The organism is Fodinicurvata halophila, assembly GCF_042651425.1.
Taxonomy (GTDB): domain Bacteria; phylum Pseudomonadota; class Alphaproteobacteria; order Kiloniellales; family DSM-21159; genus Fodinicurvata; species Fodinicurvata halophila.
The window spans coordinates 280,399-335,211 of sequence record NZ_JBHSCW010000007.1 but is presented as its reverse complement, the minus strand read 5'-3'; the positions used below and the strand labels follow the sequence as shown (position 1 = coordinate 335,211).

At 65.5% G+C, this 54,813-nt stretch carries 55 protein-coding genes (1 of these 55 only partly in view); 26 read left to right on the top strand and 29 right to left on the bottom strand.

Annotated elements, in window-relative coordinates; translation table 11 throughout:
• Positions 1–28: 28 nt before the first annotated feature.
• The 4 genes from ACFOW6_RS13810 to ACFOW6_RS13795 form a co-directional block, all read right to left on the bottom strand.
• On the bottom strand, positions 29–697 hold the full coding sequence (locus ACFOW6_RS13810) for a GntR family transcriptional regulator (RefSeq protein ID WP_382422976.1): 669 nt from the start codon (positions 695–697) through the stop codon (positions 29–31).
• A 122-nt stretch (positions 698–819) separates the two neighbouring features.
• A complete protein-coding gene (locus ACFOW6_RS13805) occupies positions 820–2,466 on the bottom strand; it encodes a thiamine pyrophosphate-binding protein (protein ID WP_382422975.1) in 1,647 nt (548 codons plus the stop codon).
• Positions 2,467–2,516: 50 nt separating this feature from the next.
• Positions 2,517–3,299, bottom strand: coding sequence for an SDR family oxidoreductase (locus ACFOW6_RS13800; protein ID WP_382422974.1), 783 nt, complete (start codon positions 3,297–3,299; stop codon positions 2,517–2,519).
• Positions 3,300–3,342: 43 nt separating this feature from the next.
• Positions 3,343–5,178, bottom strand: coding sequence for a gamma-glutamyltransferase family protein (locus ACFOW6_RS13795; RefSeq protein ID WP_382422973.1), 1,836 nt, complete (start codon positions 5,176–5,178; stop codon positions 3,343–3,345).
• A gap of 199 nt (positions 5,179–5,377) precedes the next feature.
• Between ACFOW6_RS13795 and ACFOW6_RS13790 the strand changes: the two genes are divergently transcribed.
• Both ACFOW6_RS13790 and ACFOW6_RS13785 read left to right on the top strand, forming a co-directional pair.
• Positions 5,378–6,391, top strand: coding sequence for a TAXI family TRAP transporter solute-binding subunit (locus ACFOW6_RS13790; protein ID WP_382422972.1), 1,014 nt, complete (start codon positions 5,378–5,380; stop codon positions 6,389–6,391).
• 37 nt (positions 6,392–6,428) lie between these two features.
• Entirely contained in the window at positions 6,429–8,396 is a 1,968-nt protein-coding gene (locus tag ACFOW6_RS13785; protein ID WP_382422971.1) for a TRAP transporter permease, read from the top strand.
• Here the strand turns inward: ACFOW6_RS13785 and ACFOW6_RS13780 are convergent.
• Together ACFOW6_RS13780 and ACFOW6_RS13775 are read right to left on the bottom strand one after the other, a co-directional pair.
• Positions 8,375–9,289 (bottom strand): VOC family protein, encoded by a 915-nt coding sequence (locus tag ACFOW6_RS13780; RefSeq protein WP_382422970.1) that lies wholly within the window; start codon positions 9,287–9,289, stop codon positions 8,375–8,377. The two genes, ACFOW6_RS13785 and ACFOW6_RS13780, sit on opposite strands and share 22 nt — an antisense overlap.
• Positions 9,290–9,344: 55 nt before the next feature.
• The gene (locus ACFOW6_RS13775; protein WP_382422969.1) at positions 9,345–10,154 is read right to left on the bottom strand and encodes a sulfite exporter TauE/SafE family protein; all 810 of its coding nucleotides are present in this window, start codon (positions 10,152–10,154) and stop codon (positions 9,345–9,347) included.
• Between the two features lie 287 nt (positions 10,155–10,441).
• Between ACFOW6_RS13775 and ACFOW6_RS13770 the strand changes: the two genes are divergently transcribed.
• A complete protein-coding gene (locus ACFOW6_RS13770) occupies positions 10,442–11,155 on the top strand; it encodes a GntR family transcriptional regulator (protein ID WP_382422968.1) in 714 nt (237 codons plus the stop codon).
• A gap of 44 nt (positions 11,156–11,199) precedes the next feature.
• Positions 11,200–12,915 (top strand): thiamine pyrophosphate-binding protein, encoded by a 1,716-nt coding sequence (locus tag ACFOW6_RS13765; protein WP_382422967.1) that lies wholly within the window; start codon positions 11,200–11,202, stop codon positions 12,913–12,915.
• 24 nt (positions 12,916–12,939) lie between these two features.
• Here the strand turns inward: ACFOW6_RS13765 and ACFOW6_RS13760 are convergent, their stop codons facing one another.
• The 9 genes from ACFOW6_RS13760 to ACFOW6_RS13720 all read right to left on the bottom strand — a co-directional run bounded on the left by ACFOW6_RS13760 (position 12,940) and on the right by ACFOW6_RS13720 (position 25,090).
• Positions 12,940–14,166 (bottom strand): bifunctional alpha/beta hydrolase/OsmC family protein, encoded by a 1,227-nt coding sequence (locus ACFOW6_RS13760; RefSeq protein ID WP_382422966.1) that lies wholly within the window; start codon positions 14,164–14,166, stop codon positions 12,940–12,942.
• A gap of 113 nt (positions 14,167–14,279) precedes the next feature.
• A complete protein-coding gene (locus ACFOW6_RS13755; RefSeq protein WP_382422965.1) occupies positions 14,280–14,849 on the bottom strand; it encodes a hemerythrin domain-containing protein in 570 nt (189 codons plus the stop codon).
• Between the two features lie 15 nt (positions 14,850–14,864).
• The gene (locus ACFOW6_RS13750) at positions 14,865–15,650 is read right to left on the bottom strand and encodes a peptidylprolyl isomerase (RefSeq protein WP_382422964.1); all 786 of its coding nucleotides are present in this window, start codon (positions 15,648–15,650) and stop codon (positions 14,865–14,867) included.
• Positions 15,647–16,345 (bottom strand): respiratory nitrate reductase subunit gamma, encoded by a 699-nt coding sequence (narI, locus tag ACFOW6_RS13745; RefSeq protein ID WP_382422963.1) that lies wholly within the window; start codon positions 16,343–16,345, stop codon positions 15,647–15,649. The genes ACFOW6_RS13750 and narI overlap by 4 nt, the downstream gene beginning before the upstream one ends.
• Before the next feature lie 4 nt (positions 16,346–16,349).
• Positions 16,350–17,027 carry a nitrate reductase molybdenum cofactor assembly chaperone gene (gene narJ / locus ACFOW6_RS13740; RefSeq protein ID WP_382422962.1) on the bottom strand — a complete coding sequence of 226 codons (678 nt, stop codon included), beginning with the start codon at positions 17,025–17,027 and terminating at the stop codon, positions 16,350–16,352.
• Complete coding sequence (gene narH / locus ACFOW6_RS13735; protein ID WP_382422961.1) at positions 17,024–18,556, bottom strand: nitrate reductase subunit beta; 1,533 nt, start codon at positions 18,554–18,556, stop codon at positions 17,024–17,026. Before narH ends, narJ begins: the two co-directional genes overlap by 4 nt.
• Positions 18,557–18,568: 12 nt before the next feature.
• Positions 18,569–22,333 (bottom strand): nitrate reductase subunit alpha, encoded by a 3,765-nt coding sequence (locus ACFOW6_RS13730; protein ID WP_382422960.1) that lies wholly within the window; start codon positions 22,331–22,333, stop codon positions 18,569–18,571.
• Positions 22,334–22,355: 22 nt separating this feature from the next.
• Positions 22,356–23,693, bottom strand: a complete 1,338-nt coding sequence (locus ACFOW6_RS13725; RefSeq protein ID WP_382422959.1) for an MFS transporter — start codon at positions 23,691–23,693, stop codon at positions 22,356–22,358.
• On the bottom strand, positions 23,690–25,090 hold the full coding sequence (locus ACFOW6_RS13720; protein WP_382422958.1) for an MFS transporter: 1,401 nt from the start codon (positions 25,088–25,090) through the stop codon (positions 23,690–23,692). Before ACFOW6_RS13720 ends, ACFOW6_RS13725 begins: the two co-directional genes overlap by 4 nt.
• Before the next feature lie 224 nt (positions 25,091–25,314).
• Between ACFOW6_RS13720 and ACFOW6_RS13715 the strand changes: the two genes are divergently transcribed.
• Entirely contained in the window at positions 25,315–26,103 is a 789-nt protein-coding gene (locus tag ACFOW6_RS13715) for a helix-turn-helix domain-containing protein (protein ID WP_382422957.1), read from the top strand.
• A gap of 10 nt (positions 26,104–26,113) precedes the next feature.
• On the opposite strand, the gene ACFOW6_RS13710 is transcribed toward ACFOW6_RS13715, so the two are convergent.
• Both ACFOW6_RS13710 and ACFOW6_RS13705 read right to left on the bottom strand, forming a co-directional pair.
• On the bottom strand, positions 26,114–27,331 hold the full coding sequence (locus ACFOW6_RS13710) for an NnrS family protein (RefSeq protein WP_382422956.1): 1,218 nt from the start codon (positions 27,329–27,331) through the stop codon (positions 26,114–26,116).
• The gene (locus ACFOW6_RS13705) at positions 27,319–27,789 is read right to left on the bottom strand and encodes an RrF2 family transcriptional regulator (protein WP_382422955.1); all 471 of its coding nucleotides are present in this window, start codon (positions 27,787–27,789) and stop codon (positions 27,319–27,321) included. The genes ACFOW6_RS13710 and ACFOW6_RS13705 overlap by 13 nt, the downstream gene beginning before the upstream one ends.
• Positions 27,790–27,892: 103 nt before the next feature.
• Here ACFOW6_RS13705 and ACFOW6_RS13700 point away from each other — a divergent pair, with 103 nt between their 5' ends.
• The 5 genes from ACFOW6_RS13700 to ACFOW6_RS13680 all read left to right on the top strand — a co-directional run bounded on the left by ACFOW6_RS13700 (position 27,893) and on the right by ACFOW6_RS13680 (position 30,790).
• Positions 27,893–28,363: a group III truncated hemoglobin gene (locus tag ACFOW6_RS13700; RefSeq protein WP_382422953.1), complete on the top strand. Its 471-nt coding sequence runs from the start codon at positions 27,893–27,895 to the stop codon at positions 28,361–28,363.
• Positions 28,360–28,698, top strand: a complete 339-nt coding sequence (fdxA, locus tag ACFOW6_RS13695) for a ferredoxin FdxA (protein ID WP_382422952.1) — start codon at positions 28,360–28,362, stop codon at positions 28,696–28,698. The genes ACFOW6_RS13700 and fdxA overlap by 4 nt, the downstream gene beginning before the upstream one ends.
• Before the next feature lie 2 nt (positions 28,699–28,700).
• The gene (locus ACFOW6_RS13690; RefSeq protein WP_382422951.1) at positions 28,701–29,105 is read left to right on the top strand and encodes a hypothetical protein; all 405 of its coding nucleotides are present in this window, start codon (positions 28,701–28,703) and stop codon (positions 29,103–29,105) included.
• Positions 29,106–29,110: 5 nt separating this feature from the next.
• Positions 29,111–29,563 (top strand): DUF4149 domain-containing protein, encoded by a 453-nt coding sequence (locus ACFOW6_RS13685; protein ID WP_382422950.1) that lies wholly within the window; start codon positions 29,111–29,113, stop codon positions 29,561–29,563.
• 441 nt (positions 29,564–30,004) lie between these two features.
• The gene (locus ACFOW6_RS13680) at positions 30,005–30,790 is read left to right on the top strand and encodes a GGDEF domain-containing protein (RefSeq protein ID WP_382422949.1); all 786 of its coding nucleotides are present in this window, start codon (positions 30,005–30,007) and stop codon (positions 30,788–30,790) included.
• A 38-nt stretch (positions 30,791–30,828) separates the two neighbouring features.
• Here ACFOW6_RS13680 and ACFOW6_RS13675 read toward each other — a convergent pair whose 3' ends face one another.
• The 4 genes from ACFOW6_RS13675 to ACFOW6_RS13660 all read right to left on the bottom strand — a co-directional run bounded on the left by ACFOW6_RS13675 (position 30,829) and on the right by ACFOW6_RS13660 (position 33,211).
• The gene (locus tag ACFOW6_RS13675; protein ID WP_382422948.1) at positions 30,829–31,068 is read right to left on the bottom strand and encodes a hypothetical protein; all 240 of its coding nucleotides are present in this window, start codon (positions 31,066–31,068) and stop codon (positions 30,829–30,831) included.
• Positions 31,069–31,161: 93 nt separating this feature from the next.
• Positions 31,162–31,620, bottom strand: coding sequence for an Rrf2 family transcriptional regulator (locus ACFOW6_RS13670; RefSeq protein WP_382422947.1), 459 nt, complete (start codon positions 31,618–31,620; stop codon positions 31,162–31,164).
• A 242-nt stretch (positions 31,621–31,862) separates the two neighbouring features.
• Positions 31,863–32,351, bottom strand: coding sequence for an Hsp20/alpha crystallin family protein (locus tag ACFOW6_RS13665; RefSeq protein ID WP_382422946.1), 489 nt, complete (start codon positions 32,349–32,351; stop codon positions 31,863–31,865).
• Positions 32,352–32,482: 131 nt separating this feature from the next.
• On the bottom strand, positions 32,483–33,211 hold the full coding sequence (locus ACFOW6_RS13660) for a GntR family transcriptional regulator (protein WP_382422945.1): 729 nt from the start codon (positions 33,209–33,211) through the stop codon (positions 32,483–32,485).
• Between the two features lie 169 nt (positions 33,212–33,380).
• On the opposite strand from ACFOW6_RS13660, the gene ACFOW6_RS13655 reads away from it, so the two are divergent.
• From ACFOW6_RS13655 to ACFOW6_RS13625, 7 genes are all read left to right on the top strand, one after another.
• Positions 33,381–34,172: a class II aldolase/adducin family protein gene (locus tag ACFOW6_RS13655; RefSeq protein ID WP_382422944.1), complete on the top strand. Its 792-nt coding sequence runs from the start codon at positions 33,381–33,383 to the stop codon at positions 34,170–34,172.
• A 122-nt stretch (positions 34,173–34,294) separates the two neighbouring features.
• On the top strand, positions 34,295–35,866 hold the full coding sequence (locus ACFOW6_RS13650; protein ID WP_382422943.1) for an ABC transporter substrate-binding protein: 1,572 nt from the start codon (positions 34,295–34,297) through the stop codon (positions 35,864–35,866).
• 71 nt (positions 35,867–35,937) lie between these two features.
• A complete protein-coding gene (locus tag ACFOW6_RS13645) occupies positions 35,938–36,912 on the top strand; it encodes an ABC transporter permease (RefSeq protein WP_382422942.1) in 975 nt (324 codons plus the stop codon).
• A complete protein-coding gene (locus ACFOW6_RS13640) occupies positions 36,912–37,760 on the top strand; it encodes an ABC transporter permease (RefSeq protein WP_382422941.1) in 849 nt (282 codons plus the stop codon). The genes ACFOW6_RS13645 and ACFOW6_RS13640 overlap by 1 nt, the downstream gene beginning before the upstream one ends.
• Before the next feature lie 15 nt (positions 37,761–37,775).
• A complete protein-coding gene (locus tag ACFOW6_RS13635) occupies positions 37,776–39,455 on the top strand; it encodes an ABC transporter ATP-binding protein (RefSeq protein ID WP_382422939.1) in 1,680 nt (559 codons plus the stop codon).
• Positions 39,456–39,458: 3 nt separating this feature from the next.
• Positions 39,459–40,757 (top strand): ArgE/DapE family deacylase, encoded by a 1,299-nt coding sequence (locus tag ACFOW6_RS13630; RefSeq protein WP_382422938.1) that lies wholly within the window; start codon positions 39,459–39,461, stop codon positions 40,755–40,757.
• A gap of 27 nt (positions 40,758–40,784) precedes the next feature.
• Positions 40,785–42,026, top strand: coding sequence for a Zn-dependent hydrolase (locus ACFOW6_RS13625; RefSeq protein ID WP_382422937.1), 1,242 nt, complete (start codon positions 40,785–40,787; stop codon positions 42,024–42,026).
• Between the two features lie 186 nt (positions 42,027–42,212).
• On the opposite strand, the gene ACFOW6_RS13620 is transcribed toward ACFOW6_RS13625, so the two are convergent.
• Entirely contained in the window at positions 42,213–43,121 is a 909-nt protein-coding gene (locus ACFOW6_RS13620; RefSeq protein WP_382422936.1) for a LysR family transcriptional regulator, read from the bottom strand.
• A gap of 97 nt (positions 43,122–43,218) precedes the next feature.
• Between ACFOW6_RS13620 and ACFOW6_RS13615 the strand changes: the two genes are divergently transcribed.
• On the top strand, positions 43,219–44,010 hold the full coding sequence (locus tag ACFOW6_RS13615) for an NAD(P)H-dependent oxidoreductase (RefSeq protein ID WP_382422935.1): 792 nt from the start codon (positions 43,219–43,221) through the stop codon (positions 44,008–44,010).
• A gap of 30 nt (positions 44,011–44,040) precedes the next feature.
• Here ACFOW6_RS13615 and ACFOW6_RS13610 read toward each other — a convergent pair whose 3' ends face one another.
• The 7 genes from ACFOW6_RS13610 to ACFOW6_RS13580 all read right to left on the bottom strand — a co-directional run bounded on the left by ACFOW6_RS13610 (position 44,041) and on the right by ACFOW6_RS13580 (position 47,362).
• The gene (locus ACFOW6_RS13610) at positions 44,041–44,523 is read right to left on the bottom strand and encodes a hypothetical protein (protein ID WP_382422934.1); all 483 of its coding nucleotides are present in this window, start codon (positions 44,521–44,523) and stop codon (positions 44,041–44,043) included.
• Positions 44,524–44,852: 329 nt separating this feature from the next.
• Complete coding sequence (locus ACFOW6_RS13605) at positions 44,853–45,212, bottom strand: DUF488 domain-containing protein (protein ID WP_382422933.1); 360 nt, start codon at positions 45,210–45,212, stop codon at positions 44,853–44,855.
• Between the two features lie 31 nt (positions 45,213–45,243).
• Positions 45,244–45,645, bottom strand: a complete 402-nt coding sequence (locus ACFOW6_RS13600) for a cupin domain-containing protein (protein WP_382422932.1) — start codon at positions 45,643–45,645, stop codon at positions 45,244–45,246.
• 24 nt (positions 45,646–45,669) lie between these two features.
• Entirely contained in the window at positions 45,670–46,056 is a 387-nt protein-coding gene (locus ACFOW6_RS13595) for a RidA family protein (RefSeq protein ID WP_382422931.1), read from the bottom strand.
• A gap of 123 nt (positions 46,057–46,179) precedes the next feature.
• Positions 46,180–46,413 (bottom strand): GDCCVxC domain-containing (seleno)protein, encoded by a 234-nt coding sequence (locus ACFOW6_RS13590; protein WP_382422930.1) that lies wholly within the window; start codon positions 46,411–46,413, stop codon positions 46,180–46,182.
• A gap of 67 nt (positions 46,414–46,480) precedes the next feature.
• Positions 46,481–46,957, bottom strand: a complete 477-nt coding sequence (locus tag ACFOW6_RS13585; RefSeq protein WP_382422929.1) for a DUF2214 domain-containing protein — start codon at positions 46,955–46,957, stop codon at positions 46,481–46,483.
• A 30-nt stretch (positions 46,958–46,987) separates the two neighbouring features.
• A complete protein-coding gene (locus ACFOW6_RS13580; protein ID WP_382422928.1) occupies positions 46,988–47,362 on the bottom strand; it encodes a DUF6152 family protein in 375 nt (124 codons plus the stop codon).
• Positions 47,363–47,480: 118 nt separating this feature from the next.
• Between ACFOW6_RS13580 and ACFOW6_RS13575 the strand changes: the two genes are divergently transcribed.
• The 8 genes from ACFOW6_RS13575 to ACFOW6_RS13540 form a co-directional block, all read left to right on the top strand.
• Positions 47,481–48,101: an exopolysaccharide biosynthesis protein gene (locus ACFOW6_RS13575; RefSeq protein WP_382422927.1), complete on the top strand. Its 621-nt coding sequence runs from the start codon at positions 47,481–47,483 to the stop codon at positions 48,099–48,101.
• A gap of 121 nt (positions 48,102–48,222) precedes the next feature.
• On the top strand, positions 48,223–48,417 hold the full coding sequence (locus ACFOW6_RS13570) for an SHOCT domain-containing protein (RefSeq protein WP_382422926.1): 195 nt from the start codon (positions 48,223–48,225) through the stop codon (positions 48,415–48,417).
• Between the two features lie 208 nt (positions 48,418–48,625).
• Positions 48,626–49,375, top strand: a complete 750-nt coding sequence (locus tag ACFOW6_RS13565) for an SDR family NAD(P)-dependent oxidoreductase (protein ID WP_382422925.1) — start codon at positions 48,626–48,628, stop codon at positions 49,373–49,375.
• 53 nt (positions 49,376–49,428) lie between these two features.
• A complete protein-coding gene (locus ACFOW6_RS13560; RefSeq protein ID WP_382422924.1) occupies positions 49,429–50,322 on the top strand; it encodes an NAD(P)-dependent oxidoreductase in 894 nt (297 codons plus the stop codon).
• Between the two features lie 10 nt (positions 50,323–50,332).
• Positions 50,333–51,721, top strand: coding sequence for an MmgE/PrpD family protein (locus ACFOW6_RS13555; RefSeq protein ID WP_382422922.1), 1,389 nt, complete (start codon positions 50,333–50,335; stop codon positions 51,719–51,721).
• Positions 51,714–52,676 carry a branched-chain amino acid ABC transporter permease gene (locus ACFOW6_RS13550; protein WP_382422921.1) on the top strand — a complete coding sequence of 321 codons (963 nt, stop codon included), beginning with the start codon at positions 51,714–51,716 and terminating at the stop codon, positions 52,674–52,676. The genes ACFOW6_RS13555 and ACFOW6_RS13550 overlap by 8 nt, the downstream gene beginning before the upstream one ends.
• On the top strand, positions 52,676–54,451 hold the full coding sequence (locus ACFOW6_RS13545; protein ID WP_382422920.1) for a branched-chain amino acid ABC transporter ATP-binding protein/permease: 1,776 nt from the start codon (positions 52,676–52,678) through the stop codon (positions 54,449–54,451). The genes ACFOW6_RS13550 and ACFOW6_RS13545 overlap by 1 nt, the downstream gene beginning before the upstream one ends.
• Positions 54,444–54,813, top strand: partial view of an ABC transporter ATP-binding protein gene (locus ACFOW6_RS13540; RefSeq protein ID WP_382422919.1) — the 5' portion only. Its footprint extends 338 nt past the window's final position; 370 of the gene's 708 nt are visible here — the first part of the coding sequence; it begins with the start codon at positions 54,444–54,446; its stop codon lies beyond the right edge, outside the window. Before ACFOW6_RS13545 ends, ACFOW6_RS13540 begins: the two co-directional genes overlap by 8 nt.

The following is a 54,813-nucleotide window of genomic DNA, read 5'->3' as shown; positions in this document are numbered from 1 at the left end:
GCTCGTTCCAGGGATGGCCGGGTCCGGCCTATTCCTCCTCGCCCAGCACCAGGTCCTGGCGCATAAGCTTGAGGCGCATGCGCTGGGCATTGCGGATGTGGGCGCGGGCGGCCTGTTCGGCCCGGACCTCGTCGCGCGCCCGGATGGCGTCCAGGATAGCCAGGTGCTCCTGGTGAGCCGCCGTACAGCGGCCCTCAATCGCCAGGGTCGTCCCGCCCAGCAGGGCCATGGAATCGCGCAAGCCCAGCAGGGACTTCTCCAGGAAGCGATTGTGCGCGGCGCGGTAGATGGCGGAATGGATCAGGCGGTTGAGGTTGGCCAGCTGGTCGGGATCCTCCGCCACCTCGGTTTCCGAGGCGATCAGGTCCTCCAGCTCCTCGAGTTCGGCCGTGGAGGCGTGACGCGCGGCGAAGCTGGCGGCCGTGCCTTCCAGGACCTCGCGCATGTCATAGAGCTCCATGGTCTGCTGGTGGTCCAGCTTGGAGACCACCGCCCCGTTGTGCGGCACGAAGGAAATCAGGCCCTCGGACTCCAGGCGGCGGATGGCCTCGCGGGCCGGCGTCCGGCTGATGCCGAAGCGCTCGGCGATCTCGACCTCGCGCACCCGCATGCCGGGCGCCATACTGCCCTTCTTGATGGCCTCCTTCAGCTTCTGATAGGCGGCCTCGCTGCGGGAGATCTGGCTGCTGTTCTCCATGTTACCCGGATCCGTTCACTCTGCACCCAACCGCGGCGTCCCGGCCGGGAGCGACGCACTCCCGCAGTCTGCCCGGTAGACGCAAGGCTTGCCAAGCGCTTTGAGCCGCCGGCCGGCGGAGCTCATCCCTCGTGCTTGGCCGCCGGGCGCACCGGCGCCAGCAGTGCTTGCACGCTGCTGGTCACCACGATGAACTGCGGGCCCGGCCGGGCGATCAGCTCCGGCAGGCGATCCAGGTCGGCCAGGGTCTCCAGGCGCGTCACCGCGCAGCCATAGGCCTTTCCGAGGGTCTCCAGGTCCGGGTTGGTGAAGGTGGTCCCCGTCCAGTGACCGGGATAGTCCCGCTCCTGGTGCAGCAGGATCGAGCCATAGACATTGTTCTCGGACACGATGACCTTCAGTGGCAGCTCGCGCTCCAGCGCCACGGCCAGCTCGCTGCCGGTCATCAGCAGGCCGCCGTCCCCGACGAAACAGATCACGGGCCGTTCCGGCGTGCGCAGGCCCGCCGCCACGGCGGCCGGCACGCCGAAGCCCATGGCGCCCGAGATCGGGGCCAGCAGGCGCTGCGGCGGCCTGAAGGGGATGGCGCGATAGATCGGGGCGCCGAAACTCCCGGCATCAACGGTGACGATGGCGTCCTCCGTCAGGTTGGCGCCGACCTTTTCCACGACGCGCGCGAAGGGGACGCCATCGGGCTGCTCCTTGTCCGTCACGGCCCGAATCTTCGCCCGCTCGGCCGCCAGGGCCGACAGCCAGTCCCGCCGGTCCGGCAAGGCCGCCTGCGGCTGCCCCAGGGCCCGGGCACAGGCCACGGGATCGCTGGCGAGCGCCAGGTCGGCGGCAAAATGAATCCCCAGCACATCGGGATCGGCATGCACGTGGGCCAGGCGCATCTCGGGACGCACCATCTTCGGGAAGCTGTAGCCCTGGCTGGTGATGTCGGACAGCCGCGCCCCCAGAGTCACCAGCAGGTCGGAACTGCGCAGCAGCTCCAGCTGGCTGGCCGGGTTGGACAGGCCCATGTCCCCGGCATAGAGCGGATGGGCATTGTCGAACAGGTCCTGGCGGCGGAAGGACACCAGCACCGGCAGGTTCCAGGCCTCCGCCATGTCCTTCAGGGCCGTACGTCCCGCCTCGTTCTCCAGGCCGCTGCCGGCCAGCAGCAGCGGCCGCTCGGCCTCGGCCAGCCAGCCGCGCAGCTGCTCCAGCGCCGCCGGATCCGGCGCGCCCCGGACCCTGGCCTGCGGCTGCACCGTCGCCGCCTCCACCTGGGCCGTCAGCACGTCCTCCGGCACGGCGATCACCACCGGCCCCGGCAGGCCGGTGGTCGCCACCTGGAAGGCGCGCAGCAGCGTCTCGGCCATGCGATTGGGGTCGGTCACCTCCGCCGTCCACTTGGCGATGCGCCCGAACATCTGGCCGTAGTCGATTTCCTGGAAGGAATCGCGGCGCACGTCGTCCTTCGCCACCTGCCCCACGAAGAGGATGAAGGGCACGCCGTCCTGCTGGGCGGTGTGCACCGCAATGGCGGCATTGCAGGCCCCGGGACCGCGGCTGACGCAGGCCACACCGGGCCGACCGGTCATGCGCGCATCGGCCAGCGCCATGAACCCGGCCCCGGATTCGTGGCGACAGACCACCGTGTCGATCTCGTCGCACCCGTTCAGGGCCTCGAGCAGGCCCAGGTAGCTCTCCCCCGGCACGCAGAAGAGGCGATCGATCCCCTGGGCGACCAGGGAATCGACGGCAAGCTGTCCGACTGTCTTCATGGACTCCGACTCTGTTTATTATCCATTGTGAATGAGGCTGCGCGCCTGGCTCAGATCGCCCGGATCTGGCCGCCGTCGACGCGCTGGGTCGTGCCGGTGACGAAGCTCGCCCGCTCGGAACAGAGGAAGGCCGCCACCTCGCCGAACTCCTTCGGCTGGCCGTAGCGGCGCGCCGGAATCTCGGTCAGGATGCTCTTCTGCACCTCTTCCAGCGGACGCTGCTCGCGCTCCGAGCGGGCGGCATCCAGCTGTGCCACGCGGTCGGTGTCGATACGTCCCGGCAGGATGACGTTGCAGGTCACCCCGTCAGCCGCCACCTCTGCGGACAGCGTCTTGTTCCAGGCCAGCAGCGAGGCGCGCAGGCTGTTGGACAGCGCCATGTTGGGCGCCGGCTGCACCGCCGCCGAGGAGGCCACGGTCAACAGGCGTCCCCAGCCGCGTTCGCGCATGGCCGGCAGGCATCGCGTGGCGGCGTGGATCAGGTTGCCCACCATGCGCTCGAACCAGAGCGTCCACTCCGAGTCCTCGACGCCCAGCGCCGGCTTGGGCGGCGGACCGCCGCCGTTGAGCACCAGGACGTCGATGCCGCCCATGGTCTCCAGGGCCGTGTCGATCAGCTTGTCCACCTGCGCCCGCTCGTGCAGGTTGCAGGGCAGGCCATGGACCTTGGCCCCGGTCTCGGCGGAGATCTCCTGCGCCACCTGTTCGGGCCCCGAGCGTCCCGAGACGCAGACCTCCGCGCCTTCCGCCGCCAGGGCCGTGGCGATGGCCCGGCCCAGCCCCTTGGTCGAGGCGAACACCAGGGCGCGCTTGCCCTTCAATCCCAGATCCATCTCTTTGCTCCTTTGGTAAGCTGTTGTCTCTTCGCGTTGTCCCTCAGCGCCCGGCAGCATAGCCCTGCATGCCGCGCGGATTGGCCCCGGCGCGCAGGTAACGCATGCCGTTGCGCGTTTCCTGCGAACAGGCGGACAGGCGTCCCTCGGACCAGTCCTCGCCCACGCTCACATCGTGGCCGCGCCGCTTCAGTTCCTCCACGCTGTCCTTCGGCATCCGCCCCTCGACCAGCAGCAGGTTGGGCTTGGCCAGGCGCGGCCAGAACGAGCTGGGCGGATGCTCGCTGTGAAAGGACGGCGCGTCGATGGCCTCCTGAAGGTTGTAGCCGTGATGCAGGTGGCGCAGCAGGAAGCTCAGCGACCACTGGTCTTGCTGGTCGCCGCCGGGCGTGCCCCATGCCAGGTAAGGCTTGCCGTGCTTGAGCGCCATCGAGGGCGTCAGCGTCGTGCGCGGACGCTTGCCGCCCATGAGCGTGCTGGGCAGCCCCTCCTTCAGCCAGAACATCTGGGCGCGGGTGGACAGCGAGAATCCCAGCTCCGGCACCACCGGGCTGGACTGGAACCAGCCGCCGCTGGGCGTGGCCGCCACCATGTTGCCCCAGCGATCGATCACGTCGATGTGGCAGGTGTCGCCGCGCAGCGCCCCGTTGCTGTCGGTCTCCTCCTCGCCGGCCTTCGAGACCGTGGGTTCGCCCACGCCCAGCAGGGCGCTTACGTCGATGCTGTTCTCGTCGGCCACCTGATAGTCCGGCAGGACCGGCGGGCGTCCGTCGGGCGCGCCGGGGCGGAACTCCTCGGATGCCCTGTCGCCCATCAGCTTGCGCCGCTCGGCGGTGTAGGCATCGGACAACAGGGTCTCCAGCGGCACCGCGCCGGCCGAATCCCCGTACCAGGCCTCGCGGTCGGCGAAGGCCAGCTTGGCCGCCTCCACCACCGTGTGGATGAAATCCGGGCCGTCCGGCGGCATCTCGTCCAGCGGCAGGTCGCGCAGCAGGGCCAGCTGCTGCAGCATGAAGGGGCCCTGGCTCCAGGGGCCGCACTTGGCGACCGTCAGGCCGTGATAGTCATAGGTCGCGGGCGCCTCCACCATGGCCCGCCAGTCGGCCATGTCCTGGCCGGTCAACAGGCCGCCGTGGCGCTCGCCGGTGGAATCCTTCAGTTCCTGTGTGCGGTAGAAGCGGTCGATGGCCTCGGCCACGAAGCCCTCGTACCAGCAGGTGCGCGCCGCCTCGATCTGGGTTTCGCGATCGCGGCCGGCCGCTTCCGCCTCCTCGACGATCCGACGATAGGTCGCGGCCAGGTCCGGATTGCGGAACAGGTCGCCCTCCTTCGGATGCCCGCTGGAGGAGAGGTAGACCGCGGCCGAGCTTGGCCACTCCTCGCGGAACAGCGGCTCCACCGAGCGCAGGGCATTGACGATCTTGGGCACCAGCGGAAAACCGTGTTCGGCATAGAAGATGGCCGGCTCCAGCACCTCGCGCAGCGGCATGGAGCCGTGCTCGGCCAGCATGCGCAGCCAGGCTCCGAAGGCCCCGGGCACACAGGCCGGCAGCAGGCCGGTGCCGGGCACCAGGTCCAGGCCCATCGCCCGGAAGCCGGCCGCCGACGCCGATGCCGGCGCCGTTCCCTGGCCGCAGACCACCTCGATTTTGTCCCCCGTCGCGGAATAGGTCAGGATCGGCACCTCGCCGCCAGGCCCGTTCAGGTGGGGTTCCACCACCTGCAGCACGAAGCCGCCGGCCGCGGCCGCATCGAAGGCGTTGCCGCCGCGCTCCAGGATGCCCATGGCCACGGCGGTGGCCGTCCAGTGGGTCGAGCCGGCCACACCGAAGGTGCCGCGCAGTTCCGGTCGCGTCGTGAAATCTCCGGGCCGTGTCATCGCGTCATGCTCTCCTGCTCGTCAGTGTTGATCCCGTCGCGGAACGCGACAACCCCCGGCTTGCACGCGCGGCGTCCGGACTGGCCTTGTGGGAATGTTCAGAGGCTCCCTCGGGGGTTTTGGGCTTGCGTCATGTTGTTCATGCTGCATAATTTCCTGTATACAGACAAGTATATCCACAATAACCGGGAGACCAAACATGTCACGTCAATCGAAATTCCCCGAACTGTCCCGCCGCGATGCCCTGCGTCTCGGCCTTGCCGGCGCCGCCGCCAGCAGCTTCGGGCTGCACACCACCAGCGTGTTCGCCCAGCAAAGCCTGCAGTGGGGCTCGTCGTCCCAGGGGTCCACGGGCTACGTCATCATCGAGGGCCTGGCCAACACGGTAAACCGCAACACCGATATCGAAAACGCCTCGATGTCCACCAGCGGCGGCACCGAGAACATGCAGCTGTTCCACGAGGGCGTCATCCAGATGGGCCAGACGACCTCCACCGACTGGCAGCCGGCCTTCGAGGGCAACGATCCCTATCCGGAACCCATCACGGTCCACCAGATGTTCGCCTACACGCTGTTCAACTGCACGCCGATGGTCCGTGCCGACAGCGACATCCAGACCCTCGAGGATCTGCGCGGCCGTCGCTGCATGCCCTCGCCGGCCGGCAGCTCCACCGCCACCATGTGGGGCATTCTCTTCGAGGCCGCCGGAATCCTGGACGACGTCGAGTGGACCTACGGCTCCTGGCGCGAGAGCTACGATGCCCTGCGCGGCGATTCCGTCGACTGCATCCCCTCGCTGCTGACCAACGGCCGTGCAGCCCCGATCCTCTCCGAGCTGACCTCCACCACGCCGGTGCGCATCCTGCCGATTCCGGAAGAGGTCATGGCCAAGGCCAGGGAGCTCAATCCCGGCATCATGTTCGGCACCATTCCGGGCGGCGTTGCCGAGGGAATCGACGAGGATATCCAGGCCGCCTCCTTCTCCGGCGTGCTGGCCGCCTCTCCCGACGTCTCCGAGGACGTGGGCTACCAGATCATGCAGGCCGTCTTCGAGAACACCGACTCGGTCCAGGACCTGGGCGTCCAGTTCAAGGACATCAATCTGGATTTCGGCGCTCAGTACCTTGTCGAGGGTTTCCCCGTTCACAAGGGCGCGGCCAGGTACTACAAGGAGAATGACCTCTGGTCCGACTCCATGACCGAGGCTGAATAAACCGCTCGCACGGATTATCAGGACCGCAGGACCCTGCATGAAAGGACCCTTTCAGCGACTCGCCGGCATCTTCACTGACGAGGATGCCGGCGATGCGCGTATAACCCTTCTCTTCGGTCTGGCCGCCATCGCCTTCGTGCTGACGCATGTGGTGCAGGTGCTCACCTACACACTGCCGTCGGGCCAGTTCAAGGTCGTCCATGTGGGCGGGGCTGCGGCCCTGATTTTTCTCTATTCCGCCGCGCACACGAAAAGCGCGGTCTCGAAGGCTGCCCACCTGTTGCTTGCGGCCGTCGCCGCGGCGGCCATCTTCTACATCTTCACCGAACACCAGGCGCTGACCACGCAGCGCTCCTTCCTGCCCAACACCACCGACATGCTGATTGCCTGGGTCTTCCTGGGCATCTGCCTCTACGCCTCGCTGCGCGAATGGGGCTGGGTGGTCAGCGCCATCGCCGTCGTCGGCCTGCTCTACGGCTATTTCGGCGAACTCTTGCCCCAGGGCCTGCTCTATCACGGCGGCATCACGCTCAAGCGCCTGATCGGCTACACCTCGATCCCCTATTTCAGCGGCCTGCTGGGCAGCCTGGCCGAGCTCTCGGCCGGCACGATCTTTCCCTTCATGCTGTTGGCCGCCGCCATGAAGATGACCGGCTGCATCGACTTCATCATGCAGGTGGCCTATCGCCTCGGCGGCCGGAGCCGCGCCGGGCCGGCACAGATCGCCATCATCTCCAGCGGCCTGATGGGCATGGTCTCGGGCTCCAGCGTGGCCAACGCCGCGTCGACGGGCGCGCTCACCATCCCGCTGATGAAGCGCGTGGGCTTCAAGCCCGAGTTTGCAGGCGCCGTCGAGGCCGTCTCCTCCACCGGAGGCCAGATCACGCCGCCCATGATGGGCCTGGCCGCCTTCCTGATCGTCGGTCTGACCGGCATCCCTTATGGCGAGATCATCATCGCCGCCGTCTTCCCGGCACTGATCTACTATCTCTACCTGATGTTTGCGGTGCACCTGCGCGCGGTGAAGTTCGACCTCGACGCCTCGGCCGACGAGACCATGCAGGCGGAACTGCAGGTGGAGCACTCCATGCTGCGCACCTGCCTGTGGAACGCGCACTTCTTCATCGCGATCGCCTACCTGATCACGATGCTGCTGATCACCAACCTGCCGGGTCGCGTATCGCTGCACGCAGCTGGCATCCTGCTGGGGCTCTACATCCTGCGCGAACTGGTCTTCCATTGGCGCGGCCTGGCCAGCATCGCCTGGAACATCCTCCGGCTGGGTGGGCGGACCGCCTTTGACGCGGCCCTGCGCGGCGCCCAGATCGGCGTGGTCGTGGCCGTCATCGGCGTGCTGGTGGAGGTCCTCACCGTCACCGGCTTCGCCCAGAAGCTGTCCTTCTGGATGCTCGAACTGGCGGGCGGTGACCTGGCCCTGCTGCTGATCGTGGCGGCGCTGGCCTGCATCGCCTTCGGGCTGGGCCTGCCGACCTCGGCTTCCTATATCCTGGTGGCCCTGATGGGCGCGCCGGCCCTGGTAGAGCTGGGCGTGCCGCTGCTGGCCGCCCATTTCTTCGTCTTCTTCTTCGCCAATGTCTCGGCCATCACGCCGCCGGTGGCCATCTGCTGCCTGGTGACCTCCAAGATCGCCGACGGCAGCTTCTTCCGAACCAGCTTCATCGCGGTGCGGCTGGGCCTGCCCGGCTTCGTGCTGCCGTTCCTCTTCGCCGTGCACCCGGAAATCCTGGGTCTGGAGGCGAACATCTTCAGCGCCCTCCTGGTCTCGGCCATGGCCCTGGCCGGGGTTATCGCGCTCAACGTGATGCTCGAGGGCTTCCTGTTCCGGCGGCTCAGCATTATCGAACGACTGCTGCTGCTGCCGGCGGCAGGGGGCCTGCTCCATCCCAGCCTCTGGGCCTCGTTCGCAGGTCTGGCGGTCTTCGCCGCGCTGGCCGGCTGGCTCTGGCTGGCCAGCCGGCGCGCTCAGACCGCCCAGGAGGGTTGACCGCCCTCGTCAACCACAGTCAGGAAGCCGCCTAGGGCTTCGGGCAGCCGGAAGGTGATCTCGCTTGATCCGACATCCCCGGCCACGGGCGTGAAGCCGGCGGCACGGAAGCGTTCCGCCGTCCTCTCCAGGTCCGCGGACCCCAGCGCCTGGGCAGCGATCCAGGGCGTCTGCAATTGCTCCCCGACCCAGGGCAGCTGAGTGCGTGCGGCCTCCGGGCTCAGGAAGACGCAGCTGCCGCGATCCAGCACCAGCCGGAAACGTCCCTCGCCGCCCAGCTCCGAGGGCCGCCCGCAGAAGCGCCCGAAGCGCACGGCAGCCTCGTGCGGATCGTCGACCACCAGCAGCACCGACTTCAGCGAGCGCACCGCATTGTCGTGCGCCAGGAAGCGCGGCTGCCAGAGCGCCTCCTCGGTGTGATGCTCCAGGATCTGGATGCGCCCTTCAGGCATGATTCCGGGCGGCACACGCAGGACCGTGAAACGAGCCTCCATCTCCTCGCCCTGCTGCCCCTCCACCGGCCGTGTCAGGTTGACCGGGGCATTCGGCGAAAAGGCTTCGCGGTCCAGATGCGCATGGGTGGCTTGCGCATCACCGCAGGCCAGGGCGATCAGGTGCAGGCCCAGATAGCGCTCGACGGCCTCGTGGAACTGCCGTGAAAGCTCCGTCTCGGACACCGCCGTCAGCAGCTCGATATAGCCTTCCTCCAGCATGATGCAGCGATTGGCCATGCCTGAAGGCACCATTCCCTCAGGCGTGCGGTTCTCCTGCCGCGTGAAGGGCGTCAGCACGAAGCCGGCGGCCTCCATGGCGGCGCCGGCATCCTCCAGCGAGGGCACGAAGTGGGCGACATGATCCAGGAAGACCTGATCTCGGGTGGGCAGTTGGGTCATGGTCGGGATACCTCCACAAGAAACGTGGCAGACGATCGGGCAGGTGGAATAGGGATTATGCCAGCGCACTGTACCCCATCTTCACGGCGGTGATCGCCAGGAAGACAGCGAACAGCCGGCGCAGGATGTTGGGCGCAATGGCATGGGCGATCCGCGCGCCCCAGGGGGCGGCCAGGGTGGTCAGCGGGGCAATGATGACAAACCCCAGCAGGTTGACATAGCCCAGCGAAAGCGGCGGCAGGCGCGGATCGCCCCAGCCCGCGGCCATGAAGGCCAGCGCCCCCGGCAAGGCGATCAGCAGGCCGAAGAAGGACGAGGTGGCCACCGCGTTGCGCACCGGATAGCCGCAGGAGCTGAGCACCGGCACGGTGAAGGTCCCGCCGCCGATCCCCATAAGCGAAGAGACAAAGCCGATCAGCACCGGGATCGGCTGGGCCTTGAGGCCCTTGGGCAGGCTCGGGAAGAGCTGCGTGCCCTCGCGGCGCACACTGAGATAGATTGCCACACTCAGGGCAACGACGGCGAAGAAGAGCGAAAGCTCCTGGCTGTTCAGGAAGCGCGCGATCAGGCCGCCGGCCACCGCCCCAAGCGCAATGGCCACGGCCCAGCGCCTGGCCAGGGCCCAGTCGATGGCTCCCTTGCGGTGATGCGCCCGGGCCGAGGACATTGACGTCGCGACAATGGTCATCAGCGAGGTCCCTACAGCAAGGTGCATGCAGATGGCAGGATCGACCCCGATCAGCAGCAGGATGCTGAACAGCACCGGCACGATGACGATCCCGCCGCCGACTCCCAGCAGGCCCGCCAGCAGGCCGGCCGCCACCCCGGCACCCGCCAGCGCGGCGAAAAGATACGCGATTTCCATCCAGTTGTCTTCCAAGGCTGCAGCTTCCTTTTGTATCGTTTCTTATCTTCTGGTCGGGCGGATAACAGGCATAATCCATCTGACCGCGCGGATCACGGATTTCCATGCTTCCCGCCCCTCCGGAAGATCAGGCGACCGCGCCCGGCAACCTAGTGTTTCTTTCCCCCATGCGCTGTGCGTCGGCAAGGCTGAGCGGCGCAAATCGAAGCAGAAGCATATTGACAATCTGCGGTTCTGCATTCACGATTTGGCTCAGGATTGCATACAGTATTGCGTGCTGAGAGATTATGACAGAGGAACCAGAGGCGAAAGCGACGCGTGGCGCATCGGTCGAGCGGGCCTACACGGAGATCCGGCAGCGGGCGATGACCTTTGCCATCCGGCCGGGCGAGCGGATCAACGAGCTGCAGCTGGCCAAGGAGCTGAACGTCAGCCGCACGCCGCTGCGCGAGGCGCTGAACCGGCTGACGGCGGAAGACCTGCTGACCTTCTCGGTTAACCGCGGCTTTTCCTGCCGCGAGCTGGACGCCAAGGAGATCTTTGATCTCTACGAGCTGCGCCAGGACCTGGAAGCGGGCATTGTTCGTCGGGTCGCCGAGCGGGCCGAGCGGGCCGAGCTCGAGGAGGTCCTGGCCTTTCTCCGGGAAACGGCCGAATTGCCCGAGGACACCGACGTGGACCGGATGGTGTCCCTCGACCTGAAGTTCCACGAATGGCTGGCGGAGCTAAGCCGCAACCGGCAGATGCTGGACGCCCTGAAGAGCGTGAACACGCGCACCTACTTCGTGCGCTGGGTGGACATGACCGACACCCGTCGCGACGACACCCAGGCAGAGCACCGCCAGGTGGTGGAGCACCTGCTGGCCGGCGAGGCCGAGGCCGCCGAGACGGTCATGCGCCGCCACATCACCCGGCGCATGGACCAGATCGTCGAGATGCTCAAGCGCGGCTATGCCTACATCTACGTCACGCAAGCCATGAACCGCCCGGACAAGGGCTGATGTGGGCGACCGACACACCTCAATAAGCAGAGAAAGCGAACACCTTGACCGCTGACGACAAGACCAACCGGATGACGGGGGCGGAAGCCTTCGTGCGCGTGCTGCAGCACCATGGCGTAAAGCACATCTTCGGGCTGTGCGGGGACACCAGCCTGCCGCTCTATGACGCCTTGCACCAGTTGGACCACGGGATGACCCACATCCTGACACGCGACGAGCGCTCGGCCGCCTACATGGCCGATGTCTACGCCCGCCTCTCCGGCCGGGTCGGCGTCTGCGAGGGTCCGAGCGGCGGCGGCGCCACCTATATCCTGCCCGGCCTCGTGGAGGCGGACGAGTCATCCATACCGGTCCTCGGCATCACCACCGACATCGGGGTCGGCGGCCGCGGGAAATACACGCTCACCGAACTGGATCAGGACAGCCTGTTCAAGCCGGTGACCAAGTGGAACAAGGTCATCGACCAGGCCGACCAGATTCCCAACACCCTGCGCCAGGCCTTCCGGCAGATGACCACGGGCAAGCCCGGGGCCGCGCACATCGGCCTGCCTTTCGACGTGCAGAAGCAGCCGGTGAACCAGGACACGGTCTGGGCGGACGAGACCTTCGGGCGCTATCCGGCCGCGCCCACGACCCCGGACAGTGCCAGCCTGGATGCCGCAGCCGAGCTGCTGCTGAAGGCCAGCAACCCCTTGATCATCTGCGGCGGCGGCCCCCTCAATGCCGGCGCCAGCCAGGAGCTGACGGCCCTGGCCGAGGCACTCGGCGCGCCGGTCGCCACCTCCATCAGCGGCAAGGGCGTGATCTCCGAGCGCCATCCTCTGGCGCTGGGCGTCGTCGGCAGCAACGGCGGCAGCCTGGCTGCGCGCGAGGTTATCGACGCCGCCGACCTGGTGCTGCTCGTGGGCTGCCGCGCCGGCTCGGTCACCACCGAACGCTGGCGCCACCCCCAGGCCGGTAGCTGCAAGATCGTGCATGTGGATGCCGACCCCGGCGTGATCGGCGCCAACTATCGCACCGACGTGGCCGTCATCGGCGATGCGCGTCCCGCCCTCAAGGAACTGCTGGACCGCGTCCAGTCCGAGGCCAGCGACCGCAAGGACCGCCGGGCCACCTCCGAGCAGACGGCGACCGGTCTCTGGAAGGCGCGCTTCGAGAAATTCGACGAGCTTGCGGCCATTGAGGATGACCTGATCCGGCCCGAGCGGATCATTCGCGAGATGCAGGAGCTCCTGCCCAGGGACTCGGTCATCGTCGCCGATCCGGGAACGCCCTGCCCCTATGTTTCGGCCTACTACCGCCTCGAGGACTCGGGCCGCCGTTTCGTCTCGAACCGCGCCCACGGCGCCCTGGGCTATGCTATGCCGGGGGCGCTGGGCGCCTGCTATGCCCGCCCGAATGCCCGCGTCGTCGCGTTCGTCGGCGACGGCAGCTTCGGGTTCAACGCCGGCGAGCTGGAAACCCTGGTGCGCATGAAGGCCCCGATCACTGTGATCGTGGCGTCCAACGCCGTCTACGGCTGGATCAAGGCCGGCCAGAAGAGCGGCTTCGGCGAGCGCTACTTCTCCGTAGACTTCGACCGCACCGATCATGCCCGTGTGGCCGAGGCCTTCGGGCTAAAGAGCTGGTCCGTGAAACAGCCCGGCGACCTGCGCGGCGCCCTGAAGGCCGCCTTCGAAGCCGAGGGTCCGACCCTGGTCGACGTCATCACCCAACCGCTGCACGAGGCCAACGCCCCGGTCAGCGAGTGGGTGGCGTAATCGCACACGCCGGAAACGGCAGACTCACGCCTCGTCCGCGAGTTCGGTCTCGATGACGGACGAGGCGTGCAGCGTCCGGTGCACCGGACACTTGTCGGCGATCTCCAGCAGGCGCTGGCGCTGCTCGTCGGACAGATCGCCCTCCAAGCGAACAACACGGGTGAAGACATCGATCTTGCCCTCCCGGGTCTCGCAGTCCGCGCAGTCCTCGGCGTGCCGCTTGTCGTGGCTTACATCCACCGAGACCTGCGTCAGAGGCCAGCCCTTGCGGCGCGCATACATGCGGATGGTCATGGAAGTGCAGGCGCCCAGGCCGGTTGAGAGAAACTGATAGGGACTGGGCCCGGTTTCGGTGCCGCCGAAATCGGCGGGTTCGTCGGCGGACAGCTGGTAACGGCCGTCCACCACCACGTCCTGGCGGAAGCCCTCCGGATCGGCCTCGCTGACCCGCACCACACCTTCCGGAGCCGAAACCGACTTCTCTTCCTCAGGCAGATCCAGGTAGCGCTGCGCCCAGGCGGCGATCACCTCCGCGGCATATTCGGCATCGCCGGCCTCGCTGAGCAGGTGATCGGCATCGTCCAGGGTGACGAAGGACTTGGGATGCTTGGCGGCCAGGAAGATCGCACTGGCATTCTCGATGCCGACGATCTCGTCCCGCGGTCCGTGCAGGACCAGCAGGGCGCGCCGCAGATTGCCGATCGATGCCTTCAGCTCGCTCTGCTCGATATCCTCGACGAACTGCCGCGTGAGCGTGAAGGACCGGCCGCCCAGGTTGACCTCGGCCTCGCCCATCTGCCGGATCGTCTCCAGATCCGCTCCCAGATGCTGCAGGACATGGTCGGGCGAGGACGGGGCGGCGATCGTCACCACGGCCCTGGCCGAGGCAATCTCGCCGGCGGCTTTTAGCACCGCCGCACCGCCCAGCGAGTGGCCGATCAGCAGGCTGGGCGTCAGTCCCATGCCCTCCAGGTGTCGGGCCGCCCGCACCAGATCCTCCACATTGGAGGTGAAGCCCGTGTTGGCGAACTCCCCCTCGGAGTGTCCCAGACCCGTGAAATCGAAGCGCAGGACCGCAAACCCCAGGGCCGACAGGCGCGCGGCAATGCGCCGGGCCGCCCGCAGGTCCTTGCTGCAGGTGAAACAATGGGCGAAGAGAGCCACCGCCCGGACCCGGCCGTCCGGGCGATCCAGGCGCGCCGCCAGACTCTCGCCACTGTGACCCGCGAACTCCAGTTTCTCCGTTCTCATAGGCTATCCCGTCCCTGATGTCTCATTCCGTTTCCGGACCAATGGAAGATATGGGAACGCCTCCATGGCAGGGGCAATGTCAATCTGACTCCCCGCCCATACAGCTGCAAAACTCAGCCGTAATGGACATGAAGTCCCTGGCTCAGATCCTGGAGGTTGCGCTCTGAAAGTCGGGACTGTGCCAAAGGCAGAATCACGAGATCCATCCAGGCGACATGCCGTTTCTGGGCTTCGGCAAAGGCGTCCCCCGAGATCGCCAGGCGTTGCTCCAGCCCGTCATGGGGGCTCTCGCTGTAATCCGACAGTATCCCTGCCAGACGGGCCGCCCGACCACGGTCAACGCCATGTTCCAGGACCAGCTGAGCCACGGGGCCCTGGATGGAGTCACCGACGAAACAGGCGTGCTCCAGCTGGGGCAGGAACCTGTGATCCAGCCAGTCGAGATGGCGTGGATAGTCCCAGCGCAAATAGGCAAGCAGCACCGGTGTGCTGTACGGCGCCAGGCGCCCCGCGTTCAGTGCGATGAGTTCAAGCTGGGCACACACCCTCAGGAGGCGGGTGTTCTCGGCGACCAGATGATCCAGGGGGCGCTCGAAAAGCCGCGTGTCCACTGGCGCCAGCAGCAAGGCGCCTGGTGCAGCAGGATGGTTGCCGCTCCCACTCTCCCGTCCCGCACCCATCATGGCCGATAGCCTCTTCTACTGCACCAGGGGCGAGCCCGCTGCCTCGATCTCCAGACCCTCGATCTCGGCCTGACCGGCCAGGATCGAAATATACTGCCGCACGGCGCGGCGCCAGGTCTGTTCCTGCAGATAGGCAGCGATCGTTTCCTCGGCTTCCTCGAAAGATATCTCCTCCCCGCCTTCCCGGGCCTTCAAGTGAACCACGTGATAGCCATAGGGGGTTGGCACCGGCGTCGGGATCAGCTGTCCGGGGACTCCCTCGTACAGAAAGGTCTCGAACTCCGGCACGGTCTGGCCCTTCACGACCCAGCCCAGATCACCATCTTCCTCCTTCGAGGGACAGGCGGAATGTTCCCGGGCCAGCGGCCCGAAACGCTCCGGCGTGGCCAGCAGGGTGTCCAGCAGGTCCTGTGCCTGGGCCCGCGCGGCTTCGCGAGCGGCCTCGTCCTCGGGTGCAGCCGGCAGCAGGATATGTGCCACCTGGAAGCGGTCCGGCTTGCGGAAGCGGCTCTTGTTGCTGTCGTAGAACCGCCGGCACACCTCCCGATCCGGCTCGGGAACCTGGAGTTCCTGTTTCAGCAGGGCATCGATCTGCCGCTCTTCCTCCGTGGACTCGTCCTCTTCACCTGTCGGCGGGGGCGCCACGACCTCCTGCCGGTCGGCCTGCTGCATCAGCAGTTCGCGCACAACCAGCGCCTGGGCCGCATCCTCCCAGGCTTCCTCGCGACTCTCGGCCGGATGGTACTGCATCTCGAGGCCGATGGCCTCTTCGCTGATCTCGTTGCCGTTGACCCGGATCATCGTGCCCCTCCCGTCTTGCGGCTGCGCACCACCTGGTAGTTGCGCGTGAGATAGCCGAAGGGGGCGCTCCAGATATGGACCAGACGGCTGAAGGGGAAGACCAGGAAGACCGTCAGGCCCAGGAAGATATGCAGCTTGAACACCCAGTGCGCACTGGCCACCAGGTCGGCGGCGCCACCCTGGAAGGTCACGATCATTTGTGCCCAGGTCATGAAGGCCATCATCTGATCTCCCTCGGGATGGCCCAGCGAGATCGGGATCGAGAACATGCCAAGGATCAGCTGGACATAGAGCAGGAAGAGGATGAAGAAGTCCATCTTCGTGCTGGTGCCGCGAATGCGCGGATCGGTCAAGCGCCTGTGGATCAGCAGGGTCAGGCCGGCAAAGCACATGATGCCGAAGATGCCGCCGACAACGATCGCCATCATCTGCTTTGCGGAATGGGATATGCCCAGAGCGTCGAAGATGACGATGGGGGTCAGCAGGCCAACCAGATGCCCCAGGAACAGGCCAATGATGCCGATGTGGAACAGGTAACTGCCCCAGGCGAATTGCCGCTTGCGCAGCATCTGGCTGGAGCCGGCCCGCCAGGTATAGGGATCTCGGTCATAGCGGATCAGGCTGCCGATCAGAAAGACCGCCAGCGCGACATAGGGATACAGGCCGAAAGCGGCGTCGTTCAGGTATGCGCTCATGACTTCAGGGCTCCTGTCCCGGCATGGCCGATGGGCCTTGGTTCTGCGATCCCGCGCAGGCAGGCGCCCCCGGCCCGAAGGTCACGGGCTCCTCCTCCCAGTCGCGGTCCAGTTCGTCGAGATCCTCCGGCTCGCTGGCCATGCCGGCCAGCACGGCGGCGATCTCCTCCTCGTCCGGCTTGCGTGCGGACAGCGCGATCAGCGCGGCAAAGATAGCGGCATGGTCAGCCTCGCGCTGTCGGGCGCAGCGTTCCATGGCCGCCAGGGTGTCCACGGCATCCGCCAGCAGGGCGCGGGCCGCCTTCTCCTCGATCAGCGAGGCGAACTCGCAGACCAGCGGCAGGTAGTCGGGCAGCTCGTTGACCGCCAGCTCGAAGCCGTTCAGCTTGTAGACCGTGGACAGCGTGGTCATGGCCTCCCCCCGGCTGCGGCTGTCGCCATGCAGATGCTCGTAGAGATGCAGGGACAGCTGGCGCGAACGGTCGAAGAGGTGCACGTACTCGGCCTGCAGGTCCAGCAGGTCTTCCGATTTCAGCCGCTGAAACAGGGGCTCCAGGCCCTTGAGAGCTTGGCGGTCCAGCAGCCCCTCATGGTGCAGCACCTCCTCCATCTCGTCCAAAGCCGCGATCATCTCCGGCTCGGGATAGGTCAGCAGCAGGCCCAGGATACGGAAGGTCTTCATGACAGGCTCGCTTTCTTCAGGGCACCGCGGATTGAGTTGGGCTTGCCGAACAGCCGCACTTCGTCGCTCTCGCCCTCGGAACAGCCGTTGCCGAAGGAAAAGCCGCAGCCGCCCTGCAGGTTGTAGGTGTCCTCGGCTTCCTCGCGGTGCGTGGTCGGGATGACATAGCGGTCCTCATAGGCCGCCAGGGCCATGACCTTGTACATCTCCTCGATCTGCTCGGGCAGCAGGTCCACCTCGCCGGCGATGCGATTGTTCAGCCGTCCGTGCACATGCTTGTCCCGCATGTAGATGCGCATGGCGAACATGCGCCGGATGGCGCTCAACACCGGCTCTTCGTCCCCGGCGGTCAACAGGTTCGCCAGGTACTGCATGGGAATGCGCAGGTTCCGGGCATCGGGAATCTCGCCATCGAACCCGATGTGACCGTCCTCGGCCGCCCCCTGGATCGGCGAGAGCGGCGGCACGTACCAGACCATGGGCAGCGTGCGGTATTCGGGATGCAGCGGGAAGGCCACCTTCCATTCTATGGCCATCTTGTAGATCGGAGAGTTCTGGGCCGCCTCCAGCCAGGCATCGGGAATGCCCTGCTCGCGGGCCTCGCGGATCACCTCGGGATCGTTGGGATCCAGGAAGACGCCCAGCTGCGCCTCATAGAGGTCCTTCTCGTCCGGCGTGCTGGCCGCCTCCTCGATGCGGTCGGCGTCATAGAGGATGACGCCCAGATAGCGGATACGGCCCACGCAGGTCTCGGAACAGACCGTCGGCTGCCCGGCCTCGATGCGCGGATAGCAGAAGGTGCATTTCTCGGCCTTTCCGGACTGCCAGTTGAAGTAGATCTTCTTGTAGGGACAGCCGCTGACGCACATGCGCCAGCCGCGGCACTTCTCCTGGTCCACCAGGACGATGCCGTCCTCCTCGCGCTTGTAGATCGACCCCGAGGGGCAGGCCGCCACGCAGGTGGGGTTCAGGCAGTGCTCGCACAGCCGCGGCAGGTAGAACATGAAGGTCTGCTCGAACTGCCCGTAGATCTCTTTCTCGATGTCGCGGAAGTTGTAATCCTGGGAGCGCTTGGAGAACTCGCCGCCCAGGATCTCCTCCCAGTTCGGGCCCCAGTTGACCTTCTCCATGATCTCGCCGCTGACCAGCGAGACCGGCCGCGCCGTGGGCATGGTCGGGCTCTCCGGCGCCGTCTGCAGATGCTCGTAGGTGAAGGTGAAGGGCTCGTAGTAGTCGTCGATCTCCGGCAGGTCGGGATTGGCGAAGATCTTGGCCAGGACCCGGAAGCGCCCGCCGATGCGCGGCTCCAGCTTGCCGTTCTTCTTGCGCTTCCAGCCGCCGTTCCAGCGGTCCTGGTTCTCCCAGTCCTTGGGATAGCCGACCCCGGGCTTGGTCTCGACATTGTTGAACCAGACGTATTCCATGCCCTCGCGGTTGGTCCAGACGTTCTTGCAGGTGACCGAGCAGGTGTGACAGCCGATGCACTTGTCGAGGTTCAGGACCATGGAGACCTGTGCGCGAATTTTCATAGCGTGCTCTCCCTATTCCGCTGCCGGAGTGGTCGTGGTGCGACCGGGCAGGCCTTCGGCCTCCATCCAGTCGACGGTCTTCATCTTGCGGCAGACGACGAACTCGTCGCGGTTGGAACCGATCGTGCCGTAATAGTTGAAGCCATAGCTCTGCTGGGCATAGCCGCCGATCATGTGTGTCGGCTTGGTGACGATGCGGGTCACCGAGTTGTGGATGCCCCCGCGCAGGCCGGTGATCTCCGAGCCGGGGACGTTCACCACCTTCTCTTGAGCATGGTACATCAGGCACATGCCCTCCTTGACCCGCTGGCTGACCACGGCCCGCGCCGTCAGCGCCCCGTTGGCGTTGAACAGCTCGATCCAGTCGTTGTCCTCGATGTCCGCCTTGGCGGCGTCGACCTCGCTGATCCAGACGATCGGCCCGCCGCGCGAGAGCGTCAGCATGATGAGATTGTCGGTATAGGTGCTGTGTATGCCCCACTTCTGGTGCGGCGTGATGAAGTTCAGCACCACCTCCCTGTTGCCGTTCTCGCGCACTCCGTGCGAGCCCTTCAGCGTGCGGGTGTCGATGGGCGGGCGATAGACGGCCAGCGCCTCGCCGAAGGCACGCATCCAGGGATGGTCCTGGTAGAGCTGCTGGCGTCCGGTCAGGGTGCGCCAGGGAATCTGCTCGTGCACGTTGGTGTAGCCGGCGTTGTAGCTGACGTGTTCGGATTCCAGCCCCGACCAGATGGGTGACGAGATGATCTTGCGCGGCTGCGCCTGCACGTCGCGATAGCGAATCTTGTCGTCTTCGCGGGGCAGGGCCAGATGCTCATGCTCCAGGCCCGTGGTGCCGCTCAGCGACTCCCAGGCCTTGACCGCCACATGCCCGTTGGTCTCGGGGGCAAGAGCCAGGATCACCTCGCAGGCATCGATATCGCTGTCGATCTTGGCGCGCTCCTCGCCGCTTTGGGGATCCCGCACCGTGCCGTTGAGCTGCTTGAGGAACTCCACTTCCTCGCCGGTCTTCCAGGCCATGCCCTTGCCGCCGTTGCCCAGCTGCTCCATCAGCGGCCCCAGGGAGGTGAAGCGATGATAGAGATTGGGATAGTCGCGCTTGACCACCGTCATGCTCGGCATGGTCTTGCCCGGAATGGGATCGATCTCGCCCTTCTTCCAGTCCTTCACGTCCAGTGCCTGGGACAGCTCGCCCGGGGAATCGTGCATCAGCGGGGTCAGCACCAGGTCTTCTTCCTCGCCCAGGTGGCCGGGACTGAGCTCCGACACCTTGCGCGCCAGGCCCTTGAAGATGTTCCAGTCGGTGCGTGTCTGCCAGACCGGGTCCACGGCCGCCGACAGCGGGTGTATGAAGGGGTGCATGTCCGAGGTGTTGAGGTCGTTCTTCTCGTACCAGGTGGCCGTCGGCAGAACGATGTCCGAATACATGCAGCTGGTGGACATGCGGAAGTCGATGGTGACCAGCAGGTCCAGCTTGCCCTCCGGGGCCTCGTCGTGCCAGGTGACCTCCTCGGGTTTCAACTCGCCTTCGGCGCCCAGTTCCTTGCCCTGCACGCCGTGATCAGCGCCCACCAGGTGCTTCAGGAAGTACTCGTGCCCCTTCCCGCTGGCGCCCAGCAGGTTGGAGCGCCAGACGAAGAGGTTGCGGGGGTGGTTGCGCGGATCGTCCGGATCCTCGCAGCTCATGTGCAACGAGCCGTCCTTCAGGCGGCCGGCAACATAATCTGGCGGTTCCTTTCCGGCCTCCTTCGCCTTGCGCGTCAGTTCCAGGGGATTCTCCTCCAGCTGCGGCGAGGAGGGCAGCCAGCCCATGCGTTCGGCCCGCACGTTGAAGTCGATCAGGCTGCCAGAGAATTTTTCGCGTTCGGCCAGCGGCGAGAGTACCTCGTCCACCGCCAGCTTCTCGTAGCGCCACTGGTCGGTGTGGGCGTACCAGTAGCTGGTGCCGTTCATCTGCCGTGGCGGACGGCTCCAGTCCAGGGCGAAGGCCAGCGGCAGCCAACCGGTCTGCGGGCGCAGCTTCTCCTGTCCCACATAGTGTGACCAACCGCCGCCGCTCTGCCCGACGCAGCCGCACATCACCAGCAGATTGATGATGCCGCGATAGATCATGTCGGTGTGGTACCAGTGGTTCAGCCCAGCCCCCAGGATCACCATGGACTTGCCGTCGGTCTCCTCGGCGTTGCGGGCGAACTCGCGGGCGAGAGCAATGACCGACTGGCGCGGCACCCCGGTGATCTGTTCCTGCCAGGCCGGAGTGTAAGGGACATTGTCGTCATAGGAGGTGGCGACGGCCTCGCCGCCGTACCCGCGGTCCAGGCCGTAGTTGCCGCAGAGCAGGTCGAAGACGCTGGCCACCCAGACCGTGCCGTCCGGCGTGTCGATCCGGCGCACCGGCAGGTTGCGCTCGAGCACGTCCGCCTCCGGATTGCCCTCGAGCGGGTTGCCCTCGAAGTGCGGGTTCTCGCCTCCGCCGAAGTAGGGAAAGGCCACCGGCTTCACGTCGTCCTTGCTATCGGCCAGCGAGAGCGTCAGCTCCGTGTCCTCCTCGGAGGCGCTGCGTTCCTCCAGGTTCCACTTGCCCTTTTCGCCCCAGCGAAAGCCGATCGAGCCCCGGGGGACCACCAGCTTGCCGGTCTTGCCGTCGAAGGCCAACGGCTTCCATTCCGCGTTGTTGGACTCGCCGCCTTGATCCGCCAGGTCGCTCGCCCGCAGGAAACGATCCGGAACCAGGCGCCCCTCCTGTTCGTTCAGGCGCACTAGGAAGGGCATGTCGGAATACTTGCGGCAGTAGTCGCGGAAATAGGAGACCTCGCGGTCCAGATGGAACTCGCGCAGGATCACGTGCCCCATGGCCATGGCCAGTGCCGCGTCGGTGCCCTGCTTTGGCGACAGCCAGAGGTCGGCGAACTTCGAGGCCTCGCTGTAATCGGGCGAGATCACCGCGCTCTTGGTGCCGCGATAGCGCACTTCGGTGTAGAAGTGTGCATCGGGCGTGCGCGTCTGCGGCACGTTGGAGCCCCAGACCACCAGAAAGGTGGAGTTGTACCAGTCGGCACTCTCCGGCACGTCGGTCTGCTCGCCCCAGGTCTGCGGCGAGGAGGGCGGCAGGTCGCAGTACCAGTCATAGAAGCTGAGGCAGGTGCCCCCCATCAGAGACAGGTAGCGCGTGCCGGCGGCATAGCTGACCATGGACATGGCCGGGATGGGCGAGAAGCCGGCAATGCGGTCGGGCCCGTGGGTCTTGGCCGTGTGGATATTGGCGGCGGCGATGATTTCGTTCACCGTATCCCAGTCGGCGCGCACGAAGCCGCCGCGCCCGCGCACCTTGCGGATTTCGCGCATCTTCTCGGGGTCACCGGCGATGGAGGCCCAGGCCTCCACCGGGTCCAGGGACTTGCGCGCCTCCTGCCAGTGGCGGATCAGGCGCTTGCGCACCAGCGGATACTTCACGCGGGCGGCGGAATAGAGATACCAGGAATAGCTGGCGCCCCGCGAACAGCCGCGCGGTTCGTGGTTGGGCAGGTCAGGACGCGTGCGCGGATAGTCCGTCTGCTGGGTCTCCCAGGTGACCAGCCCGCCCTTCACGTAGATCTTCCAGCTGCACGACCCCGTGCAGTTCACGCCGTGGGTGGAGCGCACGACCTTGTCGTGCTGCCAGCGCTTGCGGTAGGCCTCCTCCCAGGCGCGGTTCTCGTGGGTGGTCACGCCATGCCCGTTGGAGAAGTCCGTCCGGGGGCGGCGGAAGTAGGTCAGCCTGTCGAGAAAATGGCTCATGGATCTCTCCTTGAAGCGCGACTTAGCAGGGGTTGGGGGCGTTGCGGCGGGCGTAGTACCACCAGTTGATCAGGATGCAGGCAGCGTAATAGGTGGCCAGCAGGTAGAAGACCTCGGTGGTGCGCCCGAAGAGCGACAGCGAGACGCCGAAGAACATGCCCATGGCGAAGGGGCCGTAGGCCGCCATGGCGCTGGTCCATCCGATCACTCCCGCTGCTTGCCGGGCCGGGAACAGCATGGGCATCTGCTTGAAGGTCGAGGCATTGCCGATGCCGGAGAAGAAGAAAATCCCCAGCATGAAACCCAGGAACAACGGGAAGCTGTCCATGGAGTCCGGCGTCAGGAAGAAGCTGACTCCGATGGCGCAGACCAGCATGCCAATGCCGGCAAACTGCGTCACCTTGGCACCTCCGAAGCGATCCGACAGGGGACCGCCCGCCACCCGCATGGCCGAACCGATGAGAGGCCCGATAAAGGCATAGAGCAGCGGGTCCAGAGACTCGCTGAAACCACCGTAGCTCTCTTTGATCAGAAGCGGGAACGTCGCCGACAGCCCCGCGAAGGAGCCGAAGGTCATGATATAGAGTATTGTCATGATCAGGCCGTGCTTCAGCTCGAAGATATCGAGCTGCTCGCGGAAATTGGCCCTTAACGGCACGCTGCGCAGGTAGAGCCAGCAGAGCGCCGAGAGCACCACGACGAAGGGGATATAAATCAGCAGCGCATTGTGCAGCCAGATCTTCTCGCCATCAGGTCCGGTCTGCGGTGCGGCGAAGATGCTGCCGAACAGGGCGAAACCTATGACCCAGGGCGTCAGGAACTGCACGATACTGACGCCAAAGTTTCCGACACCGGCCTGAATGGCCAGCGCCGTACCCTGCAAGCGCTTTGGGAAGAACAGGCTGGTTGACGGCATGAAGGACGAGAAGTTGCCGCCGCCCAACCCGGCTAGGAAGGCCAGGACCATCAGGAGCCAGAAGGGTGTTTCCGGATTCTGGACGGCGAAGAACCAACCCACCAGCGGGATCAGCAGCGACAGGGTCGAAAAGGTCACCACATGGCGCGTCCCGAAGATCGGCGTCAGGAAGGTGTGCACCACGCGCAGCGTCCCGCCGGCCAGCCCCGGCATGGAGGCCAGCCAGAACAATTGTCCGCTGGTGAAATCGAACCCGGCGTTGGGCAGGCGCACCACCAGAGCCGAGATGACGAACCAGACAATGAAGGCCATGACCAGGCTGGCCGTGGTCAGGATCAGGGTGCGCCAGGCAAACCTGCGGCCCTGATCCTGCCAGAAGGCTTCGTCGTTTGGCTCCCAGCGCTCCAGCCAGGTCTTGCTGGGCTTGGTCGTTGCCTCGCTCATGAGCGGCCTCCCGTGGCGCGCGACCAGCGCGTCGGTGTCGCGGAGGCAGTCGGGCCGTCGGACGCCGCACGACTGGGAGGCGGCGGGTTACCTGAAAGCTCGGGCAGGTACTTCGGTCCAGCCAGTTCGGGGGATTCCTGCATCTCCATGCGCCGGATGGCGAAGTGCATCCAGGTCAGCGCCACGGCAATGATGGCGAACAGCAGCATGAAGCAGCTGGTCCAGACCCCGATCAGGTCGTTCATGACACCGAAGGCCAGCGGCAGGACGAACCCGCCGATACCGCCGATCATGCCCACGACGCCGCCGACGGCACCCACGCGATCCGGGTAGTAGACGGGAATGTGCTTGTAGACGGCCGCCTTCCCCAGCGACATGAAGAAGCCCAGGATGAAGGTCAGAATCGTGAAGGGGATGAAACCTATGGCCAGCGTAAACTCGATCGGCCCCTCGATGCCATGCACCACATAGTCGGTGGCCGGATAGGACAGGAGGAAGGTGCATCCCAGGGACACCAGAAAGGTCAGGTACATGACCCGGCGTGCGCCCCAGCGATCGGAAAGCACGCCGCCAAGCACGCGAAACAAGCTACCCGGGACGGAATAGGCGGCCCCCAATAGGCCGGCGGTGACCACGTCCAGCTGATAGACATTCACGTAATAGCTGGGCAACCAGAGGGCCAGGGCCACGAAGGCCCCGAAGACGAAGAAGTAGTAGAGCGAGAAACGCCAGACCTGCAGGTTCTTGAGCGGCTCAAGCTGGGCCAGGAAGGAATCGGGCTTCTGATTGCTGGCCCGCCTGGCGGCCAACTGGGGTTCGTCGCGCGTGGTCAGAAAGAAGATGACGGCCATGGCGGCCAGGACGATGGCCCAGAGCTGCGCTACCATCATCCAGCCGAAGGACACCATGATGAAGGGGGCCAGGAACTTGGTCACTGCCGTGCCGACATTGCCCATGCCGAAGATACCCAGCACCGTACCCTGGCGCTCGCGCGGATACCACTTGGAGACATAGGTGATCCCGACGGCGAAACTGCCGCCGGCCAGACCAACGCCCAGGGCGGCGATCAGGTAGGTGATATAGCTGTCGGCCCAGGTGAGCGCCCAGGTGGCAAAGGCCGCGGCCAGCATTACCAGCGCCAGGACGCGCCGCCCGCCGTACTGCTCGGCCCAGATTCCTAGGAACAGGCGTGACAGTGAGCCGGTCAGGATGGGTGTACCGATCAACAGGCCGAACTCGGTGCTGTTCAGGCCTAGATCCTCGCGGATTTGGATTCCGATGATGGAGAAGATGGTCCAGACGGCAAAGCATACGGTGAAGGCTGTCGTGCTCATCACCAGAGCAGTGCTCTGTCCTTCAGGGGCTCTACTGCCCTGTGTGGAGGTGTTCTGTGCCATGAACCCGGTCTTTACCTCCTGTCGAATCGCGATCTCCTGCGAGGGAATCGGGAACAGGATAGGAAAGACCGGGGCTTACGCCTTGATCTGAATCAAACGGGCATGAAGGATAGCTGCTGTCCACAAACAAGCACATTATATGCTTGTTTGTGGACAGCAGCTGTAGCTTCCTCTACGCTCCATTGGTGGGAGAGAGCGAATAACTCGCCGATGAAGTGATCGATATGCAGCGATCTGTCCGCACCCTGGGCGTCAGGAATGGTGGTACGGCCACAGCGTCCTCGATCCCGGCTTTTGTGCCGGAAACGATGGGGGAGGCCTGTACCGGAGAGAGATGTTATAGATGTGACGTCCGATCCCAGTCGCTGTGCAGCTCGTTACCCATAAGCGAACTGGGTTACCTTGACCGCATTGCCCGGCGCCAACATGGTCCAGCCGGCGCCACGATGATCCACGATGGCGCCCCCATGAACTTCGCATGCAACATCACGCGCGGGGCTGTTCGCCTGAGTCGCCTCATGTCCGATGGACGGCGGCAGGTCACTGGCTTTCTGTTTCCCGGTGATTTCCTTGGCCTGACTCGCCGTCAAAACTTTCCCTTCAATGTCGAAGCCATCACGGAGACCGAGTATTGTCTCTTCGGGCTCAATGAGCTCGACACCCTGGCACGGGACTATCCGGATTTGCGACAGCAGCTCCTCGAGATGGCCTGTCGCGAACTGGATTCAGCACAGGACCAGATGCTGTTGTTGGGCCGAAAGTCGGCGCTGGAGCGGGTCAGCTCCTTCCTGCTGGACGTATTTCGGCGCCAAAATCGGTGGCAGGGCACCGACAATATCGTCACTCTTCACATGCCCCGTGGGGATATTGCGGATTATCTGGGACTGACCATCGAAACGGTCAGTCGCACTCTGACCCGCTTACGGCAGGACAGGATCATAGATATCCGGGAAACCTACAGCGTCGAGATCCTGACCCCACAAGGGCTCCAGGAGCTCACGGGCAATTCCTGACGCCGGCGGGTTATCCTGGCCGTCCATCCACACGAGGCCGGATCAGGAACGGGCCATAGACCACCACGAACAAAGCGAACGCCCCGATCCAGGCGGCACCCGACAGGACCAGCGTGGCCTGATAGATCGCCGGATCCAACACCGGCAGCAGGACCCTGAGCAGCGCCGCCCCCAGAACCAGGACGTAACAGAGCACGGTCAGCTTGCCGGCCACGATCGCCCGGCCCGTATGGCCTAGCGTGGCCCGGGTCATGACGGCCAGGATCATGGTCGCGAAGGCTCCGATCGTGATGGCGTGCAGCCAGGCCGAAGCGATAGGAATCGCCCAGACCAGCCACATCCCCTTCAGCAGCAGGCCGACGGGCACCCAAAGAAAGCCGGCATGAAGGATCCAGACGATGGGGGCATTCCATGCCCGCCAGCCCTGCCAGCAAGCCAGGCGGGCGCCGGTGAGCAAACCGGCTATCAAGGCGGCCCAGCCGGTCACTCGGCTGCCTGCCACGACCAGGTCCAGCAGCAGGACGGCGAGCAGGGAGACCAGCGTCAGAACTTCGAGCCAGCGCGGGCTCTCAAGAGAGACCTCTGTTCCGCGCGCCTTCAGATAATTGCGTGTGAAGGCGGGGATGATCCGGCCTCCAAGCATTGCAAGAACCAGCAGCAGGGTGTTGATCGCCAGGAATATCCCCATCCGGGCGGTTGCCTGGGTTGCGCCAAGCTGCTCCAGATGGAACAGCAGGTTGCCGCTCCAGAAGACCAGGAGCAGCACGGGGAACACGGCGTTGCGGCGGCTGCGGGCACGGATGAGCCCCGGCAGCACCGTCAGGACCAGAAGCGGGAAGAATGCGAGATCGACGAGAGCGGCCCAGGCCGGTGGAAGCGGCAGGTAGGGATTGAGGGCAAGCCGCCCGCCCAGCCAGACCAGGGCCAACACGACCAGGCGCCAGCCGGAATAGCCGCCTTCCCCGGTCCAGTTGGGCGCCGCCGTCAGCAGAAATCCGGCCATGGCGGCCGCGGCGAAGCCGAACACCATCTCGTGTGCGTGCCAGTCCATGGCCGACATGAAGCCGACCGGCCAGCTTCCGCCACTCAGGGCATGCAGCCAGATCAGAAGGGCCAGCAGTGCATAGACCCCGGCCCCCAGGAAGAAGGGCCGAAAGCCGTAGGCAAATAGCGCGAAGCCGCTCGCCGTCCGGAGAGGGCGGCTGTCTTCGGTTTTCATGGCCGCCATGACGGGCCCTCCTCGCTGTCTTGAACCGACGTCATCATGCAGGCACGCAGCAACTCTGGCTGCCGCGTCAGGTCAGCCAGGCTGTAGCGATCCAGAACCGCCAGGAAAGCCTGCAGAGCCTCCTGCAGGACACCCTTCAGCTGGCAACAGGGCGAAAGCACACAGGTGTTGCGCTCGGCGTCGAAGCATTCGACCAGGGCCAGGCTCTCCTCGGTTGCCCGGATGACCTCCCCCAGCGAGATGTCCTCGGCGGGCCGGCCCAGCTGCAGACCGCCCTTGCGGCCCCGGAACGTCAGGATCAGGCCGTGCTGCCCCAACTCATAGGCGATCTTCATCAGGTGATTGCGCGAGATTCCATAAGCGTCGGCCACCTCCTGGATTGTCACCATGCGCTCCGGATCGAGCGCCAGGCGCATGAGCAGGCGCAGCGCATAATCGCTGTAGAAAGAGAGCTGCATGATGACTCCGAAAGATGTATACGAACTATTGCTTTTCTCGGGACGGCACTATAACGTCCCAGGATAAGAAGTACAGAGTATACTTATTAAAAGAGAGGTTCCAATGCACCCTCATCCGGACAGCCCTGCCGCGAAGGATCCGGCCGAGACCACATCCCGGACGCCCATCACGGAGGCGCTGATCGAGCGTCTGGTCCGCGACTTCCATGGCAGGATTCGTCGCGACCCGGTTCTGGGTCCGCTGTTTCTCGAGGAACTCGACCATGACTGGGACGCGCACCTGGAGCGGATGTGCGCCTTCTGGTCTTCCGAGATGCTGGGCACCGGCCGCTACCGAGGCCGCCCCATACCGGCCCATCAGAACATACGCACCATCCGTCCGGCCCATTTCGACCGCTGGCTGGGGCTCTTCCGGCAAAGCGCCTTCGCGGTCTGCGAACGAACCGTGGCGCTGGCCTTCGTGGATCGGGCCGAGCGGAGCACCGAAACCCTGAAGTCTACCGTTTTCCAGCGGGCCGACCTGGCCGTCCCCGGCGCCTTGCGCGCAATCGCCGCGCAGGAGGTCCGGCCATGACCTATGTGGTGACGGACGCCTGCATCAGGTGCAAGTACATGGACTGCGTCGAGGTCTGTCCCGTGGACTGCTTCTACGAAGGCGAAAACATGCTGGTGATCTCGCCCAGCCAGTGCATCGACTGCGGCGTCTGCGAACCGGAATGCCCGCCCGAAGCCATCCATCCGGACAGCGATCCCGGCATGGAAGGATGGGTCAAGTTCAACGCCGAGTATGCCGAGAAGTGGCCCAACATCTTCATGAAGAAGGACCCGCCGACGGATGCGGCTGAGTGGGACGGCGTTCCTGACAAGTACCCCGCACAGTTCAGCGAGGACCCCGGAGAGGGAGATTGAGCATGACTGTTCCCCTTCGAGACAGGCACGATACCTCCTCGTCTAGGGACCAGGCGTCGCGCGAACTTCACCCAGGATTTTTCCGGGTGGTGATTATTGCGTGGCTGTGGTTGATCGTCGCCTTCTGGTCGGTTTTCGCCGGAGATCCGCAAAGCGCCTGGATGGTGACGATCAGCACGGCCTTCTTTGGAATGTACTTCGGACTCTCCGCCATCCTGATAGGACTCCAGCGTGATCGGGAGCCTGTGCACAAGGGCTTCCTCACCTACCTGAAGGGCCGCATGGACATCTTCACCGGTCCCGTCAGCGGCCGCGGAGCCCTCGTTCAAGTGGCGATCATCCCCATCGCACTGGCCTTGGCCGGAACGGGCATGGCGGTGGTGCTGGCCTTGGTGCGCGGAAGCTAGGCGGAATGAAGTCTTCCTGGAGCGCACTTGCCCGGCTGGTCCTGCCAGTCTTCTGGATTGGCCTTCTGGTCGGGGTTTCCTTTCTCGCCACACCGGTCAAGTTCCAGGCCCCATCGCTTGACCTGCCGGTTGCCCTGGACGTCGGACGGGTGACATTCGCCCTGTTCAACCGTGTGGAATGGGTGATGGTTCTGATTTCCGCCGTTGTGGCGCTGGTTTCCGGCTTTCCGCGCAGGTGGTCCTTGTTGCTGGGCCTGGTGATCATCCTGCTGGCACTCGAAACCTTCTGGCTGCTGCCGGAACTGAACGAGCGCGTTCGCACCATCATCGCTGGCGAGATACCGACTCCCTCAAATCACCACATGCTCTACGCAATAGCGGAAACGGGTAAACTCCTGGCTCTTTTAGGTATGTTCATAGTGACAGCGCTGCGGTTTCCTTCCCTGCACTGCAGGTAAACTTCAAAGCTTACCTTTATCAAGGAGATCACAGACCCTAAGCTGCCATAATTTTGTCTGAAAATGACTCTTCTAGCAGCTTCCGAAATATAATATCATGGAATTATGGGAGGCGCAGGCAAAAGAAGAGAAGAAAACGCGGAAACAAGGTACAGGGAAATACAATCTATTTCCTTAAAGCATTATCTTTATGTAATATCTTCTTCTGCAATAGTATTATATTTAATATTTTTTACCCTTGTAACGTATATATACAGTGAAATAAATTTATATGTATTTGCAGTTTACTTAATACTGACACTAATTTTTTCTTTATCTATTTTTATATCAAGGAAGTATAAAAATTATAATATACTCAATATAACAAGTTTTTTATGCACTATATCTGCATTAATTGGAATTACTCTTATATATGTATCCATAGGAAATCTTGACAGGCTTTTGGCGGGTATCTTCATCATACTTATTGCAGCCGTGCAGCTCACCACTGGATATAAGTTTATACTCGCCGCTACGACTTCAGTCCTGGTGTTTCCGAACCTCGCCCTACTGCCACATGACGTTCCCCTTCAATACAAACTCATAATAAACGTATACCTGCTGACTGGCGCCATACTCTATGCGACTGTCAGTGTCGCCAGGGTCAAGCGCCTGAAACAAATCGCCAAGCTGGAGACGGCCTTTGCAGAACAGCAGGAAGAAACGGAGCGCCTGGCCCGTGTGGACGCCCTTACCGGGTTATGGAATCGACGTCACTTCTTTGAGCTGACCAAGAGGGAAATCTACAGAGCCGGCCGCGAGGGCACTCTTCCAGGAATCCTTCTGGTCCTGGACATCGACCACTTCAAGAATATCAACGACAGCTTCGGTCATGCCTGCGGGGATGAACTGCTGAAGCATCTTGCACGCACCTGGACGGGGACGCTTCGGGAAAGCGATATCCTCGGTCGGATCGGCGGCGAGGAGTTTGCGATCATGCTTCCTGCAACCGGCATCCTCGAAGGAGAGCAGGTGGCTGAACGAATTCGTCAAGCCGCCAAAGGGGAGGCGGTCTGTTTCAACGGCTTTTCATGCAGCGCAACCGTCAGCATCGGCGGTGTCGTGATCCAGCAGGCGGAAACGATCGATCACGCCCTGAGCCGTGCGGACAGGCTGCTGTACGAAGCAAAGAACAGCGGCCGCAACTGTGTAAAGCTGCAGGATGATGCGCCGGTTAGCCAGGGATAGTCGGCAAGGCGTGTGCGCTGTCCCGCCCCCTGAAACGACTATTGCTCCACCTCTGGAGTCTCCTCCTCATGGAGCTTGAGAATTTCCAGGAGCTCGGCCACGCGCCCTGTCGGAAAGTGACGCCCCTCGTTGATCAGGGCCTCGTCATTATTCAGCCAGGCATGCGCCTCCTGCAGTTCCGCCTCGCTGGCGCCGGTTGCCACCAGTTCGGCACTGATCGTATTGTCGACGGGGCCCAGAACACGGGTCACAGCCTCACGGGTCAAGGGCGTACGCATATCGTCACCTCCTTCTCGGCCAGACAAGGTTCACGGAGAGGGCGCGGGCCTGCCCCCTTCCACCTGCAACAGGTGGGGCCCCTCGTCTCGGCTTCAAGCCGCCGTATCGGACGGTGAGTTGGACAGCCCCAGCAGGCTGCGCAGCTGCGCCGGCTGGGCCGTGATATCGGCCAGTGTATAGCGATCGAGTTCGGCCAGGAACGCCGCCAGCGCCTGGTTCAGCAGGCCGCGCAGGCGACAGGCCGGCAGGATGGCACAGCTCTGGTTGGCTGGATCGAAGCATTCGACCAGGTTCATGTCCTCTTCGGTGAAGCGAACAACCGCACCCAGGTTGATCTCCTCGGGCGAATGCGCCAGCAACAACCCGCCCCGCCGGCCGCGCAGGGTGTGAATGAAGCCGGCCTGTCCCAGGCGGTGCGCCACCTTCATCAGGTGGTTTCTCGAGATGCCATAACGCTCCGCCGATTCCTGGATGGTGGCAGGTTCGCCCTGCTTGGCCGCCAGGAGGATCAGCAGCCGAAGGGCATAGTCCGTGTGCATGGTCAGGCGCATTTTAAACTCCGGAAGAGGCTCGCGTGAAAGGATCGCTGAGGTAGCTGGCCCGGGCTGCTCTCATCCGGGCCATGTCAGCTTGCCTGAAGTGCAGTCCTGTTTGTCCTCGATCTATATAGGTCTGTTCGGGATTTTTCCAGAAACCACCCCGGGTAATACAGGAGTCCTGCAAAGAAAAGCCGCACCGCGGGATTTGCCTCGTCCCCGCGGTGCGGCACGTGGGTCCGGTCAGGCCGACCGCATCAGCCCTTGCCGATCGGGATGCGGCGGCTCTGCTCCTGGGCCTTCTCCGACTTCGGCACCGTGATCTCCAGCACGCCGTTGCGGAACTGCGCCTTCACCTCGTCCGGGTTGACCTCCCAGTCGAGGGGGATGCGGCGCTCGAACCGGCCGTAGTGGAACTCGCTGAAACGGCGTTCATCATCCTTCTCCTCGTGCTGCTTCTCGCCCCGGATCACGAGAGCATTCTGCTCCAGCGACAGTTCCACGTCCTTCTCTTCCAGGCCCGGCAGCTCCGCGGACACCTGCAGTTCCTTGTCGGAGTCCTTCAACTCCACGCGCGGCCAGCTCTCGCCATTACGGAACAGGGCCGGCGCGGCAAAGCCGTTGAAGGTGTCATCGAACAGGCGGTTTATCTCGCGCTGCAGACCCAGGAAGGGGTCGCTGCCGCGCTCCGTCGCCAAGGGCCTGTCGGTTGTGCGGGTGCGGGGGATCAGATCACGTACGCTCATGTTTACCACCTCCTTCAAATTACCGTTCAAATGAAGCAGGTCGCTTGTCCTAAGGCATTGCACCTATCATGGCGCCTGACACCAAAATACATAGTTCGCAGCAACTTAACGTCAACACCCCGGGCCGCGACTCATGCGCCGGCATCCGTCACCTCGTCCCCGGCTGCAGTCTGGCCGGCATCGTCGTAGCGGCGGCGCAGCTGTTCCCAGGCCACCCCGATGTGCCAGTCCATCTCGCGCGCGATACGCTCCTTGTCACGGGCCTGCAGGGCGTCCAGCAAGGGGATATGGGCATCGGCCAGGCGCTGCGGATCATCGAAGATCTGCTCGATCAGCGCGATGATCAGGCGGATTTCGTCGGCCAGGTCGGTGAAAACGCGCAGCAGGCGCCGGTTCCCGGACAACTCGCAGATCAACAGATGGAAGCGCAGATCCTCCTCCACCGTCCGCGCCACGTCGCCTTCTGCAGCCGTGGCACGCAGCCGCTCCAGCTGCTGCGTCAGGCGCGCCAGATCCGCCTCCTCGGCGCGTTCGATCACCAGGTTCGCGGCATAGGTCTCCAGGTTGATGCGCAGGCCATAGATATCGTCCAGTTCGCCGACCGTGGGGCAGCGCACGGTAAACCCCCGCCCAGGGCTGGCCACCAGCAGGCCGCGCTGTTCCAGCAGGCGTGCCGCCTCGCGCACCGGCGCGCGGCTGACTCCCATCTCCCGTGCCACGGCGGCCTCGACGACCCGGGCGCCGGGTTTCAGGCGCCCCTCCGTGATGGCGGCATAGAGCTGCCCGGCCACCTGGCCGACCAGGTCGCTGCGCGCGATCTCCCGAAAAGTGATGCCGTTTTCGCGCTGGGGAAGTACCATTCCGCGCCTCCTTGACGACAAGGACTGTAAAAGGCCCTTGTGTCGATTGTCGACAAGTTTTGCTTTGACCCGGAAAAAGGGCGTGATACCGTTTGCCCCGTTCAAAGCCGCAAGCAAGAACAGGATCGCGGATCACGCGGCCGACCGGAGGCTGAAGGGGAGAGAGTGCATGCAGGTTGCGAAGGAGCAGGACCATCCGTCGGAGGTCTCCCGGAGCAGCGACGAGCTTCGGCTGCGCCGCGATCTGGCGGCGGCCTATCGGCTGGTCGCGCATTTCGGCATGGACGACATTATCTATACTCACATCTCCGCGCGCCTGCCCGGTCGACATGATCGGTTCCTGCTCAACGCCTACGGCCAGCGCTTCGATGAGGTCACAGCGTCCAGCCTGGTTACCGTGGATATGGACGGCCAGGTGATCGAGGACCCCTGCAACCTGGGAATCAACCCGGCCGGCTTCACGATTCACTCCGCCGTGCATGCCGCGCGCCCGGACGTGGTCTGCGTTCTGCACACCCACACGGTCTCTGGCGTCGCCGTCTCCTGCCAGGCCGACGGGCTGCTGCCGCTCAACCAGTGGTCCCTGCAATTCCATGACCGTATCGCCTATCACGACTATGAGGGCATCGCGCTGGATCACGAGGAGCGCCAGCGCCTGGTGGCCGATCTCGGCGAACAGTATGTCATGATCCTGCGCAACCACGGCACGCTGACCTGCGGACGCAGCGTCAGCGAGGGCTTCAAGCTGATGTACAATCTCGAGCGCGCCTGCCGGGCCCAGCTGGCCGTCCAGGCCAGCGGCGCCGAGCTGGTGCTGCCGGACCCCGCGGTCCGCGAGAAGACCGCACGCCAATACGAGCGCTTTTACGAGAAACTCGAAACCGACGGCACCGTAGCGGACAGCGAATGGGACGCGTTGCTGCGGCTGGCCGACACGCACTGCCCGGGCTATGCTGCCTGAGGTGGGCCAAGCGATTCCCGCCAGGGAAAGCAAGCGGCGCCAAGACCGCGACGAACCGGGGCCGAACCCCGGAAAATGAACACGAGAGACAACAGGGATTCACAGTCTAGAAGGAGAAGACAATGGCCTCTAACAAGAGCCTGAAAGCCGCGGCTGTCGCCAGCGTCGCCACGCTGGCCCTCGTTGCCGGCCCGGCGCTGGCAGAGGAGCCTAAGCGCGGTGGCACGGCGAACGTCGTGATCCAGCCGGAACCCCCCAGCCTCGACCTCGGCATGGTGCAGAACGCCCCGACCCAGATGGTTGCGGGCAACATCTTCGAAAGCCTGCTGAAGTACGACCACGACCTGGACCCCATCCCCAACCTGGCAACGGATTGGGAAGTGAACGAGGACGGCACGGTCTATACCTTCAACCTGAAGGAAGGCGTGAAGTGGCATGACGGCGAGAATTTCACCGCCGAGGACGTGATCTTCTCCATGGACGAGATGCTGCGCGAGACCAACCCGCGCCTGCGCGTCAACCTGGAGCACGTGGAGAAGATGGAGGCGCTCGACGATTACACCGTGCGCTTCACCCTGAAACAGCCCTTCGGTCCCTTCCTCGGCCTCTTCGAGGTCGGAACGGTTCCCATGTGGCCGGCCCACATCTACCAGGGCACCAATTATCAGGAGACCGCGGACGACAACCCGCCCATCGGCACGGGTCCCTTCAAGTTCGAGGAATGGGACCGTGGCACCTACATCCACCTGGTGCGCAACGACGACTACCACGTGGAGGGCCAGCCCTATCTCGACGAGATCTACTGGCACGTGATCCCCGATGCCGCATCGCGGGCCGTGGCCTACGAGAACGGCGAGATCGACATCCTGCCCGGCGGCTCCATCGAGAACTTCGACGTGCCGCGCCTGGCCGAGATGGACAACACCTGTATGACCACAAAGGGCTGGGAATACTTCGCACCGCTGGCCTGGATGTGGCTCAACAATCGTGAAGCACCGCTCGACGACAAGCGGGTGCGCCAGGCGATCATGTACGCCATCGACAAGGAGTTCGCCCAGGAGGTGGTCTGGAACGACCAGGGCCGTGTCGCCACGGGTCCGGTGAACTCGGTGACGCGCTTCTACACCGACGACGTGAAGGACTACTCCTACGATCCGGACAAGGCGAAGGAACTGCTGGAGGAGGCCGGCTACGACGGCGAGGAGATCCGCCTGCTGCCCCTGCCCTACGGCGAGACCTGGCAGCGCTGGGCCGAAGCCGTGCAGCAGAACCTGGAGGAAGTCGGCATCAACGTGGACATGGAGGCCACGGACGTCGGCGGCTGGAACCAGCGTCTCAACGAGTGGGACTACGACATGGCCTTCACCTACCTCTACCAGTACGGTGATCCGGCCCTGGGCGTGACCCGCAACTACATCTCCGACAACATCGCCAAGGGCTCGCCCTGGAACAACGTCGCAGGCTACAAGAACGAGCGTGTGGACGAGCTGGCCGAGAAAGGTGCGGTCGCCTTCCCGGACGAGAAGCGGGCCGAGATCTATAAGGAGATGCAGCAGATCCTGGTCGAGGATGTGCCCGTCGCCTGGCTGCTGGAGCTGGAGTTCCCGACCATCTATCGCTGTGACGTCAAGAACCTGGTGACCACGGCGATCGGCGTGAACGACGGCTTCGCGGACGCCTGGCTCGACCGCTGATCCTTCCTTCCAACGGCGTTCCCTCTCCCTCACCGGAGGGAGAGGGAACGTTCGCACGGCAGATGTGACCAATGGGCAAGCTTTCCTTCATCGCGCGGCGAGTGGTCAAGGGCATCTTCGTCCTGCTCGCCATCGTCATCCTGAATTTCTTCCTGATCCGCCTGGCGCCCGGTGATCCGGCCCAGGTGATGGCCGGCGAGGCCGGTGCGGCCGACCAGGAGTTCATCCGGCAGCTGCAGGAGAAGTTCGGGCTGAACCAGCCATTGCACGAGCAGCTCTTCATCTACCTGGAGGGCATCCTCACCCTCGACCTGGGCTGGTCCTACCGCCAGGACGAGGCGGTGGCCACCCTGATCTTCGAGCGCCTGCCGGCGACGCTGCTGCTGACCGGCACGGCCTTCTGCTTCGCGCTCATGACCGGCGTGCTGCTGGGGGCACTGGCCGCGGCCCGTGTGGGTCGCTGGACGGACAGCCTGATCACCGTGCTGGCCCTGGTCTTCTATGCCACGCCACTGTTCTGGGTGGCGCTCATGTCCATCCTGCTGTTCTCGGTCTACCTGGGCTGGCTGCCCGGCTTCGGCATGTTCTCCGTGGGCGCCGGCTACACCGGCCTGGAGTTTGTCCTGGACGTGCTCAAGCACCTGATCCTGCCGGCGCTGACCCTCGGCCTCTTCTACATGGCGGTCTACACCCGCATGACCCGCGCCTCGATGCTGGAGGTGATGGAGATGGACTACGTGAAGACCGCCCGCGCCAAGGGTTTGGCGCCCGGTCGCATTACCCGCATGCACGTGCTGCGCAACGCCCTGCTGCCCGTCATCACCCTCGCCGGCATCCAGGCCGGACAGATGGTGGGCGGCGCCGTGCTCACGGAAACCGTCTTCGCCTGGCCGGGAATCGGCCGGCTGATGTTCGACGCCCTCCTGCAGCGTGACTACAACCTGTTGCTGGGTGTCTTCCTGGTCTCCTCGGCGGTGGTGGTGCTCTTCAACCTGGTCACCGACCTGGTCTACACCTTCGTCGATCCGCGCATCGAGGTGTCGTGATGCAGAAGAACCTGGAATTCTGGAAGCGCTTCTGCCGCAACAAGGGGGCGGTCGTCGGCCTGGTGATCATCGTCGCCGTCATCCTGATGGCGATCTTCGCCCCCCTGATCTATCCCGACAGCCCCTGGAAGCTGGTCCAGCGGCCCTTCCTGCCGCCCATGGAGGTGGACGGCTACTGGTTCGGCACCGACACGCTTGGCCGCGACATCGGCGCCGGGCTGGTGCACGGCGCCCGGGTTTCGCTGCTCGTAGGGCTGACCTCCACCGTGGTCGCCCTGCTGATCGGCGTTACCCTGGGGGCTTTCGCCGGCTACTACGGCGGCTGGGTGGACGACGGCGTCATGCGCTTCACCGAGCTGTTCCAGACGGTCCCGAACTTCGCCCTGGCCATCGTTATCGTGGCCATCATGCAGCCCTCCGTGGAGTCGGTGATCCTGGCCATCGGCATCGTCTCCTGGCCACCGGTGGCGCGCCTGGTGCGCGGTGAGTTCCTCAGCCTGCGATCGCGCGAGTTCGTCCAGGCCTCCGTGGTGCTGGGGCAGTCCAATGCCCGCATCATCCTGACCCAGATCCTTCCCAACACGATGTCGCCGGTCATCGTCATGACCTCGCTGATGGTGGCCACCGCCATCCTGCTGGAATCCGCCCTGTCCTTCCTGGGCCTGGGCGACCCGGACGTCATGTCTTGGGGCTACATGATCGGCGCCGCCCGCACGGTGCTGCGCCAGGCCTGGTGGATGAGCTTCTTCCCCGGCGTGATGATCCTCCTGACCGTGCTGGCGCTCAACCTGGTGGGCGAGGGCCTGAACGACGCCATGAACCCGCGGCTCGCCCGCAAGACCCGATAGGCGAGGGAGCAGGACATGAACGCCAAGGATACGAATGACACCCTGCTGTCCATCGAGGATCTCACGGTGCGCCTGCCCGAAGGGGCCGACCGCGCGCATGCGGTGGAGCAGGTCTCCTTCCAGGTCAGACGCGGCGAGATCCTCTGCATCGTCGGGGAATCCGGATCGGGCAAGTCGGTCACCGCCAATGCCATCATGGGCCTGCTTCCGCGTCCCTACGTAGAGCCGGTGGCCGGGCGCATCATGTTTGAGGGCGCGGACCTGCTGCAGCAGTCCGAAGCCAAGCTGCGCGACCTGCGCGGCAGTCGCATTGGCATGATCTTCCAGGAGCCCATGACCGCGCTCAATCCCGTCATGAAGATCGGCGACCAGATCAACGAGGTCTTCGATGCCCACGGCAAGGCCGGCCGCAAGGAACGGCAGGAACAGGTGGTGGAGCTGCTGCGCAGCGTCGGCCTGCCCGAGCCCGAAAGCCTGGGCGACACCTACCCCTTCCGCCTGTCGGGCGGCCAGCGCCAGCGTGTGATGATCGCCATGGCCCTGGCCCTGGAACCCGGTGTCCTCATTGCCGACGAGCCGACCACCGCCCTGGACGTCACCACCCAGGCGCAGATCCTGCGGCTGATCAAGAAGCTGCAGGACGAACGCGACATGGGCGTCATGTTCATCACCCACGACTTCGGCGTGGTCGCCGAGGTGGCCGACCAGGTGGCCGTGATGCAGCTGGGCGAGGTGGTGGAAAGCGGCCCGGCGCAGGAGATCCTCAACAATCCGCAGCATCCCTACACCCAGCGGCTGGTGGGCTCGGTGCCCAGGTTCGAGCCGCCGGATGCACGGAACAAGCTCTCCGCGGAAACGCTTCTCTCCGTGCGCAGTCTCGACAAGACCTACGTCACCGAGCGCGGCATCTTCACCAAGGGCCGCAAGGTCCAGGCCGCCAAGGAGGTCAGCTTCGACATCCGCAAGGGCGAGACCATGGGCCTGGTGGGCGAGAGCGGCTCCGGCAAGTCCACCGTGGGCCGCTGCATCGTACGCCTGCTGGACAGCAACGGTGGCGAGATCCGCTTCCGCGACGAGATCGACCTCGCCGCCCTCAAGGGCCGCGGCCTGCAGCCCTACCGCAAGCACATCCAGATGATCTTCCAGGACCCCTACGCCTCGCTCAATCCGCGTCGCAAGGTCGGGCGCATCATCGCCGAGGGCCCCATGGCCCACGGCACCGACGAGCCCGAGGCCCGGCGCCGCGCCGAGGAGCTGCTGGAACTGGTGGGCCTGGACGCCTCCGTGGCGGATCGCTATCCCCACGAGTTTTCCGGGGGGCAGCGCCAACGCATCGGCATCGCCCGTGCGCTGGCGCTCGATCCCGAGCTTCTGGTGGCCGACGAGCCGGTCTCCGCGCTCGACGTCTCGGTGCAGGCCCAGGTCCTGAACCTGCTGGACGACATCAAGCAGCGCCTCGACATCTCGGTGCTCTTCATCACCCACGACCTGCGCGTGGCCGCCCAGATCTGCGAGCGCATCGCGGTGATGCAGCTGGGCGAGATCGTCGAGTACGGCGACACCCGCGAGGTCTTCGCCAATCCGCAGCACCCCTACACCCGCGAACTCCTGGCCGCCGTGCCGGGGCGCAACTGGTCCATTCCCGAGGTGGCGCGCAAGGCGGTCGCCGACTACCGATCACAGGCAGAGGTCTAGCCCATGTCCGAGAGCACCAGCACCCTGGATCCCCAGCTGGAAGAGCGCATCCGCAAGTCGGTGGAGGAGGGGTTCGACGAGCAGGTGGGCTTCCTGCAGGACCTGGTCCGCCACCCCTCCCTGCGCGGCCAGGAGCATACCGCCCAGGACTTCTACTTCGAGGCGCTGAAACAGCGCGGCTACGCCATGGACCGCTGGACCGTCGACGTGGAGGACATCCGCCACCATCCCGGCTTCTCGCCGGTCAAGATCGATTACAGCAACGCCATCAACGTGGTCGGCACCCACCGCCCGCGCAGCGAGACCGGCCGCTCGCTCATCCTCAACGGCCACATGGACGTGGTGCCCGAGGGTCCCTACGACCTCTGGAGCCGTCATCCCTTCGATCCCTACATCGAGGGCGATTGGCTCTACGGCCGCGGCAGCGGCGACATGAAGGCCGGCCTGGCCGCCAACGTCCACGCCCTCGACGCCCTGCGCCGCCTGGGCTACCAGCCCGCCGGCCGGGTGCACCTGCAGTCGGTGGTCGAGGAGGAGTGCACCGGCAACGGCGCGCTGGCCTGCCTGACCCGCGGCTACCAGGCCGACGCCGCCATCATCCCCGAGCCCGAGGACGAAAAGCTGGTGCGCGCCAATACCGGCGTCATCTGGTTCCAGGTCACGGTGCGCGGCGTGCCCGTGCACGTGCGCGAGGCCGGCAAGGGCGCCAATGCCATCGAGGCCGCCTACAAGCTGATCGCCGGCCTGCGCGAGCTGGAGGAGCGCTGGAACGCGCCCGAGCGCCGCCCGGCCCGCTTTGCCGACGAGGAGCACCCGATCAACTTCAACGTCGGCAAGATCGCCGGCGGCGACTGGGCCTCCTCGGTGCCCTCCTGGTGCAGCTTCGACTGCCGCATCGCGATCTTTCCCGGCGTCTCGCCGCAGGAGGCCGCCGCCGAGATCGAGGCCTGCCTGCAGGAGACCGCGCACCGCGATCCTTTCCTGGCCAACAATCCGCCCGAGATCGATTACAACGGCTTCTTCGCCGAGGGCTATGTCCTCGAGGAGGGGACCGAGGCCGAGCAGACTCTGGGCCGGGCCCATGCCCGCAGCTTCGGCCGCGAGCTGGAGAGCTTCATCACGGCCGGCTATCTCGACGCCCGCGTCTTCATGCTCTACGGCGATACACCCTGCCTGGTCTACGGCCCGGTGTCCGAGAACATCCACGCCTTCGACGAGCGGGTCAGCCTCAGATCCATGCAGCAGATCACCACCGCCATTGCGCTTTACGTGGCGGAGTGGTGTGGTTTGGAAGAGATCTAGGCGCCCAAGGCCAAGGAGGGAAACGAGATGGAGAACCTGCGCATCAACGGCGAACGGCTGTGGGACAGCCTGATGGAGATGGCGAAGATCGGCGCCACCGAGAAGGGCGGCGTCTGCCGCCTGGCGCTGACCGACCTGGACCGCGAGAGCCGCGACCTCTTCGTCAAGTGGTGCAAGGAGGCCGGCTGCAGCGTCGAGGTCGACGCCATCGGCAACATCTTCGCCCGCCGCCCGGGGCGCAACAACGAGCTGCCCGCCATCCTGACCGGCAGCCACCTGGACAGCCAGCCCACCGGCGGCAAGTTCGACGGCGCCTATGGCGTGCTGGCCGGCCTCGAGGTGATCCGCAGCCTGAACGACGCCGGCTACGAGACCGAGCACCCTGTCGAGATCGTCGCCTGGACCAATGAAGAGGGCTCGCGCTTCGCCCCGGCCATGCTGGGCTCCGGCGCCTACACCGGCGCGCTCGATCCCGAGTGGTGCCTGGCTCGCACCGACCTGGAGGGCAAGTCCGTGGCCGAGGAGCTGCAGCGCATCGGCTACGCCGGCGACAAGCCCCTGGGCGGCCGGCCCGTGGCCGCCTGCTTCGAGGCGCATATCGAGCAGGGCCCGGTGCTGGAGGCCGAGGAGAAGCCCATCGGCGTGGTCACCGGCGGCCAGGGCCAGCGCTGGTACGAGCTGACCTTCATCGGGCAGGAGGCGCATGCCGGCCCCACGCCCATGGCCCGGCGCAAGGATGCGCTGGTGGGTGCGGCGGAGGCGGTGCAGCTGGTCAACCAGATCGGCTTCGACTTCCAACCCGATGCCTGCGCCACCTGCGGCATGATGCAGGTCAGTCCCAACTCCCGGAACGTCATTCCCGGCCATGTCTGGGTGACCATCGACATGCGCCACCCCGTCGACGATCGCCTCAGCGGCATGGACGCGGCGCTCAGGGCCGGCGTGGAGGAGATCGCCAAACGCCGCAATCTCGAAGTGCAGCTCGACGCCATCTGGCACTTCCCGGCCACGCCCTTCGATTCAGACTGTGTAGCCGCCGTGCGCGACGGCGCCTCGGCGCTCGGCTACGCCCACCGCGACATCGTCAGCGGCGCCGGCCATGACGCCATCAACATGGCCGGTGTGGCTCCGACAGGCATGATTTTCGTACCCTGCGAGGACGGCATCAGCCACAACGAGATCGAGAACGCCACACCCGAGGACCTGACCGCCGGCGCCAACGTCCTGCTCCAGGCCATGCTGCGCAGCGACCAGAAGCGCGCGGAGTAGCGCCTTCGCGGCTTGTTCCTCAGGCTGCGGAGGTTAGGGAGAAGCGGCCCGCTTAAAAGATCTCTCATGCTGAGGTGCATTGACGCCAGTCAATGCCTCGAAGCAGCCTTGTCCTGAGGAGCCGCCGCAAAGCGGCGTCTCGAAGGGGCCCCGAGGGGTGGACCTGGAAAAGTGCCAACAGCACTCTCAGTCCCAACCTGCGGAACCAACCAGCCGCGCCGCCTGCGCCGACACGGCCTCGGCGACAAAATCCAGGAAGGCGCGGATGCGGGCCACGCGGCGCAGGTCGGGATGGGTCAGCAGCCAGAGGTCCGTGGCCAGCTCCGGGATGGGCGCACCGAGGCGGCGCAGTTCCGGTGCACCGTCTCCCAGGTAACAGGGCAGCACGGCCAGGCCGGCGCCGTCCCGCACCGCTGCACACATGGCAAGCAGGCTGTCCAGACGATAGCTGCAGGCCCCCTGCAGGCCGTGGCGCTCCATCCAGCGCTCCAGAGGGCGATATCCCATGGCCTCGTCCGGTCCCACCCAGCTATAGGCCTGCAGATCCAGCGGTTCCGTTCGGCCCTCCAGCAGCTCGGCCCGGCCATAGACCGTCTGGGCGATGACCCCGATCCGGCGCCCCACCAGCGTCTCCGGCGGGTCCTGCGCCGGCCGGATGGCCACGTCCGCCTCGCGCCGTGACAGGCTGAAGACGTTGTTGGACAGCGCCACCTCGAGCGCGATCTCGGGATAGGCCTGCCGGAACGCGACCAGGATGGGCGAGAGCAGACCAGCCAGCAGCGTGTCGGTGGTGGTGACCCGCAGGCTGCCCGCCGGCCGCAGGTCCTGCCCGGCCAGGCGCCGTTCCACCTCCAGCACCTCGGCTTCCACTCGCCCGGCGGTCGCCGCCAGGTCCTCGCCGGCCGGCGTCGGGCTGTAACCGCCGCGTGCTCGCTCGAACAGGCGTACGCCCAGCCGGGCCTCGATCTCGCCCAGCCGGCGAAAGATCGTGGCGTGGCTCAAGCCCAGCCGTCGCCCGGCACCGGACAGCGAGCCCGTCTCGGCGATGGCGCGCACCACCCGCAGGTCGTCCCAGCGTCCTTTCTGTTCATTCATGCAAAGCTGTTTCGCAAAATCTTCGAATTCTCTTTCCTGGATGAACAGGTTTTCATGACCCGCAGGAAAGCGCAACGCCCTTGCAAGGAGGATCCCGATGTCCGCAATGTCCAACGAGCAGCAGCCCCGTGCCCTTGTCGTCTTCACCCACCCGGAGCCGCACTCCTTCAACGGCACGCTGAAGGACAAAGCCGTCGACACCCTGACAGAGCGGGGATACCGGGTGGAGGTCTCGGACCTCTACGGCGAGGGCTTCGATCCGGCCGAGGGCCCGGCCCACTACGGTGAACGCGCCGACCGACAAGTCTTCGCCCCGCTGGCCGAACAGCGCCGGGCCTCCGCGCACGGCACTCTGGCGCCCGAGGTCCAGCGTGAGATCAACCGCCTAGAGCGTGCCGACCTGGTGGTCTTCCAGTTTCCCCTCTGGTGGCACGCCCAGCCGGCGATCCTGAAGGGCTGGATGGACCGCGTCTTCGTCAACGGCGGCCTCTACACCTCGTCCATGCGCTACAATCGCGGCTATTTCCGCGGCCGGCGCGCGCTGGTCTCGGTGACCACCGGCGGGCCGACCGAGACCTTCGCCCACAACGGGCGCGGCGGCGACATCGAGCTGCTGCTCTGGCCGCTGCACTACTCCCTGCACTACATGGGATTCACGGTCCTGCCCGCCTTCCGCGCCCACGGCATCCAGGGCAGCGGCTATGCCTACCGGGACGCCACCGGCTTCCAGGCCCACCTGCAGTTCCTGCAGGCCGCCTGGTCCGAGCGCCTGCGGCACCTGGACGAGGACCGGCCGCTGCGCTTCGCCGACTGGGAGGACTGGGACGAGAGCGGGCGCCTCAAGCCGGGCATTCCCGGCCACGACTACTTTATCCGGGCCCAGCCCTGAGCCACCCTCGATGTCCTAGTGCGCCGGGCGCTAGCCGAGCGCCCCGTTGCGCGCCAGCACGATGATCAGGCCGATCACCGTCCCGGCCAGCGCCAGGGCCACGGGAATGATTGCTACCTGGACCAGCGAGCCCCAGCCGCTGATCGGCCCGGACTGGGTCTCGAAGCGCTGCTGCAGGTAGCGTGTGAAGCGCTCATGCACCGTCTCGTAGTCGCGCTGCATGCCCATCAGCATGGCGGAGATCCCGAAGTAGAGGAAGAACAGCCCCGTGGTCACCGCCATCATGTAGGCACTTTCGCGCTCGAAGCCGAAGACCGTCCAGAAGACCAGCAGCAGCCACAGCCAGGCGCCCACGACCAACTTGTAGACGCCGCCGTGCAGGGCCCGGTTGCCCTGGGCGGCCTCGCTCTCGTCATGAGACGAAGGGGCTGTCTGCGCCTCGGGCGCCCACGACGCCTGGCCGCTGCCCCAGCTCTCGGTGTGACTCTGATCCCAGTTCCAGCGTTCGTCCATTGTCACCGCCTCCTGACATCTCTTTCAGCCGATGCCGGTGGCGGCTGCGCCGGAGACACCGCATTTCAATGCGCGGAACGCGGCCGTTCCCGGCCCAGACCGCCATCAGGCGTCCGTCAGACTCGCGGGGAAAACAGGCCTTGCCTGCCACTCGGCGAGCCCATAGGGGAAGAAAGCGGGCATCGCTCGGCGCATGCCGTTCCGCGAGCCCGGTGTTCTTTCGCGTGTCCATTTCATATGGGGATGCGCCCGCGCCGCGCCCACGGACTCAAAGTCGCAGGGCCCGTCTTGCCACGCACAGGTCTGCAAAAAGTCACACAGGCAGAAACCTAGGTTTCCTCCAGCAGCTCCTTCAGGAGGACGGCGTGATTGTGCCTTTCGTCCCGGGCGCCGTAGATCAGCGTCAACGGCCCCTGCTGCGCCAGGGCCTGCAGCTCCTCGAAGGCCTGGCGCTGTTCGCCGCTCTCCAGTTCCTGGCGATAGCGCCGCCGCAGCTCCGTCCACTTGTCCGGGTCGTGGTTGAACCACTTGCGCAGGTCCGTGCTGGGCGCCACGGCCTTCAGCCAGTGGTCCAGCTGCAGCGTCTCCTTCGACACGCCGCGCGGCCACAGCCGGTCCACCAGCACCCGCGTGCCGTCCTCTTCGGCCGGTGTCTCGTAGGCGCGCTTGAGATGGATGGAGGCGGCCATTCTGCCTCCTGCTCCCTTGACTGGTCTCGACCTACTCTCGCGGCCGGTGCTCCGTGCCCAGGCCCGGCGTGATGAACAGCGCGGTGGCTTCCCCCTCCACGTCGGCGGTGTGCCACACGCCCGGCGCGTTGATGGCGTAGTCGCCGGCATTCAGAGTCACCGTGGACTGGCGGCCGTCAGGGGCTTCCTGGTGCAGGGTCATGTGCCCGCTGATGCAGAGCACCACCTCGCTGCCGTTGGGATGTACCTCCCAGCTGGTCCAGGGTTCGGTGAAGCTGTGCAGGGCCACCAGGCGCCCCTCGGCGCCGTCTGCCTCGTGCCGCGCAATGTAGTCGGCGTACCACTGCATTTCGCCGGTAAAGGTCGGTTCCACCGAAGCCGTGCCGCCGCGGCCCAGATGGATGGGTTGGGTCTGGATCTCCGCCTTGCTCATGCCCGTCTTTCCTACGTCTGCTGTTCAGTCCATCCTGGCCGCGGTGACCTCCACCTCAACCCGCAGCTCCGGTTTTACCAGGCCCTGCACGTAGAGCAGTGTCGAGGCCGGCTTGTGGTCGCCCAGGTAGCGGCCGCGCACCTCGGCATAGGCCGGAAAGTCCGCCGGGTGGACCAGGAAATGCCCGACCTTCACGATATCCGGCACGCCCATGCCGGCCGCCTGCAGGCAAGTCAGCAGGTTGCGCCAGGTCCACTCGCTCTGCGCGGCGATGTCCTCGGCGATCGTCCCGTCGGGCTGCACGCCCACCTGGCCGGAGACCACCAGCCAGCGCGCGCCGGCCGGGACCTCGGCCGTGTGGGAGTAGTGCGCCAACGGCGGCGCCATGCCCTCGGGATTGCTGAACGTCATCGCTTCCTCCCCTTGTGATTCGGCACAGACTACAACCTTGTGCGTCCGCTGCCCAGTGAGCATATGGCCCCGCCTGCACCGGCGCCCTCACTTGCGCGCCGTCAAACCGCCGTCAAACCGAGGTCAGGAGCCCGCGCAGCAGCCGTCGCCGAGCTGCACCGGCGGGCATTTCACATCACCGTAGGAGCAGTAGACGCAACAGTCGCCCGGCAACGGCTTCAGCACGGCGCCGCAGCCCTTGCAGTCATGGAAGTACTGGCAGGCGTCGATCGGCATCTCCTCGCGCGCCGCATGCCCGCACTGCGGACAGGTCAGCGTGGAAAAGCGTTGGAAGCTGTCCGTGCTGCTCTCGTTCATGCCTATATCCTTCCTGTTTGCCTGCAAGAGTCTGATGTTCCCACGCCACGACAGGCAAGGACTCTTCTCACACAAACGCGATCAGGCGGCCGCAGAACAGGGCGGCGATCCAGAGGAGGAGCGAGATCACGCCGGCCGCGGCCAGGCGGCGAGGCACGCGGCCGTCTTCGTGCAAGGCCCGCCAGGCGGGCGAGAGGCGCAGCCAGAGCGCATTGGCGACGGCCAGCGCCACCAGGGCCAGCTTGGCGGGAAAGAAGGGATTGGCCAGGTACTCGAAGGGGCGCACCGAGAACAGCAGCAGGCCCGTCGCCACGGCCAGGCCCAGGCCGGTCATGGCCACCGGCAGCAGCACGCGCGCCAGCCGTTCGGCCGGTTCGCTGCGCCACAGGCCGGCCAGGCGCAGGTCGAGCGGCAGGATGGCGCCCACCAGCAGGGCCAGCCCCAGGATATGGGCACCGTTGACCAGCCCATAGCTCCAGCGCCCGCCGCGCAGGAAGACGGCGGGGCCGCTGTCGCGCAGCAGCTCGAGCAGCGCGGTCAGCACGCCGGACTCCGGGGCGACGGCGACCCGTCGTCAGTCGCGGCCCGGATAGAGATCGTGCACGGTCCCCTCGATGATCACGCGCTCGGCCTTGAGCCGCCGCTCGCCGGCATCCTTGGAGCGATGGCCCTGGACGGTGATCTCGGCGCCCTTGAAGAGGTTCTCCTCGCTCAGCCCGGCGCGCTCGTTGCGCCAGGGCTGGCCGACCTCGATCTCCCAGGCCTCGCCGTCGACCATCAGGGTGACGGTGCCATGGGGGTTGCCGAGGCTGGTGCTCTCGACAACGCCGGTCAGCTCCGAGTTCTCGTCCTCGGCCCAGTTCCAGCCATGGTGCGCCAGCGCCGGCAGCGCCGTGAAAGCGAGGACGAAGGCCACGACGGCGGAGATGATGGAAAGACGTGCGGGCATGACAGGTCCTTTCCTGTAGGAATGCGACAGAGTCCTGAATCTGGAGCGCCGGGGCACATCCACAAGTGCCGGAACACCCCCTTGCCCGGCAAAAGCGGTCTCGCTAGGTTCCGTGGGCGTGTTCCACCCCGTCCCGGACCTTGCCATGCCCGCGAACAGCCAGCCCAGCAGCCTGCAGGAAATGCTCGAGCGCATGGAGACGGCCGGCAACGGCAATGCGCAACAGGTCTCGGTGAACGAGCTCATGAACGCGGTGGGCTACCGCTCCTTCGGGCCGCTGCTGCTGCTGATCGCGCTCATCGCCATCTCGCCCCTGGGCGGCATCCCCGGCGTGCCGACGCTGTTTGCACTGTGCACCATCGCGATTGCCGGCCAGCTGCTCGTCAACCAGAAGCACCTCTGGCTGCCGGGCTTCGTGCTGCGGCGCTCGGTGGAGCAGGACAAGCTGGCCGCGTTCCTGGACCGCCTGCGCCCGGTTGCCCGGCGCATCGACGCCATCGCCCGGCCCCGCCTGGTCCAGCTGATCCGCGGGCCGGGCCTCAAGATCGCGGCTTTGTGCTGCATCCTGGTGGCGCTGACCGTCCCGCCGCTGGAGGTCGTGCCCTTCGCCGCGGCGATCTCCTGGCTCGCCATCGGCGCCTTCGGCCTGGCCGTCATCCTGCAGGACGGCGTCATCGCGCTCGTCGCGCTGATCATCTCGCTGGGCGGCGTCCTTACGGCGGTGAACGGCGTCCTGTAAGCGGTAGAAGCGACCCGCGAGACAAGTCGCTTTCGCAATCGGCCTATCGGTCGGCAGCCTCCCTGTGGCAGACTCGTCCCCTCACTGCGTGGACGGCACAGGCAGCGGGGATGACAGGACCATGGCTCTGGTGATAACGCTGCTCTACATCGGCGTCCAGCTACTGGGCGCCGCCCTGATCCTGCGCGCCTTCGGCCTCGTCCCCGGTGGCCGGCCCGCCACGCATGAGCAGGCCGAAGCCCTCCTGCGCACCCGCCTGGACAGCGGCGAGATCACCGCGGCTGAGTTCGAAAAGCGCCTGCAGCGCCTGCACTGATGAAGCCTTCAAGGTCGGGGCACCTCCCGGAACCGGCCGAAGAAACACCTTCCCAACGTCCATCCCTATCTCGAAGACAGCGATGCTTCCGGATCGGAGCAATCGGTCAATTTGTCTATTGAAAGACTGTTTGCGTGTGATATTGTCCAACAATAATACCTGACAACAAGGTAGTGAAACTTGCCGCTCGGCAGGACAGGGAGGACAAATGGGACGTTTATCCGGGAAACGCGCCGTCGTGACGGGTGCGGCCGGCGGGCTCGGTCGGGCCATCGCCTTCGCCTTTGCAGGCGAGGGCGCCAAGGTCTGCATTCTCGACATCAACGAGGACCTTCTGGCGGAGGCACAGCAGGCTGCCGGGGACCTCGATGTGATGACGGCGCAGTGTGACGTGGCCTCGCGCGAACAGGTCTTCGCCGCGATCGACCACTTCGCGAGCGAGGCCGGCGGCCTGGATATCCTGGTCAACAATGCGGTCCGCTTTCACTATTCGCCGCTTGAGACCTTCGACCCCGAAATCATCGACAGCATGATCGACATCGGCCTGAAGGGCGTCTTCTGGTCGCTGCAGGCGGCCACGCCCCACCTGAAGGCCAGCGGAGGCGGCAGCATCATCAACCTGTCCTCCATCGCCGTCTCCATGATGATCCCCAATGCCTCGGTCTACACCTCCATCAAGGGCGGCATGGACGCCCTGACGCGCCAGCAGGCCGGCGAGCTGGGGCCCTTCGGCATCCGTGTGAACGCCGTGGCGCCCGGCTCCGTTGTGACCCCCGGCGCCAGTTCGGTGATCGACGAGGCCGGCTGGGAAAGCCGCAAGCAGAAATCGCCGCTGAAACGCCTGACCACCGCCGAGGAAGTCGGCAAGGCCGCCATCTACCTGGCCTCGGACGACAGCGTCAGCGTCACGGGCATCACCCTGAAGGTGGATGCCGGCATGACGATCACCGGTCCCTGAGTGCAGATCCAGAACGGATCGCCCGCTCTCATTCCTGATATCTGGGGGAGAACATGAGCCAGAACGCCATCGGTTTCATCGGTCTTGGCCGCATGGGCGGCCCCATGTCCACCCGGCTTTTGAAAGCCGGTTATCAGGTGGTCGTCCACGACGTCTCCCAGGACGCCATCGACCGCGTGGTCGGCGATGGGGCGACAGCCGCCGGCTCGCCCCGGGAAGTGGCGGAGCTAAGCGACATCGTCCTGACCAGCCTGCCCACCCCGCACATCGTCGAGCAGACCGCTCTGGGCCAGGACGGTATCGTCGAAGGCGCCCGCGCCCAGATCCTGATCGACGTCTCCACCACCGGCCCCAGCACGGCCACGCGGGTGGCAGAGGGCCTGGCGGCCGCCGGGAAGCAGTGGGTCGATTCACCGGTCAGCGGCGGCGTGGCGGGGGCCACCAACGGCACGCTGGCGGTCATGGTTTCCTGCCCCCAGAAGATCTTCGAGCGGGTCGAGCCCGTCGTGCAGAACTTCGGCAAGATCTTCCATGTGGGCGACAAGCCGGGCCTGGCCCAGGTCCTGAAGCTGGCCAACAACATGCTGGCCGCCGGCGCGCTGGTGCTCAGCTCCGAGGCCCTGGCCATGGGGGTCAAGGCCGGCATCGACCCCAAGGTCATGATCGACACCATCAACGTCTCCTCGGGGCGCAACAGCGCGACCCAGGACAAGTTCCCCAAGGCCATCCTGCCGGGCACCTTCGATTTCGGCTTTGCCACGGGCCTGTCTTACAAGGACGTACGCATGTGCGTCGACGAATCCGAAACGCTGGGCGTGCCCATGCTGGGCGGCGCCTTCGTGCGCGAGATGCTGGCGGTTACCCAGGCGAAATACGGCGCCGACTCCGACTTCACCTGCATCGCCCGCCTGATGGAGGAGTGGGCGGATGTCGAGATCAGGGGCTGAGGCGATGACAATGCCCGCTACCACAGGGGATCGCCCCATGATGTTGCAGGATCTCGTCTCCGCAGCATTGTCCGCTGACGCCACGCACTTCGAAGGTGCGCCGGACCAGAAGGCGCGGCTGTGCCTCGTCGACTTCCTGGCCTGCGCGCTGGAGGCCAGTCCTCTGCCCTGGAGCCGGCAGGCGGCCGCGTTGGCTCCGGAAATCGAGGGCGGTGTCACCATCATCGGCTCCGCCAAACGTACATCCCTGGAGGATGCCGCCTTTGCCAACGGCGTGGCCGGCCACGGGCTGGTGCGCGAGGACATGCACGCCGCCGCCATCGCCCACCTGGGCGTGGTGGTCTGGCCCACACTGCTCGGCCTGGCCGAGACCCGACGCATCGACGGAGAGCGGCTGCTGCGCGCCGCCATCCTGGGCTACGAGATCGGGGGGCGTCTCGGCCGCGCCGTGATGACGCCGGAGCTGGCGCGCCTCTACCGCCCCACCGGCCTCGTCGGACCCTTCGCGGCGGCACTGGCCGGCGCCGTGGCACTGGATCTCGACGAAGCGACCACCTGCAGCGCCCTGGCGCTGGCGGCCAACACCTGCGGCGGACTGAACGAGTGGCCGCGCCACGGCGCCGACGAGATGTACTTCCATCCCGGATTCGTCGCGCGCAACGCCCTGCGCGCGCTGCGCCTGGCTCAAGCCGGTGCCTGGGGATCGCCCAGCATCCTCGAGGGGCCGGCCGGCTTCTTCGCCGCCTATGGACGTACGCAGGCCCCTGAACGCGTACAGCTGTTCCCCGATGGCCAGGCGGAAATCCTCGCGGTCTTCAACAAGCAGGTGCCGGCCTGCAACTTCGCCCAGTCGGCCTGCCAGGCCGCGCTGGCCGCGCTCCGGAAGTCGGACTTCTCCCCGGACGAGATCGCCGCAGTCGAGGTGGATACCTACGAGGCCGCGCTGAACTACCCGGGCTGCGCCGCGCGGGGACCGTTCACCCGCCCGCTGCAGGCCAAGATGAGCATCGCCTACGGCGTGGCCGCCACGCTGGCCTGCGGCGCCATCGAGGAAGAGAACTACGCCCGGCTGGACGATCCAGCCATCGCCCGCCTGATCGATTGTCTCGAATTTCGCGAGGACGGGGCCTTCACCCGGGCCTTCCCGGGCCGGCAGGCCGCGCGCGTGACCCTGGTTTCCGGGGACGGACATCGCTTCGCTCACGAGATGGACGACGTCGCCTTCGCCGACGCCGAGCTGATCGAGCGGCGCTTCCTGAAGGCCGCCGAAACGGCTCTGGGACAGGCGGCCGCCAACGACATCCTGACCCGGGTCAGGCAGCTGGACGGCCAGGCGGACTCCTCCGCCATCATCGGCCAATGCGGCTCAGTACAGGGAGACACCAAGACAGATGACTGAGACCCAGATCCTGATCGAGACCGTGCTGCAGGCCCTGGCCGCCGGTCTCTTCGTCGGCGCCATCTACGGGCTGATGTGCGCCGGCCTCTCGCTGATCTTCGGCATCATGCGCGTCATCAATTTCGCCCAGGGCGATTTCATGATGCTGGGCATGTACGCCGTGTACTTCTTCCTGATCGTCTTCGGCATCCAGGCGCTGGTGGGCAACACGGTCAGCCCCTATATCGCCGTGGTCGCCATGGCGCCCCTGCTGTACCTGTTCGGCTGGGCCGTGCACCGCTTCCTGATCAGCCAGGTGACCGGCATCCGCACGACAGGCATGGAGGCCGAGGGGCACTATGCCCAGCTTGTCCTGACCCTCGGCATCGCCCTCGTCCTGCACAACGGGGCGATGATCCTGTTCGGGCCGGAGCTGGTCTCGGTCGATACGCCGCTGTCGAGTTCCGCCTGGGTCCTGGGTCCCCTGTGGGGCGATGGGGTCCTGCTGTTCCTGAACAAGGCGCGGATCGTATCGGCCGTCATCTCCGCCGCCATCGTGGTCGGCCTCTGGTACGTGCTCAAGACCTCACGCCTCGGCAAGTCCCTCCGGGCCGCCGCCGACAACCCGCAGGCCTCGATCTATGTGGGCAACGACGTCGACCGGTCATACCGGACCGCCTTCGCACTCGGCACCATGATCACCGCCATGGCCGGCGGGCTGCTGACCACCAACTATCCCTTCCATCCCTTCGTCGGGCTCGAGTACGTGGTGCTCATGTACGCCGGCGTCGTCCTGGGCGGGATCGGCAGCGTGATCGGGGCCTTCTGGGGCGGCATGACCATCGGTCTGATCCAGCAGTTCTCGACCATCATCCTGCCCACACAGCTGCAGAACGCGACCATCTTCGTCGTCTTCCTGCTGATCGTGATCCTGAGGCCCCAGGGCTTCTTCGGCCGCAGCGTGGAGCGCACCTGATGCTTGAAACCCTTCGCTCCCTCCGCCCGTTCCTGTTCTTTGCCGTGGGCTACCTGGTCCTGGCGATGTTCGTCACCAACTCCTACTACCAGCTGATCATGACCCTCGTCCTGGTCTGGGCCACCTTCGGGCTCAGCTGGAACATGCTCAGCGGCTATACGGGGCTCGTCTCCTTCGGCCATGCCTCCTTCTTCGGCCTGGGCGCCTTCGCCACGGTGCTGGCCCAGGTGCATCTCGGCATATCGCCCTGGATCATGCTGCCGGTGGCGGCGGGGATCGGCGCGCTGGCCGGGCTGCTGATCGGCCTGCCGACCTTCCGGCTGCGCGGCCACTACTTCGCCCTGTCCATGCTGGCCTATCCGCTGACCCTGCTCTACATCTTCCAGTGGCTAGGCTATCCTGAGATCAGCGTGCCACGGGTCGAGGAGGGATCCGCCTTCTACATGCAGTTCGACGAAGGGCGGGTCTACACCGTCCTGGCCATGATCCTGCTGGGGATCGTCGTCCTGGTGACCCGCCATGTGGAGCGCACGCGCTTCGGCATGTCGCTCATCGCCATCAAGCAGAACGAATCCGCCGCCGAGGCCGCGGGCATCAACACCCTGGCCTGGAAGCTGCGCTCCATCGCCGTCAGCGGCGCGATCGCCGGCGCGGTGGGCTCCTTCTACGCCGTCCTCATCCTCGTCATCACGCCCATGAGCGTCTTCGGCATGCTGGTCTCGGCCCAGGCCCTGACGGTCGCCATGTTCGGCGGCGTGGCTTCGGTCTGGGGGCCGATCATCGGCGCCGCCTTCCTGATCCCCGTGGCCGAGACGCTGCATGCCGAGCTCGGCTCGTTCCTGCCCGGCATCCAGGGGGTGGTCTACGGGCTGGCGATCATCGGCCTGATCATCCTGGCGCCCGAGGGCATCTACTGGAAGATCCGCGATCACGTGGTGAAGCGCAAAGGCAGGACGGCCGCGCCCGCCCCGACCGAGGAGGCCGCGGCGGCGGAACCTTCTGCCCCCACCACACCTGCCGAACGGCCCGAGCGCGAACTCTCCGAGGAGATCGTGCTGGAGGTGCAGAGCATCTCCAAGAGCTTCGGCGGGCTGAAGGCCGTGCAGAACGTCAGTTTCCAGGTTAACAAGGGCATGATCCTCGGCATCATCGGCCCCAATGGGGCCGGCAAGACGACGCTGTTCAACCTGCTGAACGGCTTCCAGACGCCGGATGGCGGCCATGTGCTCGTCCACGGCGAGGACCTGGTGCGCCGCAAGCCGCACCAGCTCTGCCGCGCCGGCGTCGGGCGCACCTTCCAGATCATGCGGCCCTTCAAGCGCATGAGCGTGCACGACAACGTCAAGGTGGGCGCCTACGTGCACGCCGCCAGCGAGGAGGACGCCGAACGGATCACCCGCGAAGCCCTCGAGCTGGTCAACCTGCAGGGCATCAGCCAGGACATGGCCGGCAGCATCACCACCAAGGACCTGCGCCTGATGGAGCTGGCGCGCGCCCTGGCGGGCCAGCCCGAGATCCTGCTGCTCGACGAAACCCTCGCCGGCCTCGGTTCGGAGGAGGCACAGGACGTCGTCAACGTGATCCGCAAGCTGGCCGAGACCGGCAAGACCATCGTCATCATCGAGCACACCATGCAGGCCATGGTGCAGCTGGTCGACCGCTTCCTGGTGCTGGACCACGGCGAACTCATCGTCGAGGGACCGCCCCAGGAGGTGATCCACAATGACAAGGTGATCGAGGCCTACCTCGGCAAGAAGTGGAGTGCTCATGCTTGAGATCCGCAACCTGAACGCCGGCTATTCGGAGGTCGATGTCCTCCACGACATCTCGATCCAGGTGGAGGCCGGCCAGTTCATCTCCATCGTCGGGCCCAACGGCGCCGGCAAGAGCACCCTGTTCAAGACCATCTCGGGCGTTGTCGCGGCCAGCAAGGGGTCCATCACCTTCGAGGGGCAGGACCTTCTGAAAGTGGCGCCGGCCAATCGCGCCCACCTGGGAATCGCCCATGTGCCGGAAGGCCGCCAGCTGTTCCCGTCGCTGACGGTGCTGGAGAACCTGGAGATGGGCGCCATCACCGAGGCCGGGCAACGCGACTGGAAGGACAACCTCGAGCGCATCTACACTTGGCTCCCCATCC

Excerpts from the sequence above, each read along its gene's own strand:
- ACFOW6_RS13650 (WP_382422943.1), top strand. The coding sequence starts at position 34,295 with ATGGCCTCTAACAAGAGCCTGAAAGCCGCGGCTGTCGCCAGCGTCGCC.
- ACFOW6_RS13705 (WP_382422955.1), bottom strand. The coding sequence starts at position 27,789 with ATGCAGCTCTCTTTCTACAGCGATTATGCGCTGCGCCTGCTCATGCGC.
- ACFOW6_RS13545 (WP_382422920.1), top strand. The coding sequence starts at position 52,676 with ATGCTTGAAACCCTTCGCTCCCTCCGCCCGTTCCTGTTCTTTGCCGTG.
- ACFOW6_RS13665 (WP_382422946.1), bottom strand. The coding sequence starts at position 32,351 with ATGAGCGTACGTGATCTGATCCCCCGCACCCGCACAACCGACAGGCCC.
- ACFOW6_RS13750 (WP_382422964.1), bottom strand. The coding sequence starts at position 15,650 with ATGATCCGGGTCAACGGCAACGAGATCAGCGAAGAGGCCATCGGCCTC.
- ACFOW6_RS13760 (WP_382422966.1), bottom strand. The coding sequence starts at position 14,166 with ATGAGAACGGAGAAACTGGAGTTCGCGGGTCACAGTGGCGAGAGTCTG.
- ACFOW6_RS13580 (WP_382422928.1), bottom strand. The coding sequence starts at position 47,362 with ATGCCCGCACGTCTTTCCATCATCTCCGCCGTCGTGGCCTTCGTCCTC.
- ACFOW6_RS13620 (WP_382422936.1), bottom strand. The coding sequence starts at position 43,121 with ATGAATGAACAGAAAGGACGCTGGGACGACCTGCGGGTGGTGCGCGCC.
- ACFOW6_RS13595 (WP_382422931.1), bottom strand. The coding sequence starts at position 46,056 with ATGACGTTCAGCAATCCCGAGGGCATGGCGCCGCCGTTGGCGCACTAC.
- ACFOW6_RS13685 (WP_382422950.1), top strand. The coding sequence starts at position 29,111 with ATGAAGTCTTCCTGGAGCGCACTTGCCCGGCTGGTCCTGCCAGTCTTC.
- ACFOW6_RS13710 (WP_382422956.1), bottom strand. The coding sequence starts at position 27,331 with ATGGCGGCCATGAAAACCGAAGACAGCCGCCCTCTCCGGACGGCGAGC.
- ACFOW6_RS13675 (WP_382422948.1), bottom strand. The coding sequence starts at position 31,068 with ATGCGTACGCCCTTGACCCGTGAGGCTGTGACCCGTGTTCTGGGCCCC.
- ACFOW6_RS13775 (WP_382422969.1), bottom strand. The coding sequence starts at position 10,154 with ATGGAAATCGCGTATCTTTTCGCCGCGCTGGCGGGTGCCGGGGTGGCG.
- ACFOW6_RS13715 (WP_382422957.1), top strand. The coding sequence starts at position 25,315 with ATGCAGCGATCTGTCCGCACCCTGGGCGTCAGGAATGGTGGTACGGCC.
- ACFOW6_RS13605 (WP_382422933.1), bottom strand. The coding sequence starts at position 45,212 with ATGGCCGCCTCCATCCATCTCAAGCGCGCCTACGAGACACCGGCCGAA.
- ACFOW6_RS13670 (WP_382422947.1), bottom strand. The coding sequence starts at position 31,620 with ATGCGCCTGACCATGCACACGGACTATGCCCTTCGGCTGCTGATCCTC.
- ACFOW6_RS13770 (WP_382422968.1), top strand. The coding sequence starts at position 10,442 with ATGACAGAGGAACCAGAGGCGAAAGCGACGCGTGGCGCATCGGTCGAG.
- ACFOW6_RS13785 (WP_382422971.1), top strand. The coding sequence starts at position 6,429 with ATGAAAGGACCCTTTCAGCGACTCGCCGGCATCTTCACTGACGAGGAT.
- ACFOW6_RS13800 (WP_382422974.1), bottom strand. The coding sequence starts at position 3,299 with ATGGATCTGGGATTGAAGGGCAAGCGCGCCCTGGTGTTCGCCTCGACC.
- ACFOW6_RS13625 (WP_382422937.1), top strand. The coding sequence starts at position 40,785 with ATGGAGAACCTGCGCATCAACGGCGAACGGCTGTGGGACAGCCTGATG.
- ACFOW6_RS13780 (WP_382422970.1), bottom strand. The coding sequence starts at position 9,289 with ATGACCCAACTGCCCACCCGAGATCAGGTCTTCCTGGATCATGTCGCC.
- ACFOW6_RS13790 (WP_382422972.1), top strand. The coding sequence starts at position 5,378 with ATGTCACGTCAATCGAAATTCCCCGAACTGTCCCGCCGCGATGCCCTG.
- ACFOW6_RS13570 (WP_382422926.1), top strand. The coding sequence starts at position 48,223 with ATGGCTCTGGTGATAACGCTGCTCTACATCGGCGTCCAGCTACTGGGC.
- ACFOW6_RS13645 (WP_382422942.1), top strand. The coding sequence starts at position 35,938 with ATGGGCAAGCTTTCCTTCATCGCGCGGCGAGTGGTCAAGGGCATCTTC.
- ACFOW6_RS13590 (WP_382422930.1), bottom strand. The coding sequence starts at position 46,413 with ATGAACGAGAGCAGCACGGACAGCTTCCAACGCTTTTCCACGCTGACC.
- narH (WP_382422961.1), bottom strand. The coding sequence starts at position 18,556 with ATGAAAATTCGCGCACAGGTCTCCATGGTCCTGAACCTCGACAAGTGC.
- ACFOW6_RS13755 (WP_382422965.1), bottom strand. The coding sequence starts at position 14,849 with ATGATGGGTGCGGGACGGGAGAGTGGGAGCGGCAACCATCCTGCTGCA.
- ACFOW6_RS13655 (WP_382422944.1), top strand. The coding sequence starts at position 33,381 with ATGCAGGTTGCGAAGGAGCAGGACCATCCGTCGGAGGTCTCCCGGAGC.
- ACFOW6_RS13730 (WP_382422960.1), bottom strand. The coding sequence starts at position 22,333 with ATGAGCCATTTTCTCGACAGGCTGACCTACTTCCGCCGCCCCCGGACG.
- ACFOW6_RS13795 (WP_382422973.1), bottom strand. The coding sequence starts at position 5,178 with ATGACACGGCCCGGAGATTTCACGACGCGACCGGAACTGCGCGGCACC.
- ACFOW6_RS13725 (WP_382422959.1), bottom strand. The coding sequence starts at position 23,693 with ATGAGCGAGGCAACGACCAAGCCCAGCAAGACCTGGCTGGAGCGCTGG.
- ACFOW6_RS13720 (WP_382422958.1), bottom strand. The coding sequence starts at position 25,090 with ATGGCACAGAACACCTCCACACAGGGCAGTAGAGCCCCTGAAGGACAG.
- fdxA (WP_382422952.1), top strand. The coding sequence starts at position 28,360 with ATGACCTATGTGGTGACGGACGCCTGCATCAGGTGCAAGTACATGGAC.
- ACFOW6_RS13805 (WP_382422975.1), bottom strand. The coding sequence starts at position 2,466 with ATGAAGACAGTCGGACAGCTTGCCGTCGATTCCCTGGTCGCCCAGGGG.
- ACFOW6_RS13550 (WP_382422921.1), top strand. The coding sequence starts at position 51,714 with ATGACTGAGACCCAGATCCTGATCGAGACCGTGCTGCAGGCCCTGGCC.
- ACFOW6_RS13660 (WP_382422945.1), bottom strand. The coding sequence starts at position 33,211 with ATGGTACTTCCCCAGCGCGAAAACGGCATCACTTTTCGGGAGATCGCG.
- ACFOW6_RS13640 (WP_382422941.1), top strand. The coding sequence starts at position 36,912 with ATGCAGAAGAACCTGGAATTCTGGAAGCGCTTCTGCCGCAACAAGGGG.
- ACFOW6_RS13700 (WP_382422953.1), top strand. The coding sequence starts at position 27,893 with ATGCACCCTCATCCGGACAGCCCTGCCGCGAAGGATCCGGCCGAGACC.
- ACFOW6_RS13565 (WP_382422925.1), top strand. The coding sequence starts at position 48,626 with ATGGGACGTTTATCCGGGAAACGCGCCGTCGTGACGGGTGCGGCCGGC.
- narI (WP_382422963.1), bottom strand. The coding sequence starts at position 16,345 with ATGAGCGCATACCTGAACGACGCCGCTTTCGGCCTGTATCCCTATGTC.
- narJ (WP_382422962.1), bottom strand. The coding sequence starts at position 17,027 with ATGAAGACCTTCCGTATCCTGGGCCTGCTGCTGACCTATCCCGAGCCG.
- ACFOW6_RS13690 (WP_382422951.1), top strand. The coding sequence starts at position 28,701 with ATGACTGTTCCCCTTCGAGACAGGCACGATACCTCCTCGTCTAGGGAC.
- ACFOW6_RS13555 (WP_382422922.1), top strand. The coding sequence starts at position 50,333 with ATGCCCGCTACCACAGGGGATCGCCCCATGATGTTGCAGGATCTCGTC.
- ACFOW6_RS13635 (WP_382422939.1), top strand. The coding sequence starts at position 37,776 with ATGAACGCCAAGGATACGAATGACACCCTGCTGTCCATCGAGGATCTC.
- ACFOW6_RS13560 (WP_382422924.1), top strand. The coding sequence starts at position 49,429 with ATGAGCCAGAACGCCATCGGTTTCATCGGTCTTGGCCGCATGGGCGGC.
- ACFOW6_RS13615 (WP_382422935.1), top strand. The coding sequence starts at position 43,219 with ATGTCCGCAATGTCCAACGAGCAGCAGCCCCGTGCCCTTGTCGTCTTC.
- ACFOW6_RS13630 (WP_382422938.1), top strand. The coding sequence starts at position 39,459 with ATGTCCGAGAGCACCAGCACCCTGGATCCCCAGCTGGAAGAGCGCATC.
- ACFOW6_RS13810 (WP_382422976.1), bottom strand. The coding sequence starts at position 697 with ATGGAGAACAGCAGCCAGATCTCCCGCAGCGAGGCCGCCTATCAGAAG.
- ACFOW6_RS13610 (WP_382422934.1), bottom strand. The coding sequence starts at position 44,523 with ATGGACGAACGCTGGAACTGGGATCAGAGTCACACCGAGAGCTGGGGC.
- ACFOW6_RS13600 (WP_382422932.1), bottom strand. The coding sequence starts at position 45,645 with ATGAGCAAGGCGGAGATCCAGACCCAACCCATCCATCTGGGCCGCGGC.